Annotated in this window: 43 protein-coding genes and 5 pseudogenes (2 of these 48 cut by a window edge); 14 read left to right on the top strand and 34 right to left on the bottom strand. The window is 32.7% G+C overall.

The features are described from left to right. The 3 genes from SB773_RS08515 to SB773_RS08525 all read right to left on the bottom strand — a co-directional run. Positions 1 to 32, bottom strand: the start of a protein-coding gene (locus SB773_RS08515) for an arylamine N-acetyltransferase family protein (RefSeq protein ID WP_060751159.1). The gene continues 736 nt to the left of window position 1, outside the view; only the first 32 of its 768 coding nucleotides appear in the window; the start codon lies at positions 30 to 32; its stop codon lies beyond the left edge, outside the window. A 189-nt stretch (positions 33 to 221) separates the two neighbouring features. Continuing rightward, on the bottom strand, positions 222 to 590 hold the full coding sequence (locus SB773_RS08520) for a DUF4180 domain-containing protein (protein WP_410589485.1): 369 nt from the start codon (positions 588 to 590) through the stop codon (positions 222 to 224). A 171-nt stretch (positions 591 to 761) separates the two neighbouring features. Beyond that, on the bottom strand, positions 762 to 1,436 hold the full coding sequence (locus SB773_RS08525) for an HAD family hydrolase (protein WP_140152401.1): 675 nt from the start codon (positions 1,434 to 1,436) through the stop codon (positions 762 to 764). Between the two features lie 563 nt (positions 1,437 to 1,999). Between SB773_RS08525 and SB773_RS08530 the strand changes: the two genes are divergently transcribed. Both SB773_RS08530 and SB773_RS08535 read left to right on the top strand, forming a co-directional pair. Beyond that, a complete protein-coding gene (locus tag SB773_RS08530) occupies positions 2,000 to 2,665 on the top strand; it encodes a response regulator transcription factor (RefSeq protein ID WP_000800741.1) in 666 nt (221 codons plus the stop codon). Then, a complete protein-coding gene (locus SB773_RS08535) occupies positions 2,658 to 4,130 on the top strand; it encodes a sensor histidine kinase (RefSeq protein WP_410589653.1) in 1,473 nt (490 codons plus the stop codon). The genes SB773_RS08530 and SB773_RS08535 overlap by 8 nt, the downstream gene beginning before the upstream one ends. Positions 4,131 to 4,187: 57 nt before the next feature. On the opposite strand, the pseudogene SB773_RS08540 reads toward SB773_RS08535, so the two are convergent. From SB773_RS08540 to SB773_RS08550, 3 genes and pseudogenes are all read right to left on the bottom strand, one after another. Then, positions 4,188 to 4,733: pseudogene (locus tag SB773_RS08540) on the bottom strand (hypothetical protein); the annotation flags it as partial. Between the two features lie 492 nt (positions 4,734 to 5,225). After that, positions 5,226 to 5,903, bottom strand: coding sequence for an ABC transporter ATP-binding protein (locus SB773_RS08545; RefSeq protein ID WP_000447830.1), 678 nt, complete (start codon positions 5,901 to 5,903; stop codon positions 5,226 to 5,228). An 11-nt stretch (positions 5,904 to 5,914) separates the two neighbouring features. Then, positions 5,915 to 7,345: an ABC transporter permease gene (locus SB773_RS08550; RefSeq protein WP_002032327.1), complete on the bottom strand. Its 1,431-nt coding sequence runs from the start codon at positions 7,343 to 7,345 to the stop codon at positions 5,915 to 5,917. A 513-nt stretch (positions 7,346 to 7,858) separates the two neighbouring features. Here SB773_RS08550 and SB773_RS08555 point away from each other — a divergent pair. From SB773_RS08555 to SB773_RS08565, 3 genes are all read left to right on the top strand, one after another. Beyond that, a complete protein-coding gene (locus tag SB773_RS08555) occupies positions 7,859 to 8,320 on the top strand; it encodes a GNAT family N-acetyltransferase (protein ID WP_410589489.1) in 462 nt (153 codons plus the stop codon). Positions 8,321 to 8,714: 394 nt separating this feature from the next. After that, positions 8,715 to 9,716 (top strand): alpha/beta hydrolase, encoded by a 1,002-nt coding sequence (locus SB773_RS08560; protein WP_410589491.1) that lies wholly within the window; start codon positions 8,715 to 8,717, stop codon positions 9,714 to 9,716. Between the two features lie 849 nt (positions 9,717 to 10,565). Next, a complete protein-coding gene (locus SB773_RS08565) occupies positions 10,566 to 11,522 on the top strand; it encodes an alpha/beta hydrolase (protein ID WP_002127565.1) in 957 nt (318 codons plus the stop codon). Between the two features lie 88 nt (positions 11,523 to 11,610). Here SB773_RS08565 and SB773_RS08570 read toward each other — a convergent pair whose 3' ends face one another. From SB773_RS08570 to SB773_RS08600, 8 genes and pseudogenes are all read right to left on the bottom strand, one after another. After that, positions 11,611 to 13,065 (bottom strand): pyridoxal phosphate-dependent decarboxylase family protein, encoded by a 1,455-nt coding sequence (locus SB773_RS08570; protein WP_016120261.1) that lies wholly within the window; start codon positions 13,063 to 13,065, stop codon positions 11,611 to 11,613. A gap of 55 nt (positions 13,066 to 13,120) precedes the next feature. Next, on the bottom strand, positions 13,121 to 20,131 hold the full coding sequence (locus SB773_RS08575) for an amino acid adenylation domain-containing protein (RefSeq protein ID WP_410589494.1): 7,011 nt from the start codon (positions 20,129 to 20,131) through the stop codon (positions 13,121 to 13,123). A 32-nt stretch (positions 20,132 to 20,163) separates the two neighbouring features. Continuing rightward, on the bottom strand, positions 20,164 to 21,141 hold the full coding sequence (locus tag SB773_RS08580) for a SagB/ThcOx family dehydrogenase (RefSeq protein ID WP_410589496.1): 978 nt from the start codon (positions 21,139 to 21,141) through the stop codon (positions 20,164 to 20,166). A gap of 497 nt (positions 21,142 to 21,638) precedes the next feature. After that, positions 21,639 to 21,746, bottom strand: a pseudogene (locus SB773_RS35350) (DM13 domain-containing protein); the annotation flags it as partial. Positions 21,747 to 22,012: 266 nt separating this feature from the next. Continuing rightward, positions 22,013 to 24,583, bottom strand: a complete 2,571-nt coding sequence (gene pulA / locus SB773_RS08585; RefSeq protein ID WP_410589498.1) for a type I pullulanase — start codon at positions 24,581 to 24,583, stop codon at positions 22,013 to 22,015. Positions 24,584 to 25,066: 483 nt separating this feature from the next. Continuing rightward, positions 25,067 to 26,770, bottom strand: a complete 1,704-nt coding sequence (locus SB773_RS08590; protein WP_088033797.1) for a M4 family metallopeptidase — start codon at positions 26,768 to 26,770, stop codon at positions 25,067 to 25,069. A 686-nt stretch (positions 26,771 to 27,456) separates the two neighbouring features. Beyond that, positions 27,457 to 29,403 carry a bifunctional metallophosphatase/5'-nucleotidase gene (locus SB773_RS08595; protein ID WP_410589500.1) on the bottom strand — a complete coding sequence of 649 codons (1,947 nt, stop codon included), beginning with the start codon at positions 29,401 to 29,403 and terminating at the stop codon, positions 27,457 to 27,459. A gap of 555 nt (positions 29,404 to 29,958) precedes the next feature. Further along, entirely contained in the window at positions 29,959 to 30,474 is a 516-nt protein-coding gene (locus SB773_RS08600) for a DinB family protein (protein ID WP_001091627.1), read from the bottom strand. Positions 30,475 to 31,010: 536 nt separating this feature from the next. Here SB773_RS08600 and secY point away from each other — a divergent pair. Both secY and SB773_RS08610 read left to right on the top strand, forming a co-directional pair. After that, a complete protein-coding gene (secY, locus tag SB773_RS08605; protein WP_002069884.1) occupies positions 31,011 to 32,315 on the top strand; it encodes a preprotein translocase subunit SecY in 1,305 nt (434 codons plus the stop codon). Positions 32,316 to 32,396: 81 nt separating this feature from the next. Continuing rightward, a complete protein-coding gene (locus SB773_RS08610) occupies positions 32,397 to 32,840 on the top strand; it encodes a carboxymuconolactone decarboxylase family protein (protein WP_131246246.1) in 444 nt (147 codons plus the stop codon). A 215-nt stretch (positions 32,841 to 33,055) separates the two neighbouring features. On the opposite strand, the gene SB773_RS08615 is transcribed toward SB773_RS08610, so the two are convergent. Next, entirely contained in the window at positions 33,056 to 33,973 is a 918-nt protein-coding gene (locus SB773_RS08615; RefSeq protein WP_002127552.1) for a DMT family transporter, read from the bottom strand. Between the two features lie 148 nt (positions 33,974 to 34,121). On the opposite strand from SB773_RS08615, the gene pdxR reads away from it, so the two are divergent. Next, complete coding sequence (gene pdxR / locus SB773_RS08620; RefSeq protein ID WP_410589504.1) at positions 34,122 to 35,561, top strand: MocR-like pyridoxine biosynthesis transcription factor PdxR; 1,440 nt, start codon at positions 34,122 to 34,124, stop codon at positions 35,559 to 35,561. 340 nt (positions 35,562 to 35,901) lie between these two features. Here the strand turns inward: pdxR and SB773_RS08625 are convergent, their stop codons facing one another. From SB773_RS08625 to SB773_RS08645, 5 genes are all read right to left on the bottom strand, one after another. Continuing rightward, a complete protein-coding gene (locus SB773_RS08625; protein ID WP_410589506.1) occupies positions 35,902 to 36,324 on the bottom strand; it encodes a DUF3995 domain-containing protein in 423 nt (140 codons plus the stop codon). Positions 36,325 to 36,482: 158 nt separating this feature from the next. Then, entirely contained in the window at positions 36,483 to 37,016 is a 534-nt protein-coding gene (locus tag SB773_RS08630) for a TetR/AcrR family transcriptional regulator (RefSeq protein ID WP_410589508.1), read from the bottom strand. Positions 37,017 to 37,258: 242 nt separating this feature from the next. Next, positions 37,259 to 37,756 carry a DUF421 domain-containing protein gene (locus SB773_RS08635; protein ID WP_002085380.1) on the bottom strand — a complete coding sequence of 166 codons (498 nt, stop codon included), beginning with the start codon at positions 37,754 to 37,756 and terminating at the stop codon, positions 37,259 to 37,261. Further along, positions 37,740 to 38,006 carry a Rossmann-fold NAD(P)-binding domain-containing protein gene (locus SB773_RS08640; RefSeq protein WP_410589511.1) on the bottom strand — a complete coding sequence of 89 codons (267 nt, stop codon included), beginning with the start codon at positions 38,004 to 38,006 and terminating at the stop codon, positions 37,740 to 37,742. The genes SB773_RS08635 and SB773_RS08640 overlap by 17 nt, the downstream gene beginning before the upstream one ends. A gap of 82 nt (positions 38,007 to 38,088) precedes the next feature. Beyond that, positions 38,089 to 39,015, bottom strand: a complete 927-nt coding sequence (locus SB773_RS08645; protein ID WP_410589513.1) for a zinc-binding dehydrogenase — start codon at positions 39,013 to 39,015, stop codon at positions 38,089 to 38,091. A gap of 119 nt (positions 39,016 to 39,134) precedes the next feature. Here SB773_RS08645 and SB773_RS08650 point away from each other — a divergent pair, with 119 nt between their 5' ends. Further along, positions 39,135 to 39,377 carry a hypothetical protein gene (locus tag SB773_RS08650; protein ID WP_002200406.1) on the top strand — a complete coding sequence of 81 codons (243 nt, stop codon included), beginning with the start codon at positions 39,135 to 39,137 and terminating at the stop codon, positions 39,375 to 39,377. Between the two features lie 35 nt (positions 39,378 to 39,412). Here the strand turns inward: SB773_RS08650 and SB773_RS08655 are convergent, their stop codons facing one another. The 3 genes and pseudogenes from SB773_RS08655 to SB773_RS08665 all read right to left on the bottom strand — a co-directional run bounded on the left by SB773_RS08655 (position 39,413) and on the right by SB773_RS08665 (position 42,097). Beyond that, positions 39,413 to 39,616 carry a hypothetical protein gene (locus SB773_RS08655; RefSeq protein ID WP_410589515.1) on the bottom strand — a complete coding sequence of 68 codons (204 nt, stop codon included), beginning with the start codon at positions 39,614 to 39,616 and terminating at the stop codon, positions 39,413 to 39,415. 452 nt (positions 39,617 to 40,068) lie between these two features. Then, a pseudogene (locus tag SB773_RS08660) lies at positions 40,069 to 40,481 on the bottom strand (VOC family protein). A 245-nt stretch (positions 40,482 to 40,726) separates the two neighbouring features. After that, on the bottom strand, positions 40,727 to 42,097 hold the full coding sequence (locus SB773_RS08665) for an aminotransferase-like domain-containing protein (protein WP_410589517.1): 1,371 nt from the start codon (positions 42,095 to 42,097) through the stop codon (positions 40,727 to 40,729). Positions 42,098 to 42,221: 124 nt separating this feature from the next. Here SB773_RS08665 and SB773_RS08670 point away from each other — a divergent pair, with 124 nt between their 5' ends. Both SB773_RS08670 and SB773_RS08675 read left to right on the top strand, forming a co-directional pair. Next, on the top strand, positions 42,222 to 43,160 hold the full coding sequence (locus SB773_RS08670) for a DMT family transporter (RefSeq protein WP_410589519.1): 939 nt from the start codon (positions 42,222 to 42,224) through the stop codon (positions 43,158 to 43,160). A gap of 17 nt (positions 43,161 to 43,177) precedes the next feature. After that, positions 43,178 to 44,869, top strand: coding sequence for a M3 family oligoendopeptidase (locus SB773_RS08675; protein WP_410589521.1), 1,692 nt, complete (start codon positions 43,178 to 43,180; stop codon positions 44,867 to 44,869). Between the two features lie 68 nt (positions 44,870 to 44,937). Here the strand turns inward: SB773_RS08675 and SB773_RS08680 are convergent, their stop codons facing one another. Continuing rightward, complete coding sequence (locus SB773_RS08680; RefSeq protein WP_410589523.1) at positions 44,938 to 46,014, bottom strand: helix-turn-helix domain-containing protein; 1,077 nt, start codon at positions 46,012 to 46,014, stop codon at positions 44,938 to 44,940. A 401-nt stretch (positions 46,015 to 46,415) separates the two neighbouring features. On the opposite strand from SB773_RS08680, the pseudogene SB773_RS08685 reads away from it, so the two are divergent. After that, a pseudogene (locus tag SB773_RS08685) lies at positions 46,416 to 46,766 on the top strand (protein kinase); the annotation flags it as partial. 114 nt (positions 46,767 to 46,880) lie between these two features. Here the strand turns inward: SB773_RS08685 and SB773_RS08690 are convergent. The 8 genes and pseudogenes from SB773_RS08690 to SB773_RS08725 all read right to left on the bottom strand — a co-directional run bounded on the left by SB773_RS08690 (position 46,881) and on the right by SB773_RS08725 (position 53,214). Next, positions 46,881 to 47,336, bottom strand: a complete 456-nt coding sequence (locus SB773_RS08690) for a cupin domain-containing protein (protein ID WP_410589525.1) — start codon at positions 47,334 to 47,336, stop codon at positions 46,881 to 46,883. A 246-nt stretch (positions 47,337 to 47,582) separates the two neighbouring features. Beyond that, the gene (gene lpdA / locus SB773_RS08695) at positions 47,583 to 48,962 is read right to left on the bottom strand and encodes a dihydrolipoyl dehydrogenase (RefSeq protein ID WP_410589527.1); all 1,380 of its coding nucleotides are present in this window, start codon (positions 48,960 to 48,962) and stop codon (positions 47,583 to 47,585) included. 202 nt (positions 48,963 to 49,164) lie between these two features. Continuing rightward, positions 49,165 to 49,761: a TetR/AcrR family transcriptional regulator gene (locus SB773_RS08700; RefSeq protein ID WP_410589529.1), complete on the bottom strand. Its 597-nt coding sequence runs from the start codon at positions 49,759 to 49,761 to the stop codon at positions 49,165 to 49,167. A 158-nt stretch (positions 49,762 to 49,919) separates the two neighbouring features. Then, on the bottom strand, positions 49,920 to 50,627 hold the full coding sequence (locus tag SB773_RS08705) for a phosphotransferase family protein (protein WP_410589531.1): 708 nt from the start codon (positions 50,625 to 50,627) through the stop codon (positions 49,920 to 49,922). A 116-nt stretch (positions 50,628 to 50,743) separates the two neighbouring features. Then, a complete protein-coding gene (locus SB773_RS08710) occupies positions 50,744 to 51,538 on the bottom strand; it encodes a VOC family protein (protein WP_410589533.1) in 795 nt (264 codons plus the stop codon). A gap of 117 nt (positions 51,539 to 51,655) precedes the next feature. Next, positions 51,656 to 51,757: pseudogene (locus tag SB773_RS08715) on the bottom strand (alpha/beta hydrolase); the annotation flags it as partial. Positions 51,758 to 51,826: 69 nt separating this feature from the next. After that, positions 51,827 to 52,579: a class I SAM-dependent methyltransferase gene (locus SB773_RS08720; RefSeq protein WP_410589535.1), complete on the bottom strand. Its 753-nt coding sequence runs from the start codon at positions 52,577 to 52,579 to the stop codon at positions 51,827 to 51,829. A 287-nt stretch (positions 52,580 to 52,866) separates the two neighbouring features. After that, positions 52,867 to 53,214: a winged helix-turn-helix transcriptional regulator gene (locus SB773_RS08725; protein ID WP_002085409.1), complete on the bottom strand. Its 348-nt coding sequence runs from the start codon at positions 53,212 to 53,214 to the stop codon at positions 52,867 to 52,869. Between the two features lie 185 nt (positions 53,215 to 53,399). Here SB773_RS08725 and SB773_RS08730 point away from each other — a divergent pair, with 185 nt between their 5' ends. Further along, on the top strand, positions 53,400 to 54,116 hold the full coding sequence (locus tag SB773_RS08730) for an SDR family oxidoreductase (protein ID WP_410589537.1): 717 nt from the start codon (positions 53,400 to 53,402) through the stop codon (positions 54,114 to 54,116). A gap of 256 nt (positions 54,117 to 54,372) precedes the next feature. Continuing rightward, positions 54,373 to 55,599: an MFS transporter gene (locus SB773_RS08735; protein WP_410589539.1), complete on the top strand. Its 1,227-nt coding sequence runs from the start codon at positions 54,373 to 54,375 to the stop codon at positions 55,597 to 55,599. 79 nt (positions 55,600 to 55,678) lie between these two features. Here the strand turns inward: SB773_RS08735 and SB773_RS08740 are convergent, their stop codons facing one another. Beyond that, positions 55,679 to 56,491, bottom strand: coding sequence for a MerR family transcriptional regulator (locus SB773_RS08740; RefSeq protein ID WP_410589541.1), 813 nt, complete (start codon positions 56,489 to 56,491; stop codon positions 55,679 to 55,681). Between the two features lie 130 nt (positions 56,492 to 56,621). Further along, positions 56,622 to 57,671, bottom strand: partial view of a serine hydrolase domain-containing protein gene (locus tag SB773_RS08745; protein ID WP_410589543.1) — the 3' portion only. Its footprint extends 411 nt past the window's final position; only the last 1,050 of its 1,461 coding nucleotides appear in the window; its start codon lies beyond the right edge, outside the window — the gene reads right to left on this strand; its stop codon occupies positions 56,622 to 56,624.

Here is a 57,671-nt window from a genome sequence, read left to right on the forward strand (position 1 = left end):
CTTGTAAAGAGTTGATCTTGTAACTTTGTCATATTCAGCACCCCTTAATAAGTTAAAATAATATATGCTGATTGTAAATTTGAAGGGATATTGTAACAATGTATATTTGCAGTTACTGTACCGGTACAAAATTTAAATTTGAATTTGAAAAACATTTTTATATAAAAATACAAATAAGAGGCACAATCACGGATGCCTCTTTCGAATTACATTTTATATCTTTATTTCAATGAGCTTAATTTTTCAATTGCTTGTTGCTCAGTTGCTAAGAAAAAAATATCCTTACCTTTATTACATTCATAAATGAAATCTTTTAGGCTTTTACTAGTGTACATAGAAAAATCCCCGATGATAGCAATTTTCACGCTGTAATTAATAAACTTTTGAAGAATATCACCCGCAAGACGTGTTTTTAAGTCAAAGAAACTTTCACTTATTAATGATTTATTGATAGCAATCCGCTTTGAATCCGCTTCATATTGAACTGTTGCCATGAGATCTAATGCAGATTGAACATCGGATATTAATACTGTATCGTTTCTGACGACGGTAATATTTATTCCGCCAATTACTACTTTCTTTATTTCCATAGTCTCACTCCTCTATAATTTATAAAGTATATATTAAACATGCTGTGTAGCTTTTCATTAACACACATAAATGATTTGCCCCTGGCCCAATATCCTTTATATCCTCGTAAATAAATATTGTTTTAAAACTTCTCATACGGTCAATGAAATTAAGGGTAATCTATCTTTTTACTATTTTTGAAAATTTATCTCTCCACAATAACTTAATAAATTATCAAAAGAAGTAATCTCGGCATATGGTTTAGTGTCGGTATTATTCTTAATCACATTAGGATTGAACCATATGCCCTTTATATTTGCATTTTGACAACCGGCAATATCCTTTTCTAAGTCATCTCCAACAAATAGTACATCTTCTGATTGTACATTTAGCTTATTTAATGCTAGTTCGAATATACGTTTATCAGGTTTACTAAATCCAACTTCTTCAGAAATAATAATCGTATCAAAATACTCATTTAAACCCGTATTCATTATTTTAGCTTTTTGCCTCTGAGTTGAGCCATTTGTAATAATTCCAACTTTAAAGTGCCTCTTTATATGATTTAAGAAAAGAATAGTATTTTGGTCAATTGAAAAACATTTAGGAAAGTTTTCATTCCAAAAATCTTGGATATAATTGCGTGGCAATCTATATTTCGGCGCGAATTCATCAAATAATGATTCTAAAACTATTGTTTTATCACTAATGCCATATTCTCTTTTATCATATTCTTTGAATTTCTGTAACATATTGTTTTTGACTGTATCACTAACATCCTCATAACGCTTCTCTAAAACTAATAAAAACAAGTTATCTACTGCCTTATCCCTATCGAGTAACGTATCATCTAAATCAAACAGCATAGCTTTATAACTCCTCAAATAATTTCACAACCTTTCTCGCAATATATAAATAATCCCTAGTTCATACCTTGAAACTTTTGGTTTACCAAGAGAGTTGTTATTTATGTGAGAATAACGATCAAACAGAGTAAAGGATTTATTTTTACCTTCCAGGAGAATTAATTCTAGCCTTAGAATCCAGTTGTTTCTCTCCAGATCAATTAAATGCTCAACTACTTCGAATGTATTTCAAGTTCCTTCCTCTTCATTACAATGTAGCCATTTGCCTGATAAACTAGATAAAAAAACTCCAAAGTTTGTGGCACACGCTCTAGAATTACAGTAGCTTCTTTTATATTGAAATTCATTTCCTTTTCTCCTCTTGGTAAAGAAGTAAAAGTATATTTTCATACAATTCAAGAAATTACACCCGATTTACATTATTATACATTAGTTTCACTTAAATATTAATGTTCATTTTATTGAACGTGGAGCTAACACAATAATCGTCTTGTGGAATCTCCTAATTTATCTCCACATAAACTCCAGATAGTAAGGCTATAATGACTACCAGAGGTGATATTATGAAAAACTATCATATTCTCGTGGTAGAAGACGATCAAGAAATTCAGGAATTAATTAAACAATTTTTAATGACACAACAGTATACAGTTGTAGTTGCATCAGATGGATTAGAGGGTATGACACAATTTAATAAGCAATCCTTTGATTTAATTCTTCTAGATGTAATGATGCCCAATCTTAATGGATTTGAAGTATCCAAGATGATTCGAAGTCAGTCAAACGTACCAATTATTATGCTAACTGCATTGGAAGAAGAGGAAGATCAAATGAAAGGGTTCGATCTTGGAATCGATGATTATATAACAAAACCCTTTTCGTTTCATGTTTTGATTAGACGAGTCGAAGCTGTACTTAGAAGAAGTTATGATAAAAATGTAAATAATCATTTGGTATTTAAAGAAGTGCGTATCGATGTTGATGCATATAGAGTATATGTAAATGACGTTGAAATTTTATTAACGACAAAAGAGTTTGAAATTCTACAACTACTATTTCAAAATGAGAGAAAAGTACTCACAAGAGAAAATATCGTAGAAAAAGTTTGGGGGTACGATTATTTTGGAGAAACACGAATAATTGATACACATATTAAAAACCTACGTAAAAAGTTAGCTATCCCTTATATTAAAACAATAAAGGGTATTGGTTATAAAATTGATGAATAGTATTGTGAAAATCATGAAGATGAAGCAAATTACTTATAAACTCTTTATGACTACCTCTCTCATTTTGTTATCCTTTGCAGTATTGATTTATTTAACTTTATACTTCTTTCTCCCTACGTTTTATGAGCAATACAAAACAGATCAACTTCAAACAGGGATAAAAGAAATCATTGATAAATCTAAAGATCTTACGTTTCAAGATGCGATACCACTTTTTGATGAATATGCAAAAAAAAATAATGCGATGCTTTATCTTCAAAATAATGAGGGAATAATTAAATACTCTCCTTCATTTTCTTTTACTCAAAATGGTTCGCAAACAACAGTAGTTACTAGAGCCACACGGTTCGAGAATGCAGGTACCCTTAGCAATTCATATAACCTTACGCAACCAATTCAATTTCAAGATGGTAGTTTAACACTTATAGTCTTTGCTACATTTCAACCAATTGATGAAGCTTCACAGGTTTTAGTACGCTTTCTCCCCTATATTAGTATCATTGTACTCGTAATTGGTGTAGGGAGTGCTTATTTCTATTCCAGGTTTATTACAAAACCACTTATTTATATTAATGAAGGTGCACAAAAGATGGCAAATTTAGATTTCTCCGAAAAAATTGAGGTTCGCTCTACAGATGAGTTAGGAGAATTATCTAATAGTTTGAATGACATGTCTATTAACTTACAACAAGCTATGTTTGATTTAAAAAAAGCAAATCAACAATTAAAAAATGATATTGAAAAAGAACGAGAAATAGAAACAAAACGCAGAGAGTTTTTTGCGATTGTAGCACATGAATTAAAGACCCCTCTTACTGTAATGAAAGGATACTTAGAAGGGATGATATACAATATTGGCCCTTATCAAAATCGTGATCAATATTTAAAGAAAAATCATCAAATTATTGAAAGTATGGAACAATTAGTTCGTGAAATTTTAAGCATGTCGAAATTAGAACAACACACCTTTAAACTAAAAGTAGAAGAAGTTAATCTTTCGAAGTTAATAGATACAATCACAAAAGATCTCGAATTTTTTGCTTCTCAAAAAAGCATCCAAATAATAAAAGAAATTGATTCTGATCTTTCTGTTTATACAGATCGTGTTCTTTTTGAAAAAGCATGTAAAAATATTATCCATAATGCGGTTATGTATTCACCACATAATGAAAAAGTCTATATAAAGTTAAGTGAGGATTCTAAACAAGGTCAAATCAAAATGCAAATTATGAATACAGGTGTCAATATTAAAGAAGAGGATATACAACAAATTTTCAAACCATTTTATCGAATTGAAAAATCAAGGAATCGAAATACTGGAGGAAGTGGTTTGGGGCTATATATTGTTAAACAAATTCTTGAAACGCTAGATATAAAATATTTTATAAAAAATATGGAACATAGTGTACAATTTTGCATGAACATCCCATTATCTAAACAAAAAACAAACAAACTCCCCTCTTAGTAGGACGAGTTTGTTTGTTTTTTGTAGTTTTAGTATTGATATTTTTCGAGTTACTTTTTAAGCAATATTGGGATTAGCTTTTTTACCAATCCACATACCTAAGCCCACCATGCCAAGCCAACAGCAAATTGCTAACACAAACATCAATCGTTGTACGGATAACCCTTCAATCTGCATTTGACCCTTCCCAACAATTGTTTGGAAAAGTTGCGACCATTCGACATCGTAAAACACCCCTACTCCCACAATCACAATCAATATAAAAAATTGTAAAAATATATTCCCCATATTTCTCCATGTTGTGTAAATGAGTAAAGAAAGCTCTCTATGTGTAGCATTCACCATATATACTTTCATATTATTTTGAGAAGAAATACTATTAATGGCATAGCTCCCAAATGTAACGCTAAGAACTATAAATATTGGAGAATAAAACCCGAATATCATGATTAAAGTACTTACTAAAAATAAATGGATTGGATTAACTTTCTTAGCAGCTTTGATATCTAAAAATATGGACATCAAAATCCCTAATAGGTATGGTCCAACTACAATGAAAATACAGGTTAACATGTTATAGAAAGTAAAACTATAAAAAATACTACCAATGAGTATCATAGAAACTTGAAATAAAGTAATTGTTTGCTTAGTCATACATACCACCATATTTTGTAATGAATAAATATTACATAGTATAACTGATACATTGCATCTTTATTCCAAATGGTTAGTGCTTAGAGCCATGGACAATTAAACGCTCTTATTTATAAAATCTATCACATGAGATGTAAGCTAGTTCCTTTTTACAGATAAATAATTAAACGGGACAGTATTTAGATCATACACCTAAATACTGTCCCGTTTTTTATATGCAATTCTTCAATGATATAGTAAACCGATCATAACAAAAAGAACCTGTAGAATATACTACAAGTTCTTTTTCAAAAATTGTTAAAAAGGGAATAACAAACTATCTTAACATTCAATACAGGGAGACCATTTTAATTATGGCTTGGTTATATTGTATATCAAATATAAATATTTGAAGAAATTAATTTCGAAAATTATGTGAATTAAAAAACTAGGGTGTTTATATTAAATTTCGTTTACTACCAACTTCTTCTTACTTAAATAGACTGCACGGTCTGATTTTTTAGCAACTTCCTGTGAGTGCGTCACAACAATAATACATTTATTTTCTTTATGTGCAAGTTCTTGAAACAGTTCTATTATATCCATTGCCGTTTCTTCGTCGAGGTTTCCTGTCGGCTCATCCGCAATCAGTAAATCAACATTACAAGATAACGCTCGAGCGATTGCAACACGCTGCTGTTGCCCGCCACTTAGTTGCAGAACATTTCGTTTCGCTTCTACTTCTGTAAGTCCTACTTTCTCTAATAATTCTAACGCCCTTGCCGTTTTATTTTGCACTTTAACACCTGTAATTTCCATTGCTGTTAAGACATTTTGAAGAGCAGTCATATAGGTAATCAAATTATAAGATTGGAAAATTACCGATACATTTTGATTACGGTACCGATCCAAACCAATTTTTCGAATATCCTTTCCATTAAATAGTACATAACCATTTTTAGGTATATCTAGCCCACAACCTAAGCTAAGCGTAGTGGTTTTACCAGATCCGGATGGTCCTAGAATCGTGTAGAAATGTCCTTTTTGAAAAGAAAAGTTAACATTTTCTAGTATCGCTACTTTTTTTCCGTTACTTTCATAATAATAATCTAAGTTTTTAAATTGTAAAATCGTCTCCATATCGAGCCTCCTTATTCATCTTTTAAAAGAATTTGTTTTGGATTCAGGCGTAGAATAGATAATGCTGGAAGAAGCGTTGCTAATATAGCAATAGCTAGTCCAATCCCCCCCATTTTCCCTACATCTTCGCCTGTTACACTTACATTAATTTTATCAATTGGATCCTCTTTTTGATTTTGTACAGTTCCACCAGGTCCAGCTACCATTACAGTTCCATTTTGTGAGGTGTTTGTTTCTTCTCCTGCTGTAGCAATTTCACTCGAAAGTAAATTATTCCCTATGAATTGAGAAATTTTTGCTCCTGTTGTTATGGATAATCCAAATGCTAAAATAGCGATACATACTACTTCTACTACGAACTGCGCCATCAGTTTCCACTTTTTCTCTCCAATGGACAATAGAATCCCCATTTCCTTACGACGTGCTTTAATCGATAACATAATGATTAACCCTAAAATAATCGCACCTGCAATTGATACAATATAAATAATCATTTGAGAAGTAGATGAGATATTTTCGATAGGCCCAATCATTTGTTTGTACAACGAATCATGTGCATCTAATTTATAATAATTAAAATCAATATCAGATTTTTTTGCTTCTTCTTTAAATGCTTCAATGTTTTGTGGATCTTTCAAGAAATACACGACTTGAATGCTACTTATCCCTTGATCTATTTCTAATTTTTTCATAGTTGAATGCGGCATATATAGTTTATTAGCTGGATCCATTATAGGAGGAGCTTGTTGCCCCATTGCTTGCTCATTCGTTTCGTAGATACCGATAATTTCAACCTCCAGGGTTTCCTTCTTATCCCCTGATTGCACTTTAACTTTGTCTCCTACTTTCAAGTTGTTTAATTCCGCTAATCGTTTTTCCATTAAAGCTACATTCTGATCTTTCATCTGTTCTGTAATTGGTTTCCCATCAATGATTTTACTTTTTCCATTCTTAAAGCTTTCTTGTAATGCAGTTTTGCGAACTCCCTCAATCATAAAAGAAGAATTCATATCTATTTCTGTACCGGAGCCTGAACCGCCTCGTACAGCCGCCATTCCCGCCTTACCTTTTCCTTCTTCTTCTCCTTCTGAAGCTCCTACTAGTTTAAGTCCGTCAGAAATTCCGAGAGTGCTAGTTATGTAATTATAGTCTTTTACATACTTTGACTTCGCTAATTGATCTGCTTCTTTTGTATTAAGCTTCGGTGGATTAGGCATCTCTCCAGTTTCCCTAGCTTGTTGACCTAATTTGTCAAAATCAAGACTTAAAGTAACATCTGCACCGAGTTTTTTTCTTGCTGCATCAGCAGCTTTTTTTGATGCATTTTGGATTGTGAATCCTGCCAACACTAAATTTGTAACAATTAGGAAAACTGCCATCAAAATTAATGATGTTCCTACTCTTTTTTTCATACTGAGAATTGCTCGTTTCATAAAGTTCATTTTTTCTTACCTCCTTGATAACTTGTATTCTATATAGGTTATCTAGAGTCTATATGGAGCTAATCGGTAGTTTATCTAGAGATATAAGGAGTTTATGTGTAGTTATTCATTGACCTGGTCAAGAAAGACCGGAACACATATTCAAAAACGTAATCGTTTTTGAATATTGGCAAGGAGGTTATGGCTTTAGATAGCATTGAATGAGAGCATACAAATCCATGCTTATTACGTAATTTCTATACAACAAATAAAAACCACCCTATTTGGATGGTTATATATGTGCTTGTTAAATATGAAAATTCATTAAAGAATATGGAGGTTTATTGAAGTTGATCGGATTCTCTAATAATAATATTGTGTTAAAAAGCCTAACTTATAATTTTATAAGTTAGGCTTTTATGCTATCTATAAGAAAAAGTTATAGAGACTCATAATATTTTATAATTTAACCTTTTGTATTTAAACAAGTAAAATAAAAGTAACAAGTGCATACATTAAGGAGGTTTTTTGATAGTGACAGAAACTATAACATTTAGGATTGCAACGGCAGATGATTTAGATGCAATTGTAAAAATGCTTGCTGATGATGTTTTAGGAAATAAAAGAGAGCGCTATGAAACACCACTCCCTGATAGTTATATAAGAGCATTTCATGCTATTGATTGTGATCCAAATAACGAGTTGATTGTAGCGTGTGATGGGACGGAGATTGTCGGTATTCAACAAATTACATTTACGCCTTACATTGTACGTCAAGGGGGTTGGAGAGCTACAATTGAGGGTGTACGGACAGCCTCATCAAAACGTGGTAAAGGTATAGGAAGTAAACTTATTAAATGGGCTATTCAACGTGCTAAATTACGGGGATGTCATTTAGTACAGTTAACAACAGATAAGGAACGACAAGAAGCTTTACACTTTTATAAGAAATTAGGTTTTAAAGATTCTCATGATGGATTAAAACTCTTTCTCTAATGAATATAGCTATTTATATACCAAAAAGACGTATATTGTAAGGTTAATTAACTATAGGCTTCGAAAATTACGGTAACTATCACTGTATTAAATATACAAATTGACACATTGTCTTTCATATAAATTACGTCACTTCAAAAGGTGTACCTTTTGATACGAAAATAAGCAAGTTAATGTTCTCTTTTATGAATGAGAATATTAACTTGCTTTTTAGGTTTTTGTAAAAGATATTTATAGTTTTATTTTATTGATAGCTTTATAATATAATATACAAATTCCCCACCTGTTTTATAATTCAAGCATCTACTATTAGGAAAAGAGAATATTTCACAATTAATTTACAGCATAAATTTTGTCCATCTTTTAGACGATATGTATTTTGGAGGAGGTTAATTTGATTTTTTCAAAACTCATTGATCGATACGCCTTGTATGATTTGCACAAAAAAAGAAGTGTAAAGTTTCAGTATACTTCTCTTTCTAACACCTCACTATATATAAAGGACATAGAATTTTTTTATAAAGTAAAACCATCTCATATTCATTTTAACATTAAGCATTTAAAACAAGAAAAGGAATACATGGTTGGACAATTCAAATATAAAAGCTCGGTTCAATCTGGTGATTCACGCAACGATTCTGTCACTGGGGAATTATTTTTACATAAAAATGAAGATGCACCTCATGTCATCTTTGTTCACGGTTGGAGAATGGATTCTAACGAACGTGTAAAAAAAATATTCCACGACCATATGACCAACTTGAAGTGGAATATGTATTATTTCACTTTACCATATCATTTTGACAGAAAACCGAACCAATCCCTATACAGTGGAGAGTACATGGTAAGTGCCAATGTTGAACGAACTGTAGAAGCAACTAGACAAGCGGTAGCTGATTTACGAACTTTGATCAAATGGATTAAAGAAAATAAAAATGGCCCCTTGGTTTTAATAGGAATCAGTTTAGGTGGAGTTATTACTAACTTAACATCTCTTGTTGAACCAGAAATTGATGTGTTAGCATCCATTTTCTACGCGAATCGACTCTCTTATTCAATTTGGAAGACAAATCCAGGTAAATTTATTAGAGAAGATTTGGAACATCATGGTGTTACGTATGATGATTTAATAGCTTATTGGAAAATCACTGAACCGAGTCAAGCGTTACCAAAAGTAAAAAAAGAAAATATTTTATTAATTTCAGGTAAGCACGATCTATATGTGCACTCTGAGGATACGGACTATTTGTGGGAATCCTGGGAAAGACCTACAAGATATATTTATACATGTGGACATGCCGGGATTGTTCTTAAACGTAAAAAAATTGCAACTGATACTATCAATTTTATTCAGAATCGATTGAACTCCTCACACTTCCCCAAAGACATACCTTAAAGTGAGGGATTACTAAGTATAGAATCTTATACTTGTAATCTTTCATTTTATACCAAGTTCATTTCATATGGAAAAGGGTTACTCATCATTTTCACCAGGGGCTTATTTTTATAAAAAGAAATTATTGTTGTTTACCCTTTATATGCAATATTACATATAAAAATCTTTAATTGTTCTGTTATAATTTTAAGAGTAAATTATTCATCCATTAATTTACACCATCCATATCTACAGTTATGGAAACCCTAATTACATATAAAAAAGAGAAGAACCTTGGTGAGTTCTTCTCTTTTTTATATTTTTTTAAGATTACTATCCAAAGTAATTATTGCAATTACTTTAAGCTGGCTTTTGAATTATAAATTCTGATTTTCATACTTCTTCATGAGTCTAGATAAGAAAAAAGAATCTACTCCTTTTCTAGCCAAATAAAAGGAATTTTTTTAAACAGTTATTTTAATTTGTACTGTTCTCCTATATTAATGCCTGCCCATGAGTATTTCCCTGAATTATATATTAAGGAATGAAAATGTATTAATTCTTTCCGAGTATGAATTCGAATAGGTATCACTTGCAATATGTCATTAAAATAAAAAGGATTATCACTTGGTTTAATTAGAAAACTAAGTGTACATAAATACAACGACATGAAAACACTTTGCTCCTAAATCCACTACTTGTATTATTGGTTGCGTGAAACTCCTTCTTGAGAAAGGTTTTAATTTCCGAATATTCTGTTGACTGTTGTCGCATATCCAATTTACAATTTAATTGTAATATTTTTTCACAATTAAACTACTTAGAATACACTTCATTTATTCGAAAACAATTACAAATAGAGGTGCTAAAATGAAAACAAGAGTAAATCCAGAGTTATTACAAGGGTTAGAGATGTTTCCAAATCTCGATTTACACCCGGAAAACTTGCAATCAATCAGAGAAGGAATAGCTCAAATGAGACCACCTACCGTTGTTGATGAATCCCTTTCATTAACAGATGAAGTCATTGTTGGACCTGATGATAATCCGTTACCATTAAGAATTTATCGTCCAAAATCAAATAATGAGCCTTTACCTGTCTTATTATGGATACATGGTGGTGGTTATATCTTAGGGTCTATAGATGATAACGATGATACTTGTATGAGGTTTGCAAAAGAAGCTGGCTGTGTGGTCGTGTCTGTAGACTACCGCTTAGCACCTGAACACCCTTACCCAGCACCAATTGAGGATTGTTATTCAGCTTTAAAATGGATTGCTGATAATGCGAAGTCATTAAACATTGATTCGAATCGAATTGGGGTTGCAGGAGTAAGCGCTGGAGGTGGACTAACAGCAGCATTATCATTATTAGCCCGAGATCGAAAATATCCTTCCATTTGTTTACAGATGCCACTCTATCCAATGATTGATGACCGAAATAATACACCTTCAGCGAATGAAATTAAAGAAGGATTTGTTTGGAATCAAAAGGCAAATGAAGCTGGTTGGAAAATGTATTTAGGAGAAATGTATGGAACAGATCAAATCCCTGTCTATGCAGCGCCTTCTCGAGCAGAGGATTATAGTGATTTACCATATACTTACACATTTGTTGGTCAATTAGATCCATTCCGCAGTGAAACATTAACCTATGTAAGCAAACTAGCGCAAGCTGGTGTTGATGTCGAGTTTCATTTATATCCAAATGCCTATCACTGGTTTGAAGGGTTAAATCCAAATGCCGATGTATCTATTTACGCTGTAAACGAAATGGTACAAGCAGTAAAGACTGGTTTCAAAAGAGTCTCTAAGGTTGAGGCTTAATCCCTTTACAAGAAAAACACTCGTAAATAGTATAATAGCCGATTCTCATTTAGAATCGGCTATTAATATGTAAAATCCACCTAATATATCAAGGTTGAGAAACAGATATAAGATGTTTAGGCGATGTGTTTATTTCCTCTGCCAACGCCTTAATGCTCATCATGATTTGAATTATTTCTTCTAATGTTGTCCTCGGGTTGATAGAGCAAAGTCGGATTACTACTTTTTCTTTTAATTTAGTCGTACTTAGCATAGCAAATCCTCTTTGATTAATTTCTTCCACCAGTTTTTTGTTTATTTCATGAATTGTTTCTGTAGACGTTCGCTTACAAGGAATATAACGAAAAGTAACAATTCCTAATTGGGCAGGTGTTACTACTTCCCAATCTTTTTCTTTCCTTAAAAACTCTTCAACTTGTTCAGCCAACATAATGCCATGATCTATTGCCTCACGAAAAGCTGTGACTCCAAATGCTTTAAAAGAAAGCCATACCTTTAATGCCCTAAATCTACGAGAAAGTTCAATTCCACGCTCCCCAAAATTCACTTTTTCTTCTATATTAGTTTCCGTATCCTTAATATACTCTGGGATCATACGGAACGTTTTACTTAAATATTGGCTATTGCGAATGAGTACACAACCAACATCATAAGGCTGAAAAAGCCATTTATGCGGGTCTAACGTCAAAGAATCAGCACGATGAATTCCTCTTAACACCTCCCTTCCTTTTTCACTGAGAATTGCTGCAGCCCCATAAGCACCATCCGCGTGTAGCCATACATCTTCATCACCACATAGATCAGCCAATTCATCGAGGGAGTCCACCGCTCCGCAATTCGTTGTCCCTGCATTAGCAATAACACAAAATGGTTTTTTCCCTTTTAATCGATCTTCTTTTATTTGCTTTCTTAAAGTACTAACTGAAATTCTTAAATCTTCATCTGTTTCAATTCGGCAAATTTGATGATGTTTAAAACCTAATACTTTAAGTGCTCGATCTACAGAAAAATGAGTTTGGTTAGAAAAATACACAACCGCATTTTCTATGTCATTATTCAGCTTGACCTGTCTCGCTACAGTAAGTGCAGTCAAATTAGCCATGGAACCGCCACTGACAAATAACCCTTCAGCTGAATCAGGGAATCCTAGCATTGATTTTAACCAGTTGATTGTCGTTAATTCAATTTGTTCAGCACCTGCACCTACTATCCAAGCTGTAGGAAATACATTAAACCCACTTGCTAAAAAATCTGCTATTACACCAACATAATTATTAGGACCTGGCACAAAAGCCATAAAATGAGGATGATCCACATGAGTAATTTGATTAAACACATTGTTATTAAGAAAATGAAGTAACTCTTTTGGATTGGATCCGTTTTCTGGAATCGTTTCAATTAGCTTGTCTCTAAAAATATTACTATCAATCGTTTCCGAAACTGGTTTACTTTTTAAATGATTCATATGATCAACAATCAAGTCCACCGCTTGATATCCTAACTGACGCATCTCTTCGGCTGATAACTGCAAGTTTTTTGTCATTTGGTTTACTCCTATTCTATTTAAAAAGGCGAGTTCTTGCTCGCCTTTTCATTTTTTATAATTTGTAATCACCGATTGCCTGTATTGGATTTTGAAGAATCATGTTGATTAACTGATGGATGTGATTCAATATTTCCTGTATTTTCTCCGCTTCATATACGGTTTGATCATATCCAAACTTTATTGTAAGTTTCTCTTCAGGGAAGCACATAATTCCATACTTTACATGAGGCTCATCAACAACTTCGTAATCTGTGATGGCAAAATTTCTGTTTTCATTTGAAGAAAAGATAGCTGAGTTAGTCGGATAGTTTTCAAAAACCCAAAGATGGTCAGTCAACTCAGTTTTTAATTCACTTTGTTTTTGTATATCAACAAATGAATAGTATGCATACTCATTACATTTCAATGTTTCTAGTTGTACTTTTTGCAGGAAGTCCACAAAAGATTGCGTTTCTGTCCATGCTAGTCGGATAGGCAAAACATTTGTGAACAGACCGAACATATTTTCAATCCCTTCTACTTCGGGAGGTCTGACTGATACTAGATTAGGTAATACTACTTCTCTCATTCCGTTGTATTTGCCAAGCAATATTCCCCATACAGCTAGTAATGCCGAATTCATAGTTATATTGTTTTTAGTTACAAATGTCTGTAACTGATTAGTCAAATCCTTATCTAATGTTAAATCCATAAATGTGAAATTTAACCCTTCACTTTGAGTTGGTACTTTCTTTTTAGGAATACTAATTTTCCGATTGTATCCTGATAAATAATCCCGCCAAAAATGACGTGCTTTCTCATGATCTCGTGCTACAGTCCAATCTATGAATGTCTCAAAAGGTTTCACCATAGGTAACTCTGCCGTAGTTCCCGCATTTATTGTTTCATAGAGCTGGAATAATTCGTCTATCAAAATGCTGACGCTCCAACCATCACATAATAGATGATGGGAACTCCAAACCACCTTATGCTCGTTATTTTCTAGTTGGAATATACAGAGACGGGTCATGAGTTCATCATTTTTGAATCCTTGACTTAAATTTTCATTCATCCACTGGTCTAGGAATTCTTGCTGTTCTTGTTTCGTCATCTCAATCAAGTTTTTTATCTCTGAAATCATTTGAACATCATGTAGAACAGCTTGCCAAGGTTGTGCTTGTTCATCTTGCACAATTATCGTTCTTAAAGAATCATGACGATCAACTAATTGTTGGAAACACTGAATAAAGAGATTAATATCCAGCTCCCCCTCAAGTGCCCAAATTGTTTGTTCGAAATATGCATTTGTATCAGGTTCAGTCGCAGCATGTTCATAAATAACTTCCTGGAAAGGTGCCAATGGATAAATACGTTCTATTTTTATTTCTGGCATTTTTTCTTGTATTTTGATAAGTGTATGTTGATTAAGTTGTTTATCTTTAACATTTAGTAATGTAACTTTATTATCGTTCATTTTGTTTACATCACTTGTTTGCGAATTTGGAAGATGATCAAGCTTTTTAACAAATTGAACCATGTCTCCTAATATAGGAAATGAAAATAAATTTTTTGGCTCCAGCTCAAATCCTTGTCTATACAGTCTGACGGAAACTTGAATCGCTTTTATCGAATCTCCACCTAAGGCAAAGAAATGATCATTTACTCCAATCCGATTTACTTTGAGTACTTCTTGCCAAACACTAGTTAATATTTTTTCCATTTCCGTTTTTGGAGCAATAAATACTTCATTTGTTTGTTTCTCCGGAGTAGGGAGCGCTTTTCTATCTAATTTCCCGTTTGGAGTCAAGGGCAATTGTTCCAAATAAACAAAATAAGAAGGAATCATGTAATCTGGCAAGTGATCTCGCAAATGCTTTCGAAGTTCTGTTGTGCTAATATTTTTCTCAGTTACCACATATGCGACTAAAAATTTTATACCATACTCATCTGTCTGATCAATCACTACTGCATGTTCGACTTGTTTGTAAGTGAGAAGACAATGGGCGATTTCTTCTAACTCTACTCGATACCCTTGAATTTTGACTTGATAATCTTGGCGGCCTAAAAATTCAATATATCCCTCAGGATGCATTTTTCCACAGTCTCCGGTCTTGTAAATAAGACCAAAATCAGGATGTGATACAAATGCTTCATTTGTTTTCTGTTCATCATTTAAATATCCTTTAGCAAGGCCCACTCCCCCGATATATAAATCTCCAATTACACCAACAGGGCACATTTTCTTTTCATAGTTCAACACATAATACGTTTGGTTTGCCAAAGGTATCCCGTATGGAATACTCTTCCAATGCGATTCCACCTGTTTGACCGGATAATAAATTGACCAAATCGATGCTTCTGTTGCTCCTCCGAGTGAAACTACTTCCGCAATCGGAAAATGTCGTTTTATTTTTTCTGGTAAAGAAAGTGGAATCCAATCTCCACTATGTAAAACTAAACGCAAGGAAGAATGTTCAAAATGAGAACCTACTTGATCTAATGCCAAATCCATAATTGCAGGTACTGTATTCCAAATTGTAATTCCTCTACGTTCGACAGTACGGATTAATTCTTGCATGTCTCTTGGGTCACGAATCATTACCAACATTGCACCTGTGCTTAACGTTCCGAAAATATCGTATACAGATAAGTCAAAACACATAGAAGAAATACCAATAATACGATCATCTTCATTTACCTGATATTTTTGATTAATATCTTGAATGGTATTTGCAACCGCTTGGTGAGTAATAATTACTCCTTTCGGTTTCCCTGTACTTCCTGAAGTGTAGATAATATAGGCAAGATCTTCCGGACCAGCAATAGCAGGCATATCTTCTGTTGTGTATAATGACAAGTGGTTTTCTGCATAAAGACTAGGTTCTAATAAAAGTTTGCATGAGCTATTTTCTAAAATATATGTTTGGCGATCTGAAGGATGGTCGGGATCAATCGGAACATAAGCGGCACCTGCTTTTAAAATACCTATCATATTAGCAATTGTGTCAACTCGTCTTTGTGCTAAAAGACCAACCTTGTCACCTAGACCAATTCCTTGTTCTTTTAAAAAGTGCGCAACTTGATTGGAGCGCTTATGAAGCTCCGAGTATGTTAAGTAGTCTTGTTCAAAAACTACTGCTACTTCATCCGGTGTACGTTTTACTTGGTCTGTAAATAATTGATATAAAGTAGTCGACGGTATTTTTTCTGTTGTCTCATTGTATTGCTCAATTAAAGCATGGTCTAACTCTTTCATCTGCAAAGATGTTACGTCACTTTGTTTCACTAATTGTTCCAATAAGTCAACAAATTGGTGAAACATCGCTTCTATCACATCAACATCAAACAATTCTTCAACATAGTTCCAGCTAATTAATAACTCTCCATTTTTTTCAATTACCACATTATCCAAATACACTTGTGGAGTCCGAGCATGAATATGGCGAAGTGAACCAAGTTGTTCCCAAGCAAAAGCCCCCGCACCTGCTAGCATCGAGGTGAAAACAATTGGCATAACTGCTTTTGGCGTCATTTGATGATATCGAGTAAAATCTCGAATGAAATTAACTCCATCGTAATGGCGATGTTCGAGACCATCTAATAAAGTAGATTGCGTTTCTTTTACTCTAGTAAAGAAAGATTGATCTGGATTCACATCAACATCCAACAAGATGAGTGAAGTGAAATCTCCCACAATTTGCTCTACTTCTTCATGAACAGGATAACGGTTAAATACAGTCAAATTAATTGCCAATCGACGTTGATTACTCCAATATGCCAATACATCACCATATATTGTACAAAGCAGAGCCGAAGGAGTTACTTCTTTCTCTTGTGCTAACTTTCGTAGCTTTGTCCATATTTCATTGTCCAGGATTTTATTAAGTGATTGGAACTTAGGAGTAGCAATCTCTGCTGGATCCTTTTTTAACAGCAAAGAAGGCGCAAACGGAAAGTCAGGAAGCTTACTTGTCCAATAATCTTTTGCTGTTTTATATTCTGTACTTTGTTCCAGTTCATCATAGATAAACATGTAATCTTGAAAATCAAAAGATAGAGGTTCTAACCTTTGCTCTGGTTTATAATAATAATGAAACAAATCCTGTCCAACGATGTTCATGCTTGCTCCGTCCATTAATAAAGCATCGTATCGAAAACATAATAAATACGTGTCTTCTTTTAAAAGAAAGGCTTTTAATTCAAACAAAGGCCATTGCCCTAAAGGAAATACATGATTAGTCATTCGAGAACGTTCTTCTTGTAAGCGAGCATTTTGATTCCTATCATCTAAATCTATGAGACTTACTATTTCAATCTCGTAATCAGGAACGCTTTGTAATATTTGCTGTTCTCCCTCTGGTAAAATTACAGCTCGTAACATCGGATGACGTTGAATTACCTTTTGAAAACTTTTTGAAAGACGATTGATATTCAATTCTGTTTCATATTCAAAATAAGTTTGAGGTGAAATACCACTTAATTCAAACTGTGAATTCCGTCCTAACATGTACGCTGTCTGAACCTCTGTTAAGGGAAATGGCTTAGACAAATCTTTAACATGGGTTGGTCTATTTTCAAAGTTTTCCGTTTTATGCTCTAACTTTACACAAGTACTAAGTTGAGCAATCGTGGGATGCTTAAAAAAATCTGTTGTACTTATTTTTAAGCAGTCTTTTCTTAATAAATTAATTACCTGAAGTGCTTTAATCGATTCTCCTTTTAAAGCAAAAAAATTATCATGAATACCGATTCCCTCAATCTCCATAACTTTTTCCCATGCATGCACCAATTTTTGTTCAATTTCATTGCGCGGGGCAACGTATGGAATTGATACATAATCTGTTTGTGTTATATCTAATAACCTTTTCCTATCTACTTTCCCATTTGGATTCAACGGAATCTCTTCCACCTGAATCATTTTTTCAGGAATCATAAACTCAGGTAATTTATCACTTAAATATTTTCTGATTTCATCAAAAGAGACCTTATTATCCGATACATAGTACGCAGCTAATAATTTCCTATTTCCATATACTTGATCAACAACGATAGCTTGGTTTATTTCTGGATATTCCCTTAACTGGCTTTCGATTTCTCTTAATTCAATCCGATATCCCCGAATTTTTACTTGATGATCCATTCGACCTAGATATTCAAGTTCTCCATTAGGCAACGAACGAACGAGATCACCCGTATGATACATCATTTCTCCTGCCGTAAAAGGACTCGGTACAAACTTTTCATCTGTCAGTTTAGATTTCCCAAGATACCCTCGTGCTACCGCCACGCCACCAATGCAGAGTTCACCCGGAATTCCAAATGGTTTTAATTGACCATACTTATTCAATATATAGGAATGATAATTCGGGTTGGGACTTCCAATCGTAACTTCTTTGGCAGAGCTCAAATCTTTTACTGTTGCACAAATGGTTGTTTCTGTAGGACCATAAATATTTAAAATTGTCGCTTCACTGATGCATCGAATTTTTTCAACCAAATCAATGGAAAATGCTTCTCCTGCTAACAAAATAGATTTTAAATCGTTTAGAAAATTTGCCCCTTCTGGATCACTCAAAATCACTTCCATTCGCGATGGCGTTGATTCCCATAAATCCACCTTATGTTCTTTGACCAAATAAGCCAATTCTTTTGTTGCGAACTGATCCTCTGTAGCAATAACTACTTTCGAACCTTGTGTTAAAGGCAGACATATTTCTAACAAGGAGATATCAAAAGAAACACTAGCAAGAAACAAGAATGACTGATTATCTTTTACTTTTTCTCTCATTACACTTAAAAAATGGACAAGAGATTTCTGTTCTACCATTACCCCTTTTGGATTCCCTGTCGATCCCGATGTGTAAATAACATAAGCTAAATCATTAGGATAACTTTCTCGAACTAAATTACTTTCCTCACCTTGGAAGAGATATTCCTCATCAAGATACAGCACTTCACCCGCAAATTGCGGCAATTCTACTTCTGTTCGCTTGCTCAGTAAACATTTCGCTTGACTATCTTGTAACATATATTCAATTCGTTCATTTGGATAGTTAGGATCGATTGGTAAATACGCTGCTCCTGCTTTTAAAATCCCCACCATGCCAATGATCATTTCCAATGACCGATTTACCATAACCCCAATAATACTTTCTTTCGAAACACCCTTACTTTGAAGAATAGAAGCCAATTGATTTGCTTTTTTATTCAATTCTCTATATGTCAAAGATTGATCATTACAAACAACAGCAATTTGATCTGGGGTTTTTAACACTTGTTCCTCAAACAAATCTTGAAATGATTGAGACAATTCTATGTCCGCCTGACCTTGATTCAATTCTTCTAGCAACTCTTTCTCTTCTTCTGAAATGATACAAATATCTTTCACAGCCAAATTCGAATTTGTTGACACTTGCTTTAAAACATAAAGATATGAATTTGCAAACTGTTGCAAAGAAGAGAATGAATGAGACTTGAAAGAAATTTGAATTTCAGATTCATTATGTATTTCATTCCATTTTCTTTGTATCCAGATGGCTAAATTATTCTCTGCATATTCTTCTATCGAATTTTTATTATGTAATCCTTCCATCCCAATAACAATTTGAAAAGGAGTTAAATGGTGTTTCGCTAATAATTCAGAGAGTGGATAACTCTGATTGTCATACCCGAATAAAGTCGTTTGTTCAATCTGATTTACTACTTGTTTAAAGCTGTGATGCGGATGGATTTCACTTCCTAAAGGAATCAACTTATTAAGATTCTCGCTTTGTTCAATATTCTTTTCAATTACAGGAATACCAATAGTAATCCTTTCTTGATCTGTATAGTGTGCCAAACAAATCCTTAACGCGGCCTGTAACCAGCTAAATAATAATAAATCTTGAGACTTAATTACTTTTTGTATACTTTTACTAAACTCTACATTCATTATGACTTGAACGTGCTCGCAAGGATTTTCTTTATTTAGTTGGTAACCGCTATTAAATACAGAAAAATCGAGAACCTCGGAAGATAACTGCTCCTTCCAAAAAGCCTCTACCCCTTTATTTTCATGAATCGAACTTCGATCTTTAATGTGCATTTTTATCTTTATCCCCCTAATATTCATTTCATCTATTCGTTAATTTTCAAGCCAACTTCAAGCCCATGGAGAAATACTTGATGGTTATCCAAACATAAAAATTGCTGAATCTTTTCAAATTTCATATGACCAACTGAACAAACGCCTAAATTCAATGTCTCAGCCACCATATTTAAGGTAGCAGTGATAATACCAGACTCAATACAAGCAAATAAATATCCATCTGAACCGTATTTCGGGATGGAAGCGTTCGCATTATAAACCAAATAAACTGAAAAGGCAGACTGAGTAAATAAATCTAGGTTAATTGACTCATGATCACTTTTGATTACTTGATCAATATTATTTACAATAACAAGACAGTTTTTTGATGGGTTATAATAATAAAACCCAGCTTTCATACCTTCTATACGTTTTGGTTTTATATAAATAAAGATATCAATAGGGTAGAGTCCGCCTGCACTTGCGTAATGATAGTATATATTTTCTTTCCTAACCTGTTTTAGAGTTGATATGAATTGGGAAAATTCTAAAAAACTAATATGTTTTTTCATATCAAATTGGCGACAAGACCTACGTTCCTTGATTATAGTGGGTAACTCATTTGTTGTTTCAAGTTGAATTTCGGTTGACCGCACAGCATGGTGTGTTCGATTCAATTGTTGACTCATATACTTATCTAAATCTTCTTTAGAAAAGCGAATCTGGTTGCTATATGGATTCGGAAAAATCTTTTCTTGTGTGGAAAATACTTCTCTTGGGGGTAATATGTTACTTACTAACACACGATTTTTTATCATAAGCTCTATTGTTTTTTGTGTCTCTTCTACATTTCCTAACGAAAAGTGCTCTACTAGTTCACTAATTTTCACACCTTTTTGAGTCAAAAAATAAAACTCAGGAAACCATTCAGACAGAACGCCTGCAAATCTTGTTTCTCCTATCAAAATTTCATTATGCAACTTCTCCCAATGCTTAATAGGAGACCAGTAATAAATTTTCTCGCTCATATAACCCTCCATAAATGTTTTACTTATTTTCAAAATACAATTTTCTAATCTACAAAAATAATCTTTAGATTCTGCCCCTTGTCTCATAGTGATTATAAATACATGTACTTCAACGAAGCTTGAGAATAATAAAATAACTTTTTCTTCATTAAATTTTTTTATTTCATCATAAAAAATGATTTTTTATTAGACATTTCACATCCTTTCCCATAGTAATCCTATAAGGTATAAACCATTTAGAACATTGGGAATTTTCATGTATTTCCAATGTGAAATTATTGTAATGGATTGGAAAGCAGATGGAAATAGTTATTAAACAAAATAATATTGAGAAAGTTTTATTTGTTATAGCGATAAAATTTTCTAATGAGATTTATTACAAATAGATTAAGAAAAGAATTTGAAATTTTTCTTTAGAAGTTAGTGTAAAAATGCACATACTATTACATACAAGTGAGTTACTAACATATCGTATTTAAAATAGAGAAAAGACACCATTTAAGGTGTCTTTTCTCTATTTTAAATCCATATACTTTTGCATCTTTGCTATTTTTTAAACGATTTGTAGGAATTAATACAACTCGAACATCTAGCCCGTTAGATGTTCGAATATATAATAAAAATTATATAAATTAAGAATGTGCTTCAGATAATTTTATAAATAAATACAAAGATATCTTCTCCTCCTACTGTTACAATAGCAATAATCTCTTGTCTATTTTCGTTATTAAATTGTAATATAATTACAGTATGTGAAATTATATTACTTTAACTTTAAAAGCGAAGTGAAAACAACCTTCACTTCGCTTTTTTCATTTGCAATCCCTATTCAATTTGCTCAATTCAGTATATACTTTCACATTATTTGCTTTTATTTAATCGGTTTCTCTGTTTTTAAAACTAGTGAACTTAATGCAGGAACTTTAATTTTATTGTCATGGACAACGTAAAGTGTTTTACTTCCCGCCTGATTCTCGTTTACTAGCACTTTCCATGGACCTTTCGATGGAAGTGTTATGTCAACGGCTTCCCTATTTGCATTGTGAGCCACCATAAAGTATTCGCTTTTATTCCCACTTCCCTTTCCATCTATTGTATAAGCTACAACATTTTTGGGAACATCGATAAAAGCTACATACTTTTTAATTTGCTCTGCAGAAGTCATACGAAAAGCTGAGTATTTTTTTCGTAAATCTATTAAGCCCTTCATATACTCTACTTCATTATTAAATGCTGCACGGCGTAACCAATCCATCTGGTTAATAGAATCAGGAGATTTGTAACTATTATGATCACCATATTTTGTGCGCATAAACTCTTGTCCTGCATGTAAGAATGGAATACCTTGTGATGTTAATAAAATAGAAGAAGATAATTTATGCATTTGTTTTCGCATTTCTTCACTGTCACCTGAATTAGTCAACTCAAGTTTATCCCATAAAGTATGATTGTCATGTGCTTCCACATAAGTTAGCACCTGCTCCGGATCTTCATAAGTAGACGAATTTGTATCATAGTCAATACCGGCTGTAATGCCTTTTTTAATACGTTCTTCCATGTTTTGCTTTCCATTTACAAAACCATTTTCTTTCTCCTCAAATACACTACCTTTCAATCCATCACGAATATTATCGTTAAAATGAGCAATCCCTTTCATTTTCTCCGCATTTTTTTGATTTGCTTTCAATTCAGCTGCAAGAGGTGTATTTAAATCCCAGCCTTCTCCATGCAGAATAATAGAAGGATCAATTTGATTAACAGCTTTACGTATCTCATTCATCGTTTCATAATCATGAATACCCATTAAATCAAAACGGAACCCATCTAAATTGTATTCTTTTGCCCAGTATGTGACGGAATCTACCATAAATTTTCTCATCATCTTTCGTTCTGAAGCGGTATCATTCCCTACTCCAGTTCCATTTGCTAATGTTCCGTCTTCATTGTAACGATAATAGTAACCTGGAACTAACTTATGAAAATTTGATTCAGCGGCATTATACATATGGTTATATACTACGTCCATCACAACACGAAGATTATTATCATGCAGCGCTTGAATCATTTGCTTTAATTCAGTTATTCGAACAGTCGGCTCATAAGGATTTGTAGAATAGGAGCCCTCTGGGACGTTGAAATTTTTCGGATCATATCCCCAGTTATATTGTGGTTCATTTAAAGTTTCTTCATTTACTGAAGCATAATCAAATATCGGTAAAAACTGAACGTGAGTAACACCAAGATCTTTCATATGATCAAGTCCTGTTTTTACACCTTCAGGCCCTTTTGTTCCTTTTTCTGTTACACCTAAATATTTCCCTTTTTGCTTAATACCACTTTCAGGTTGGATGGAAAGATCGCGTACATGCAATTCATAAATAATAGCATCTTCCGGATTTTTAAATTTCGGTTTTTTGTTTGCTTTCCATTTTTTCGGATTTGTTTCTTCTAAATCAACAACTGCACCTTTATCTCCATTTACAGAAGCAGCACGCACATACGGATCAACCGCTTCAGTCCACTTATCCCCAATTTTCACCTTATACGTATAAAAGAGACCTTTTTGGTTCCCTTTAAGTTCTGCTTTCCAAGTTCCCTTTTCACCTTGTTGCATGTTTATTTCAGTACCTATTTTATCGCTCCATTTTTTATATGTAACTAACTTCGCTTCACTCGCAGTAGGAGCCCATAAACGGAACTTTGTATGTTGCGGAGTATATATATTCCCTAAATCATTACCACCATAATAAAATAAATTATCAAATTCCTCGCTACGAATGACTTTACCGATTTCAGTATTCGCATCAGCTAAGTTTGCTATTTTAACTTTGTATGTTTGTTTTAAATCAATTTTCTGTTCCGTAATTATTTTAACCTTATTAGTAATATCTCCACTATTTTTATCATAAGGACTAATTCCCTTAATTTTAACGTCTTCAATTTCAATTTTCTGTTCCTTACTATTAAACGGAACATTAGTCGTTACAGTAATTTCATTAAAACTATCAATAGTAGCTTTTTGAATTGAGAGATCCGAAGAAGGCTTAGAGTTATATACTTTTTCATCACCCGAAAGGATCCATACTTCAGCACGACCATCCCTTATATTTTCAACCCAGTGATCACTTCCATCTTTTTCCCATTCATTGGTACGAACTATAAATCCTACACGATTATAGTCACCATCTATTTTTATCTTAGCGTATTTTCCAAATTCATCTTCACCAGTAAATTCATAAGATTTACCGTTTGCATTTTCTCCCCATACCCAAAGATTCCAGTCTTTTGTATTTCCAGATTTCTCTTTGTAATGAATGATAACTTCAGTTGTTTTCGAATTTGAAACTGCCTTCACACTCTGAAAAGAGAAAACAGATGATAACATAACGATTATGGCAAGTAATAAAAATGATTTGTTAATTAATCTTTTTGTCATTTGCACCACATACACCCTTTCTTTAAATAGTACGAGCTATTTATTATGCTCATACTAAATTACACTGCTTAAATTAATGTAGAAATCTCTTTTACTTCACCCCCATATTGACTATTTTCACGTATGTATTTCAATGATCTTTTAATACGAAAACGTTTGCATTAATGCTTAAAAAAATAGATTTTTTTTGCCTTCATATAGTTGTAAATACTAAAAGATCAGGGAAATCATTTTAAAGCAATCGTTTGTTATCGCTTTCATTTTATAGCACTTACTATTAAAAGGTCAATATATTATTAATTTTCTGTTTTATATCCTTGAAATCTTATATATTTGTCGTAACTTATTGAAGATAGATGCCTGATTATTGCTTAGTAAGTTTATTTTCACTAGTGTATTGCTACGTAAAAAAACAGCTAATATCCTTAAAATGATATTAGCTGTTTTTTCATAATGTATTAATATATGAATGAAAACTATATTTCTAACTTACTTAATTTTTGCTGCATCAAATGCCTTTTGCACCGCTTGAACTTCAGCTGTATTCGCCCCATATTTATTAGTTGCCACTCGAATACATGCTGATTTCAATTCTTTGAAATTAGATGTCATGTTTAATTCATCTGTATTTGCATAATAGAAAATATCAAACATTTTATCTTCACCAATTCCTTTAACAGTTACCCCGTTATGCGTTCCACCTTTTGCAATGAGATACGCAACTTTATTAATAATGCTTGAATTAAAATGAACGCCGCCTTGATCCCATCCATTAAAATCGTTAAATTCACTGTAATCATCTGGATAAGGTACTCCAAGTGAAGATGGAACAGAAGCTGGGTTTTCCATATCACGGAAAACAGATCCAGTTTGTTCTCCCATTGTCCAGTTAAAGCTTCCATTATTTACGTATTTCTCAATAGATGTTCCCATAATATCAGATAGTGCTTCATTAATCGCACCAGATTCACCGTAATATTCAAGATTAGATTCGCTAGAAGTAACAGCATGTGTAAATTCATGTCCAGCTACGTCATATGCCTTGACAATAGGATCACCATATACAAGCATACTTCCATTATTAGCACTTAATGCATTTTGCCAATTTTTCGGATCGTTCGTATCTTCAGAATCCCAAGCATGTACAACTGAAACTACCTTTTGTCCCTTATTATCAAAACTATTACGCTTGTATTTATCTTTATAAAAATCAAATACCTTTGTTGCTAAGTAATGAGCACTTACTGCTTTTGGATCGTTAAATGTTGTTGAAGTGCTGGTTGCTAATGTACCAGGATAATAGCTTTCTTCTTTAGTAATATCTCTGTAATTCACATCATATGTTTCAATTCCTTGCCCTCTTGTATAATCAGCAAGTGCATATTTGCCATTACTTTGTTTAGAAATACCAAATGAACGAGATATACCTAAATCATCTTTTCCTGTTCCAGTTAATGATGTAAGACTACTTTTTTTACTTTCCTTTAAAGCTCCAACTAGTTTTTCACTTGCTTTTAAGTTAGATTCTTGTACCATATTTTTTAACATATCACCATTTTGTGCATTTACTAAATAAGTTCCGGAAACATAGTTTGGTGTTGCCGCTTCAAATGTAACTTGGTATGCATTGCTAGCTTGTCCATTATTTTCATCAACAAAAATAACTTCCTTAACTTCTGGCTCAGAAATAAACTTGATATCGTTCCCGTACTTCGTATAAATATATTGTTTCGCTCCATCTTTTGATAGATTAATAGGCTTTTTCAATTCTTCTTGTTTTAAATTTTGCGCGCTATCGCCTGAAACACTTTTAATAACACCCTTATTATCTACGTGTGCAGTTAATTGATGGCCATATACTTCTTTTCCTTCGTATGTTTGCTGCATACGCACAAGTGTTGTTCCATCATACGAACCACGTTTTTGAAGAACTTTATAATCTACTCCTGTTTCTCCATTGACTTGCTTTGAAGAAAGAGCTTGTTCAGCTTTCTCCTTAAGAGCATCTTTTACTACATTCTCTGGTGTTTTTTGTGACGGTTGTGTAAGTTCACCTGAACGGAATGAGTCCTCCTGAATTTGAACTTGAAGTTGATCTGTTTCCTCTGCATGACCTATTCCGTATGGTGCCACAGCTGTTAAAGCTAATCCTGTTGTTAATGCTACTTTAGTTAATGTCTTTGTGTTTTTCATTTTTTCACCTCGTATAATTTTTGAAATAGAAAGCTTGTACAAAGTATACTGTCTATTTATGTCGAAAAAAAGAGAAAATACAAAATTTATGTAATATTATGCAAAATTACATATATGTGGTCGATAAAATAAAAAATGAGCCCTTTTAGGTGCTCATCCAATTGGTTAGTCGTTAATTATCTATATTCAATCTAATCAAAGTACACTTATATCTTATTAACAACATAAAAAACCACTCTTTACTATTTTAAGAATAGTAGATAAATACTTTAGTGAGGCAACGCATATACAAGTTAGATTTTCCAATATAATTTTGTTATTTATGTCTATAGCTGCATGGATTGTAACGTTTTGAGACTGCTGAAGTCTTATATGAGTTTCAGGCTTTTTTATCTTGTCAAAAATATCTTTCAAAGATAAATTTGTCTCCCCATTTAAATATAGAAAAGGACATATCTATTGCATGTTATTAACTTAAGGTATGTTCTTTTAAAGCATATTATAAATATACATAGTGAGAAATGAAACAATAATTATTCAAATACAAAATCCCCTAAATTTTTAAAGCGATTTAGGGGATTTTTTACCGATGATTCTCTATATTTCCATACCGATCACAAACTTTTTTAGGATAATGGTATGTCCAAGTTTAATAGTTTTTTGCACGAGAGCCATCTTTTTTATATTTATTTAATTATCCTACTAAGTTTTTTGTAAAATTCACCTTTTCTTTTTACATGATTAAACTGATTTGGATTAATATTAGCTTTTTGTGAGAGTGCTACAATCTCTTCTTTTGTAATTGAATCTTTAGTATTTATAGATGCTATATTTGTATATTTTCCATCTTCTGTTTTTGGGATTTCTAAAATCCCTTTATTTACAAGATCAACTACAGCCTTATGCTCTGAAGAATGTGTATCTACACCAGTAATTTTCCAATTATGCATAACTTTTGGCGTGTATACACCGTTCTTTACCTCTTTTAAATATGTAATAGCAAGGTTACGAATGGTTCCACCTGTTTCTCCGAATGCATTCTCTTGTTTAGATGACCAAGTTTGTTCAAATTTACGTCCCTCTAAAGCTCCCCCTTTTGCCTGAAGAGCCTCCATTCTATACGCATTCATTCCTAGTGTCATAACATCGCTCATTTTGATTGGTTTATTTGTACGAATAGAGCGTAAATTTGTAATTCTACTTCCATATGGTTTTGTTAAGTCAATTTCGTACTTTACGCCTCCAAAGAAATCGTTCGTACTGTATTTAGACGCACGACGGTTTTTATCAAAGCTAACTGTTACATCTCCGGCACGAGATGAGTTAAAATATCCTGCTGCCCATTCCATATAATCTTTTAAATCTTTTCCGGTTATCTTATATACTGTAATTTCTCCCAAAGCATATTGATAATTATACGCAATATCTTTCTTCTTTATAGGACCTATATCCAAACGGGCATAATCATTATCAATTTGATGGGCTACTACATCCGCTTTACTGTAATAGAGCATGACTTCATGAAAGAAATCTGATAAAGGTGTCTCTTGAATCTGCACACTTGGAATACCCTTTATTTCATTTTCAGGAACAAGGTTTCTACCCTTTAATTGAGCGACTACAACATTTGCATCTCCTCTCGCATACTCATGAAAAGGTGTTAGTGTTTCTTCAAGTGTAGAATCAGATAATACTGTAGTTCCATCAGCATTTTTTACAGGTATAACGGTAGCAGTTTTATCTTTTAAAACCAACTTCCCATCTTGCTTTGTAAAAGTAAGGTCAATACGTGAAATATGTGTTCCATATTTATCTGGTTCTGTAATAATTACGCCATTTACAACTTCTTTTTTTACAAGTTTATGCATATGAGCCGCAAAAATAGCGCTTAGTTCCGGACAAGCATTCGCAATATCTTGAACACCAGTACCTGGGATTCCATTCTCATTTTCTAGTCCCATATGCATAACCCCTACCATTACATCTACTTTATCTTCTAATTCTTTAATAGCCTTTTTTGTCTCTTCTACTGGATTTTTCACTACTAAACCATCCAAATGATCTGTCCCTTTTTCAAAATCACTAATCATTGGTGTATTCATACCAATAATCCCGACTTTAATTCCACCTTTTTCAACAATCGTATATGCAGGAAGAAAACGCTCTCCATTTTCCTTATAAATATTTCCTGCTAACGTCTTTCCCTTGTATTGCTCACTAACTTTTTTCAATGTATCTAATCCAAAGTTGAATTCATGATTTCCAAATGCCCAGGCGTCATATCCCATTGTATTCATTGCTACCATCATTGGCGATTGTGGCTTATCGTTGAATAATTCTACTGAGTTTCCTTGAATTGTATCCCCGGCATCTACTAATATGGTATTTGGATTTTCTTGACGTACCTTCTTTATAACCGTATAAAGCTGCGTCAAACTTCCACTCATATTTGCTCCATCAAGCGCATAATCCCAAGGCATAAATCTACCATGAATATCTGCAGTACCTAACAATGTAATATTAACATTAGATTCCTCAGCCTTAGAAATAGCTGGTTTGACTGTTACTGCTGTTACAAGAAGCATAAGAATAATAAAATTGCATACATAGTTCTTCCATTTCATTTTTTGCATAATAACAATATTTCTCCCCTTTTGTACTGTCATAAAGTTGCTTGAACTTTAAAAATGTAACTTATTATTCAGAGAAATTCAACTACAAAAGATAATTTTGGAGGTGGTTTTGCTGTGAAAATATAGAGAATAAAATGCATATATCCCCTAACAGAATAGTATTTTATCGTTTTCTAATAAAATACTTTTTCCTCCAACGTGTGAAGAGCGCTAAACCCACGGTAGATGTATACGTACTTTCAAAATTTTGGACATACAACTCATTTTCAGATTTTATTTCTAATTTTTTCCTTCTATATAAAAATACTGAGATCACTTCCAAAAATAATAACCCCGCTCTTCATTTAAGACGGGGTTACACTTATACAGCAAATCGGATTCAGATTTTTTTCAAATGTTCGTTTCCTCTTCAGGAGTAAAATCTGCTAGTTTCGTATTTTTTTCTGCTTATTGGTTGCTTTCAACTAAATTCATCATAATTTTAATCAGGACTTGTATTTTATCACTCGAATCCTTGATGCTATCCCAAATCGCTCAATAAATAGATAATGATTTTTACTTTTCAACTCCACAAAGCAATTTTATCTCTTTAATTTGTTCTATATGACGCTGCTCATGCAAATAGATCAGTTCTATCCACTGATCAAGAAGTAATTCTCCAAGAGCTGGATGCGTCACTGATTTTTTCGCTAATATAGATTCATCTTCTATTGTACTCAGGAAACGCATCAATTCTTTTCTAGAGTCGTTTAACAAATCAACCATTTGCTGCACTTCAAATGGTTCTATACTTGGTTCAATCATTTCTGGGGCTATAAATTTTATCGATCTATCTAATAAAATAGTGTGAATTTCTTTACGCTCATTTAAGATACTATCCATCTTTTTTAATCCCGATGAAATAACTGTTATAACTCTCTCATCTAATAAAACTAAGTGATGACAAACTTGTGCTATACTCCATTTATCCTTATCTGGTTTCCTATTAAATTGAGCATCACTTAACAAAGTAATTTCCTCAAATAATTGATTTCTAGTTTCATAAAACTTGTCATTTACAAATGTATTCATGTGAATTCTCCTTTCGCTAGAACCTACATACTTAAATTCCTACGCTAGAAATATCCTCTATGGAAAAAAGATTTTCCTTCACTATTATTCCAATCCAATCTTTTCTTTCTTTAGTAGGTTCTCTAATTCATGCTGAAATGTATGAGTTCTCTCAACATCCTTGAAGATTTCCTTGAGGTTATTATGCGCTACAGCTACATCATAATACTTTCCACGGAATCCTTTCAATATAACTACATAAAACGTTCCTAATTATCAATCTAGCATTAAATATATGTAAAAAATCACCCTATTCATTCATTTTTAATGCTTATGTATGTACATTTGTTAATTTATTAGTTATATTATGGGTATTGAATGATTACGAAAAGTTAATAAATCGCTTGTATAACACCTTATATTTTTATATCCGTGAAAACTACAAAATGTATAAAATTCCATTTGTCAAATGAATTTAATGCGGAAGGAGGTTTGTGGTTACTTCATCGGGATATAATAATCAGTTTTGAACTGATAAAAATATAGGAGGCGACATAATGTTTCGTACGATTTCAAATTTCATGAGAGTAGCTGAGATAAGAAACAAAATTCTTTTTACACTAGCGATGCTAATTGTTTTTCGAATTGGCACGTTTATTCCAGTTCCTCATACTAACGCAGAGGTATTAAAAGTACAAGATCAAGCCAACGTTTTAGGTATGCTAAACGTATTTGGCGGAGGAGCACTGCAACACTTCTCAATCTTTGCTGTAGGTATCACACCATATATTACAGCTTCTATCATTGTACAATTACTACAAATGGACGTTGTACCTAAATTTACAGAATGGGCAAAGCAAGGAGAAATGGGCCGTAAGAAATCAGCTCAATTTACTCGCTACTTTACAATCATTCTCGCATTCATACAATCCATTGGGATGTCTTATGGTTTTAATAATATAGCAGGTGGACAATTAATTACAGATCAAAGCTGGACTACATACTTATTTATTGCGACAGTTTTAACTGCTGGTACTGCATTTTTACTTTGGTTAGGTGAACAAATTACCGCTAATGGCGTTGGTAATGGAATCTCAATGATTATCTTCGCAGGACTTGTTGCGGCGATTCCGAATGTCGCTAATCAAATTTATTTGCAACAATTCCAAAACGCAGGCGATCAGTTATTTATGCACATAATAAAAATGGTTTTAATTGGACTCGTAATTTTAGCGATAGTTGTTGGTGTTATTTACATTCAACAAGCTGTTCGAAAAATACCGATTCAATATGCAAAAGCTGTTTCAGGAAACAATCAATATCAAGGAGCAAAAAATACTCATTTACCTCTTAAAGTAAATAGTGCAGGTGTAATTCCTGTTATCTTTGCTTCAGCCTTTTTAATGACGCCGCGTACAATTGCGCAGCTCTTCCCTGATTCAAGCGTATCTAAATGGATAATTGCGAATCTTGATTTTGCACATCCATTTGGAATGACACTATATGTGGGTCTTATCGTTGCCTTCACATATTTCTACGCGTTTATTCAAGTAAATCCTGAACAAATGGCTGAGAATTTGAAAAAGCAAAACGGATATGTCCCGGGTATTCGCCCAGGTAAATCTACAGAACAGTATGTAACAAAAATTTTATACCGTTTAACATTTATCGGTGCGATTTTCTTAGGAGCAATTTCAATATTACCACTTGTATTTACAAAAATCGCTACATTACCACCATCTGCTCAAATCGGTGGTACAAGTTTACTAATCATCGTAGGTGTTGCATTAGAAACGATGAAGACGTTAGAAAGTCAACTTGTGAAGCGTCATTATAAAGGTTTTATAAAAAAAGTGAATTAATTACAAAAACACACTAGAAGTCACAATAGCGACCTAGTGTGTTTTTATTATAAAAACTTATAATAACGGAGGTTTTGTCTTATGAGTCAAAGAATTGCCTACTATGATATTTCACCTGATGGTATGAAAATTATGATGGATATGGAGAAATACACGAAGAAATCCTCAATTAATCGCGCTGTTAGAGAGCTTATCAAAATCAGAGTCTCTCAAATTAATGGTTGTGCTTATTGTGTCGATATGCATACTTCTGAAGCCCGAAAATTAGGTGAAGCCGAGCAAAGAATTTATTGCTTAAATGCTTGGGATGATTGTGATTTTTATACCCCTGAAGAAAAAGTTGCTTTGGAACTATCGGAGCATATTACTCTCATTCCTACTAAAAGAGTTCCTGAAAATCTATACAACCGAGTACGTGAACACTTTGACGAAAAACAATATGTTGACCTTGTGTTAATCATTAATCAAATAAACAGTTGGAATCGAATTTCTATCGCGATGGGTAATACCGTAATAAAAAAATAACACTTATCCACCAAACAATATGCGATTGATTTAGTTAAGTGTAAAATTAAATAAACCCTATATTAAAACACAGTTGGTTATTTCTCCAACTGTGTTTTTGATTTTACTATCTCTAATCTGTATTCTAATGTGTTAATCATTTTCTTCAAATTAACTATTTTTTCTTCTAAATTTCGAATACATTTTCCGCAGTTTTCCACATCATTAAACTTTAACTACATCTCTTTTTTTAACAACCTTCCTTGCTTAAAATAAACTCCAAGTGTAGAACGATTCGCTAAAAATACACCAATCAAGATTAAACAAGCTCCAATTCCCATTGCAGGATTTAATGGTTCTCCTAATACAAAATAACCTACAATAACAGCGATTAACGGGGATACATATAACCACGTTGATGGAAATACAGGATTTGTTTTTGATAAAAGCCAGTAATATAAACCGTGCCCACCGATAGACCCTACAAATATGAGATATAAAATTGGCCATTGTACATTCCAAGATGTTAAGATTGTTAGATTAGGCTGTTCCATTACGATAGATACAATTAACAACAAAACTCCTCCATAGAACATTTGAATGCCGTTAATGAGAAATGGTGATACGTTAGGTAAATCTGAAAGTATTTCTTTTGAACGAATAGAACCTATTCCATAAAACAACTCCCCTACTAATATAACAAGGCAAGCGATACTCCATATGAATGTAAGTTCTTGATGCATTCCAGGTAAAGAAATGCAAAAAACACCTATAAGTGCTATAACTAAAGCAACAAGTTGTTCTTTTTGCAATTTTGTTTTATTTCTCTTTGATTGCAATAGCAAGATCATCATTGGACCCGTAGCAGATAGAATTGCAGCTAATCCAGAAGAAATATATTGTTCTGCCCAGTAAAGGGTCGCGAATGTCATAAATGTTAAACAAAAACCAGCATATATAATACGTTTTGATAATAAGTAAGGCATAATATCCTTTCTCTTTAATTTAAAAATAATAATGAGAATAAGACCGGCCAAAAAGAAGCGAATTCCAGCTGAAAATAACGGCGGTGCACCTGCCTCAATTCCGATTTTTATCGTTAAAAATGTTGTTCCAAAGATGATACATACTAAAATATAATTTAAAATGACCATTTTCCTTCCTCCTTTTTACTCTTGAAATGAGTATAGAGGATATGGTGTATAACAGTGTATCCGAGCATATAACAGTTGAATAAAAATATAGTTGATTGTCAGACTATTTTTCGCTTTAATTAAATTAAAAAGAAAAACAGGTGATTCTATGAAGATAGTACTACGTAAAGAATCCAACATACCATATTACCAACAAATATATATGCAAATTGTTGAGAGAATTCAAAGCGGGATGCTTTCGCATGGCGATTACCTCCCTTCTTTACGTTCTATGGCCGATGATTTGCAAATTAGTTTATTAACTGTTCGTAAAGCTTATAAACAGTTAGAAACGAAAGGTTATATACGAATTGAACAAGGAAAAGGTGCCTATATACATAAACGTGTGAACAAAGATTTCAAACCAATTCCATATCAATGGCAACAAACGAAATCCATTAATGTTATGCGTTCTCAATATGTAATGAACCAACATCGTAAATATTTTGATTTTTCACAGGCTGTCCTTTATCCACGTTTATTACCAAATCCGTTTCTTTCAGATGAAATGCACAAATTACTTAATAAGGATCAAATGATACTGGCAACATACGGACCTGTTCAAGGTGACAAAGAACTTAGAGTGGAAATAACAAACTACTTAAAAGAACACCAACAAGTAGTTACAGATCCATCTCAATTATTAATTACAAGTGGTGCCCAGCAAGGAATCGATTTAATCGCCCAAACATTATTAAAGCCTGGAGACATAGTGTTAGTAGAAAGTCCGTGTTATGGAGCGGCGCTTGATGTATTTGTTAATAAAGGAGTTCAAATTATCCCTGTTAGTCTTGATAACAACGGCATTCGCTCAGATCTAATCGATGATATTTGTCAAAGAAAGAATCCTGTTTTGTTATATGTGAATCCTACTTTTCAAAATCCAACGGGCACAGTAATGAGTAAAGAAAGAAGAATGGAACTTGTAGAACTAGCAGAGCTATATAACTTCTTCATTATTGAGGATGATTCTTTCGGAGAAATTTATTTTGAGGATTTTAAAATTCCCCCTCCAATAAAAAGCTTTGATACAAATGGTCATGTTATATATTTAAAAGGATTTAGTAAAACGTTAGCACCAGGTCTTCGCATCGCGGCACTTGCAGCTGAAGGACATATCTTTGAATGGTTATACGCTGTGAAGGCTTCTATGGATATTGGTAGCCCTTTATTAACGCAGAAAGCACTACTTCCTTTTTTACGAGCGGAACGAATGAAAAATCATTTAGAAAAATTACGTACAGCTTTACAAATTAGACGAGATTTAACAATTGGTATATTATCTCCATTAAAAGAATTAGAATTTGAAATACCTAATGGTGGATTTAACTTATGGGTTACACTCCCACAGTCAATCGATCCTTTTACATTATTACAAAAAACAAATGAAGTAGATGTTTCTTTTTTACCTGGAACAGCTTGTCTATTAAACCATGAAACTCAATATAATCATTTACGAATTAGTTATTCAATGTTAAATGATAAAGATATGTTGATTGGATTAGAAAGATTACATGATACCATTGCTAAGTTTAAATCAATGATTTAAACTCCAAAACAACAACTAACCTATTATTCACACAATAAAAAACCAACACTTTAAAATTTTATTAAAAGTCAAGATATAAGCTGAACCTATTATTAATAGTGAATTCTTATCTAATGTCATACATTAGATTTATAAAAATTAAAAGGATAGAAGCGCTTGAATAAATTCGCCCTATCTATCCTCTTTTTAAACACAAATGACTAATCATAGCGGACTTCGCTGTCACCAGAACCCGTATTGCTCTATTGCTATGCTCAAACTTTTTTTTATTGCTACTTGTTCAATAAGAGCTGTTTTCTTCCTGCATAAAATTTATTTTATAGGGAATTCATTATACTTATTAAAACAACAACATGATATAGACAAAACTAAAGAATAAGCATAATGGACTATAGAACCAAGTGTCATATCTAGCAAACTGAGAATGTTTAATTTTTTTAAAAAATCCAACAAACTTAAAATCACCAATTGCCCTAATAATGAAAACTAAAGCACAGACAATACTTCCGATTTTAGATAAACTATTTGCTTCGAACCCCTGCAAATAACCTACTTGAACAACAATAATGACACTAGCTAATAGAATAAGAATGGCTACGAATAATGTTCCCCATATTCTCGGAGTAAAAGCAGGCTTATGTTCTCCCTCTTTTACTGGGATAACAGCAGCAGAACCCCATCGACCTCCAAAAGCCCAATAAATATGCAAAAAACTGATAAACCACAGAAGCCCCACAGCTACTACTATTAATAGTAATTTCATTTATTCGCCCCCAATTTTGTAACTTCAAAGATAACATACACTACCGTATGTTATAGTGGAAATTTTGTCCCTTCAGGTTTTATAACCATATTAGGGACATTTATTATCGAATAATCAATTATGCCTCAGCATAATTGCGTCCGGAGGCTTTACTTTTTTCAATGGATGTTTGGACACCCGCTGAAAGAAGTTAAAAGCTCAACCATTTTATCAATATTAAAATTAGGATTTGCTTCAAACCTTGTCATCCATCCTACATACGTTAAATAGGCAAGTCTCGCTCGATCAATTGATTCAGTTTCGTCTACGCCCATTTTTTGATACAATTTTGCAACACAAGAAATTCTTTGTTCTTCTATATCTACTAAACGTGTTGCCACAACAGGATCATATTTAGCCCAAGCATAAATACCATTCTCAATTTTTTTATCTCGATTAAAACTAATCTGTAATAGCTGTTCTAAAGAGGTATCCTGTTGCTCCATACTTTGAACAATCAGCTTTGTTGCATGTACTTCCCAAAAGTCGAGCATAGAATCTAAAAGCTCTTGATGGTCACGAAAATAGTGATAGAAGCTTCCTTTGCTTATTTTTAGCAATCGAGCAAGTGCTTCAATGCGAACTTTATGTATTCCTTCATTAGCTAATTGTTGTAATCCTACTTTTATCCAGTCTTCCCTCGTTAATTGCATATTATCTCTCCAATAAAATACGGTAGCGTATGTTTTACGTTAGATTACTACTATTCTCATTTTTTGTCAATTTTTCATTCTGTTTATTTTTATGAACTTTAATGTTGTTGTTAATCGTAATATTGATCGTCATCACCCTCGGTAAATTGGATAACACGAAAGTCCCTTCAGGATTACTGAAGGGACTATTACACGTTTGCGAAAAGTGCCTTTATGTACAAGAAGCGCTTTTCAGTCTAAAACTATTTTTTCAGATTGCATTGCTCTAGAAGCTTTTCTAGCATTTCCAAAGTAACTGGTTGTGCTTTAGTAGTTAGTTGATACCCAATCCGTCCATTCGTTTCTACAGTTGCTTGTTGTAAATTCTTGATTTCATGTATACCTTTTTCTCTCAGATGCATAAATAATTGTTGTTCTGACATTTTCGCGCGTAATAAATTCTTTTTTAAGATTTCTCCGTTTTCTATAACAATAATGCTATTTCCATTTAGAAACTTTTCTACTTTTCGTGATTTCAATTCAAAAAAATGAATAATAAGTAAAACACCCGCAAAAATAAACGCAGCAAAAATAGATGGGCCTACTTTCCTACTTAATATAGGTTCTACAATAATACGTCCTATAGAAACCACAATAATAATTTCAGCTCTCGTCATTTGGCTAACAGATTTACTACCTGTCAATTTTAAAACAATAATTCCAGTGAGGATTAAAATAATGCTTTCAAAAAGTATATTCATTACAGCCCAATCCTTTAATTGTGAGTGTTACTAGTATTCCCATTAAAGGATTTTTATGATATTTTAAAGTATCCATTCTCTTTACGTGCCTTATTCTTTGAAGCACCTCTCTCTCAGCTAGTACTGGTAAAGCATCAACTTTCTTCATTGCTTCTACTTGTGATTCGTTACGAATCATTGCATACACAGTATGACCTTCTTTTATTGGTATTAAAGAACGTGCTATTACACCTGCTACAAAAATTTGCAAATGTGTTTCTTCTTATTTTAAATATCATAATTGAGACAAAACATATATAAGGTATGTGACAAATATTTGGTTAGTTTTTTCATTATTCATATGAAACGTATACTTTTAAAGGATTAATTATCTCTTGACTCAGTTTCTCAAAACATTGTATGAGTGCAGTATAATGTATTTCATGTTGAAAAATTTCTTCTATAAATGGTGTTTGTTCTATTTTTCTAAAAAACCAATCTGCATGTTTTTGATAATCATATCCGTCACTTGACCCAATGATTTGCAATTCTTTCCGATAAAAGTCGGCGGTTAATGTTAGTTCTTCTTTATTACCATCTGAAAGTATACATATTACACCATTACTATTAAGAGCTTTTTGCAATGTACGAAATCCGCTATGTGTAGCTGAGCATTCGAAACCGTAACTATATGTTTCTATTATTCGCTCTTCTGAATCATATATGTTTTTTGCTCCAAATTTCTGTGCCAATTCTCTTCTATTTCTATTAGGTTCAACAACATCCACATAATCCACACCTGCATAGTATTTTAAGAAATAACATGTGAGTAAACCCATAACTCCCATTCCAGTTATAAGTACTTTTTTATCCTGTTGTGGGTTTAGTTTTAATACTCCTTTAGCGGCATCACATGAAAGAATGGATAATAAGGCAACTTTAGGCTTTATATAACTAGGTATTCGAATTACTTTATGTCCCTTAACTATTCCTATCGTTTGATGCCCATAAAAAGAAACCACTTTATCGCCTATGTTTAAATTTGTTACTTTATTACCAACTTGAATAACTTCACCATAACTTTCATATCCAGTTTCTCTTGGATAAAAAGGATTTGTATCTGTAACATCCGATTCTTTATACTGTGGTAACTCTGCTCCAATACTAATTGCACCTGCGATTGTTTTAACGATAATTTCATCATCCTGTAAAGACCTAATTTTATCCGTTTGCCACTTCAGTTGTTTAGGCCCTTCTAGAACTAATTTATATTGTTCCATTACTACTCTCTCACTTTATAAAAAATATATTCTCACTAAACTTTAAGCTATAATAATCAATAGGAAAGATTCATCCAAAATTAAAGCTATAATGTTGGCTAGCACTCAACAGTGATAACATGATAATTGAATTTGATGGATATGGAATTAATGAGTATGTTATTGGTCATAACTGTTCTATCAGTAAGTTAAAAAAAATGTATTTTAACGTAAAAAATGAAGAGTTATCTAATGAGGAGCTTATAAATTTATTTTGTGTACGTTATCATTTTGAAAACATTCCAAAGTCATTACAAGAAGACATTAAGAGCGATGTCGTCATTGACTTAGATACGGACTATATTTATATCCCTAATAGATAACAATAACCCAGTAAACTAAAATGGTTTAATGTAACTTACGATTCAGACAAGAATTTAATAAAATAAGTAATTGCCAAAATGGAAGTCGCGAATTGAGTGACAAAATACATTGTCCATTCGAAAGAAGTCAGTTTTCTCTCTCGTTTAATCTTCTTTAAGTATCTGTAAAATATTAATGTACTCAAAAACATAAGTAATAAAGAGAATTGTTGTAAATCATCGACTATACGTACCGCCATAGATTTCATCACCCTCCTATACAAAATTAAAAACCTACTTTAAGGATATCATTAATTTAGTAATAATTCCCTATTTTTTGATAAACTTCAAAAAATGTTTTGTATATGTGCAAAGATAAATTATTTGTGTACAGTATAAAAAAAAAGAGCACTCAACTCCTGAGTACTCTTTAAACTTTAATTTAATACATTCTTTTCAAAATATTTCCCCTTATTTTATAAAGTAAATATCTACTGTATATATTAATATTAGGTTGTATTATAGAAAATGAAGGTAAACTGTTATTTAAAAGCTTACTCTGGGGTATTTTTTATTATACATCTTGGAGTTACTTTACGTTTACGAACCTAAAACAAGCATAACCCCGTTCTTTTTTTAAGAAAGGGGTAAAATAATATGAATTAAATTTGAGTAGCATTGCACCCTATGCCTCGTGGTGCAACAGCGAGGTTCACGCTTTTTTGTTCGAAATCAGCACATCTAAATAGTGCTGATTGTACATAATGCCTAATATGTTTCCGAAGGGATCACCTACAGAAGCGGTGGTGAATCCCACGCCGCGCTCTGTAGGTGCCTCATACTCTTTCGCTCCCATAGACATCAGCTTATTGTAAGTTGCTGTAACATCATCAACATGCCAATACACGATAGCACCAGCTGGACCGGTCACTGTACCAACTGGCGCATAACGACTATCGAACCTAGCTCATGTTGGTAGTCTCCAAGGCGAAATTCGGCATATCCTGGGCGTTCAAAGTATGGTTCGCTTCCTAATAGCTCAGCGTACCACTTCTTCGCAGCTGCTAGATCATTTGTCCAAAAACTAACTGTGGTTAGCCCTCGTAATGTCTGTGTATCGCTCATAATTAATCTCCTCCATGTTGAGTAATACTTCCTTATACTAAATGAAATAACACCCTCTGAATTACCTTAAATTCACATATACATAACCCGTTCTCTAATTCAAATTCAAGAAAACGACCTTTTAATGGTATATCATGAATGGAACGATTTTTTTGTAATTAAACATTATTATTGTGACTCAACCAGAGCAGTACATACAAACAATGCAATTATTTTCTTTTTCATATTACGCCTCTTAATAAACATTATTCTTTTTTAAACTGAAAATCTACACGGTTCATTCGTTTTATTTCCTCAATTACTTTCCCAATCCCTTCTTCAATCTTTTCTTCTTTTACATTAGATACATTTAACTTTAACAATCTCTCTTTATGAAAGTTACTTAAATAATTTTTATCAATAGAATCTATGCTTATTTGACTCTTGCTTAAATTTTTAATAAATGTGTCCGTGACTATATTTTTTTTCAACTGTAAACAAGTGTGTATTCCAATTGGATCTACTGTTCTAGAAGTAAACAAATGTGAATTTTCATTTTGAACACCTTCTACTACTGCCGCTAGTTTTTTTGACCTATTGTAGTAAGATGCTTTTATTTTATGTTTATGCCGATCAAACATTCCGCTCTTTATGTAAATTTCTAAAGCAGCTTGCGAAATCATAGGACTATCGATATCTAAAATCTTTTTATACTTATAAAAGGCATCTGCAATGGATTGCGGGATGACTGCAACACCGACTCGCAAACCAGGAAAGATGATCTTCGAATAACTTTTTAAATATATAACATGATTACAATTATCTTGGCTGTAAAACGGATCTACTTTTGAATCAGTTTCTAAATCTGCTAAATAGTCGTCTTCTACTATAAATACATTATATTTCTTCGCAAGTTTAATAATCTTTTCTCTCTCTTTTTTAGAATACGAAGTTCCAAGTGGATGATGAAATCTTGGAGTTGTATAAAAGAATTTAATTTTTTCTGTGCTGAATATCCGCTCTAGTTCATTTAAATCTATCCCCTCATGCGTACGCTTAATTCCGATTACAGGAATGTTATTTGTTTCTACATATTCAATATATAAATGGTAACTTGGCTGTTCAATTAGAATCATATTATGTTCATTCGGAAATGGTATTGAAGTTAATATAGCAAGTGCTTGCTGCACACCTGACGTTATAAATATATTATCCTCCTTTGTGAAAACTTGATAGTTTGCTAACTGTTTTTGCACAACCGAAATTAAAGATGGTAACCCTTTCGGTGTTCCGTATATAAACAAATCATTCTTATAGGTATCAATCGCTTTATTAATGCAATGCTGAAAATCTAAGTATGGAAAAACATCTGGATCTGGGGCCGAAGAAGCGAAATCAATAATCTCGTTACTTTCTATGTAACTTCCAGATTTCTTAACAACGTAGTATCCACTTTGAGGTACAGAATAAATAATATGACGCTTTTCCAATTCATGCAGCGCTCGTATTACAGTCGCCTTATTACATTCATATTGTGTAACAAGCGACCGTATAGACGGTAATTTCTTTCCTTCTTTTATCTCACCATTCTGAATCATACTTTCTAAGTCGTTCAAAACATGTAAATATTTATACATCATTACACCTCCTATTTTTTTGTACCGGTACAGTTTGTATTTGTTCACATTGTAGCACTAGATCAGAAGGATTACTATGTACGTATACTGGCCAGTAAGAAATCAACTACTATGAGGTGGAATTATGACAAATACAACAAAAGCATATATATCAGCATTACTCTATTCATTTATTATTGGATTTTCATTTATGTTTGTGAAACTAGCACTAACCATTACGAGTCCTCTTGATACTCTGGCTCACCGTTTTACAGTTGCCTTCATAGCAGCAACCATTCCGGTTATTTTCGGTTTTGTAAAGTTAAATATATCATTTAAAAACATACTTACACTTTTACCACTCGCAATATTTTATCCAGCATTGTTCTTTGCTTTCCAAGCATTTGGCTTAGTATATACAAGTTCATCTGAAGCTGGAATTATACAAGCAGCGATCCCTATATTTACGATGATACTAGCTTCCTATTTTTTAAAAGAATATACGAATACATGGCAAAAAACATCAGTATGTATTTCTGTCATAGGTGTCATTTATATATTTGTTATGAATGGTATAGGGGCTCATGAAACGAGCTTTATCGGTGTTATTCTCATTTTATTATCGGCATTATCATCTGCTTGCTACAATGTATTAGCTCGAAAAATGACAAAGAAATTCAAGCTGATGGATTTAACATACACAATGACAGCAATCGGTTTTATTAGTTTTAATTTCATCGCAATCATTGACCATATGAACAAAGGTACAATAACTGTATACTTTAAGCCATTTAAGAATGGAACGTTCCTTATCTCCATTTTATATTTAGGATTACTATCTTCCTTACTGACAGCATTATTATTAAACTATTCATTATCTTATATTGAAGCAGCCAAAATAAGTGTTTTTAGCAACTTATCTACACTTATTACCATTATCGCAGGCGTTGTATTCTTACACGAGCAAATTGCCTACTATCATATTGTCGGTACACTTATGATTGTTCTTGGAGTAATAGGCACAAATTTTCTAGGAAAAAAAGGAATCATAGCGAAAAAGAAGAATACCTCCTTGAGTAAATAAAAAGTGAGGGGTAAATAATGCAGAACTCTAATACGATCGATATCCATAATATACATGAGCTAGAGAACGAATTATCTACTTTATTAAGTAAACCCATTTCTTCAGGAGAAGATTTAGAAAATTGGCTGAAAATACAGTCGAAATTAATATGGGAAATCGAAGAACAATTGAGATCACACTATATTGACTTTCAATGTAATACAGATAACAAAGAAATAAAAGATACGTTTGAATATGATCAACAATATGTAAGGCCTCTTTTGAAACGTTATCAAAATTCCTTTGATAATAAATATTTAGAGTCACCATTTCGAATGCAACTTGATCCAAAAACTTATAGCTTACTAGATAAAAAAATAAAAAATGCGCAAACATTATTTTGTGAAAAGAACATTGATTTAGAAGTAAAAGAAGACAAATTAGTAACCGAGTACTTCGAAATTACAGGCAGTTTGACTGCACTATGGGATGGCGAAGAAAAAACAATTACTGAACTACAGTCTTACTTACAAAATCCGAATCGTGATATACGAAAAAAAGCAAAAATGCTCATTTCTGAAAAATTCTTATCTGTTGAAAATAATTTACAACATATTTTAAATGAATTAATTGCAATCCGTCACCAAAAGGCAAAAAACATTCAATTAGATAATTATCGTGATTATATGTTTAAAAAATATGAACGTTTTGATTATACGGCTGATGATTGCTATGAACTTGCAGAATCCGTTCGTAAATACGTTGTGCCACTTATTGATAATATATTTAATGAGAAAAAAGCTGAACTTCAAGTAGATACACTTCGTCCGTGGGATCTAAAAGCAGCCGCACCAAATCAAAAAGTATTAAAACCCATTGAAGACGAGAGTGATTTAATCGAAAAAAGTTCTCATATTTTACAAAAACTAGACCCAGAATTTTCTGCATTATTGAGCCGTATGCATAAAAATGATTGCTTAGATTTAGAAAGTCGTAAAGGAAAAGCACCTGGAGGATTTTGCGAACACTTACCTGCTTCTCAATTATCTTTTATTTTTATGAATCTCAATCATACACATTATGATGTTACTACTTTCCTCCATGAAATGGGCCATAGTATTCATAATGAATGTATGAAGCAGCTACAGCTACAAAAATATTTAGAAATCCCTTCAGAATCAGCTGAGCTAGCCAGCATGACAATGGAATTGTTTTCGATGGAGTATTGGGATACATTTTATGAGAATACAGAAGAATTTATAAAAGCAAAATCAGATTTCTTTAAAGATATTGTTAAGTATTTACCACAAATGCTTATCGTTGATCAATTCCAACATTGGATGTATGAAAATCCAAATCATACTGCTAAAGAAAGAAATGAAAAATATTTAGAATTACATAACACTTACCAATCGAATGTGGTAAATATTGAAGGTTATGAAAACTGGATAGCAACTGGCTGGTTACCTGTACTACACATATTCGAAATACCATTCTATTATATCGAATATGCAATCGCGCAACTTGGTGCATTGCAAATGTATAAACAATATAAAGAGAATCCTAAACAAGCACTACAAAATTACAAAAAAGCATTATCTCTAGGTAGCTCTGAATCCTTACCAGAGGTATATGAAGCAGCTGGAATTCGTTTTGATTTTTCTAGTGAGACAATAAAAGAATTAATGGCATTCGTAGAAGAGGAATTGGAATTACTTAAACAAATATAAATAAAAAAATGCATCTGTCCTTATAGGTGCATTTTTTATTGTTTTTTTATTCAATACAAATTGAATCTTTATCTCGCTTTATTAATAAGCTCTATATATTGTAGGTCCCCATATCCTATTGTTGGAAAAAGATTAAACAACCTTTTTAGTAACTCTTGTGTTGGTAAATCTTTATTTTTGGAGATATACTTTACTACTACATTATTTTCTTTTAGCATCTCTAAATATAAATCTATCGCCTGATACATTACAGGTAGTATCTCATGAGATGGTTTTTTATGATTTACTAGAACTTCATTGTAAACAGAAAAATAGTTCCCTAATTCAAGTTCAATTTGACTTACTTTAAATTCATCCTCTCTGAAGCTATTTAAGTATACTTTTCCCTTATAATCAGACTGTTCAAGGTAAGAAAGTACGGTAAGTAGATTCATTTGGCAAAACATATCCTCACCAAACCATAAAACGATACATTTATACTCTTTCTTAAAAAGATTCTCTAAAGGATGAATAACCTTTTTCATATAATTTTCTACAGTACCATGGTGTCCTTCTGCCCTTGTTTTAATAAACTCATCATCAAAAATCTGTGCAGTAGTCGCATTTACACACATAGCTTCATTAAATGGAGCGTAATCAGACTCCCCCATTAGTCTTTCACTTTTAAATTCTTCATACATAAATTGACCATTTAATATATTTAGTACATCTTTATCAAACAGCTCACTCTTCGCATTCCGTAACTGATTAACTTCAATTTTTCTAGAAAAATTCATTCTATCCCACTCCTTGCCATCATTGATTGAGAGTTTAATAAATGATTGAACCGGTATTTTGTTAAGTTGGAATTTTCCTGGGGTTATACCAAAAACAGTTTTAAATGCTCTACTATAAGCCTCTTGCGAAGAGTAATCGTAATCAAATGCGATATCAATTATCTTTCTATCATTCGTCAAATCTTCCGTTGATAAATACAATCTTCTAAGAAGAATATATCGTCTAATACTTATCCCTGTTACTTGATGAAATTTAAACGAACTGAAGTAAGGAGAATACCCCATATAATCAGATAATTTATCTAATGAAAACTCCTTTTTTAAATTGCCCTCAATCCATTCAATCATTAGCTGTATATGTTCATTCATTTATTTATATCCCTCCTCACTAAATATTATAAGAAGTATCCACTTCTTTCTTTTGATATTTCTTGTGGTTTATAACATTAACCACCCTCTAGAACCTTTAAATATCATATGTAATTACTCATTTCATATTTTTTCAGCTATCTTATTTTTCCATACATTTACTTAACTTTCCAATAAAGTGAAACTTTAATCAGTGGGGAGTTTGTTCCTCCCCACTGATTATTATCCCATACTAATCGGACTTTTACGGGATAAATCTTTTTTAAAGGATTCTACCAAATAAAACACGAAATTTGTAAGTTAAGGAACTAGTAGTTTTGTAAGTGGAAAATTTATGTTTGGAAAGGAAGTTAAAATGAATAATATAGAAAAAGAGATACTTAAACTAATTAATAAACTATATCCAAATGATTGATTTTCAAGACTGTGAAAAACATTTTTACATATTCGATTTAGCTGTTCCAGTCTATAGCGCGATAGAATATTCTTTCGTTGGGAATGGCAACATAGTCGACTATGAGAATTCTATTACAAAAGCAATTATCGACGGATACCAGGAGGAAAATGATCTACCTAAAGAAATGATAGAGCAGCTTCCATTGTTTATTAAATTAAAGGAGATATTCGAATATAGTTTAATGCATATGTATTGGAATAAAGAAGAGTTAACTGAGGAACAAGTACGGATAATGAACCTTTATAGAATAAAGATTGAAAAAAGCCATTCTTTAAACACAGTTGGTTTCCTATGAAGTACACCCAATTGTTACATTCAGTTTAACAATTGGGTGTACTTTTCTATAGATAAGTTTTCTTCAAAAGAAAAAATACAAGGAGCGAAACGATATTTAATCGTACAGTGGCACCTATTTTTCAATCCATTCAACGGATTTATCTAGCTTAATACCATCCTCGATATTACTTTCTTCCAAAGTATTTGCCCTAGCTTGAATACAAATAAAATAGAGAGGTTCACTTGAATTGTTACGCCAAATTCTTTCCCCCTCTTTTGCCACCCTTATGACAGTACCCTCTTTAATTTCAAGGATTTCATCATCAATCTTGAATTCCCCTTGTCCTTTGACGAAGATATACAGCTCTTCATTTTCTCTATGCTTATGATAAAAGGGCATTGAAATGCCTGGAGGGAAAACATTTAGTGAAACTTCCATCCCTGTACATTGTAAGTCATCTTTAAGAAATACCTTTCCAGGAGCTTTAAATGGATTTCCATTTTTATATTGAAGCAGATCCTCCCACTTTCCTACTTGAACAGCACTAAAATTTTTACCTTCCATTGTTGAATTAACAAATTGACTCATTTGTATTCTCCTCTCATATTTATTTTCCATAATTTCACTTTTTATTCTCTAATAAATGAATAAATCCTCTCACAAAAAGAAACCGAATAGTCTCTTTTTTACGGTAAAAAAACGGCTCAATTAGCCATAATATGTTATTAAGAAGTTTATTAGTAAAGATTGTTTTTTACATATTTATTTATCTCTACATTTATTTTATTTAGAATTTCTAAAAAACGAAGAAATCCAATTTTTATTAATTAATATTTATTTAAAATTGTAAATTAAGGCCTCAGCAGCTTCCATCACAATCTCACTTAAAGTTAGTTGAGCATGTGGTGTTAATGCAATATCTTCAACTGTCATGCCTGATTCAATTGCTAAACCCATTTCGGCAATTATTTCCGATGCACCATTACCCACGATTTGAGCAACTACTAATACACCATCTTCTTTACGCACCAATAGCCTCAAGAACCCTTTTCCTTCATTTGATACAAGTGCACGACCGTTTGCTGAAAATGGGGATTGAATCACTTTTACTTCCATGCCTTCTGCCTTTGCTCGTTCTTCAGTATAACCAACTGTAGCTAATTCAGGATTTGTGAAACAAACTGCTGGAATTGCCAAGTAATCAACAAATGATAGTTCACCAGAGATAGCTTCGGCAGCTACTTTTCCTTCGTAAAATGCTTTATGTGCAAGCTGTGGACCAGCAATGGTATCTCCTATAGCAAAAATGTTCGGAAGGTTAGTACGGCATTGTTGATCAACTTTTAATAAACCGCGGTCAGAAAACTCAATACCGATTTTTTCAAAACCCATATTTTCAGTATTAGGACGACGGCCAACCGTTACTAATACGTAATCAGCGTCAACTTTCTTTTCTTCACCACCAATTTCGTAGGTAACAATTACACCATTTTCAACTTCTTCAACACCTTTAGCGGATGCATCTACTATTACTGTAACACCTTTGTTTATAAGGTCTTCTTTCACAATTTGAGTCATTTGTTTATCGAAGCCAGTTAAAATATCTTTACCTCCTTCAATAATTGTTACTATAGAACCGAGGGAAGCGTAAGCAGAGCCCAATTCAGTACCAATGTAACCACCACCGATTACAACCAATTTACTTGGAACTTCAGTTAAACTAAGTACACCTGTAGAGTTAATCACACGTTTTGTAAATTTAAATGTTGGAATTTCAACTGGGCGTGATCCAGTAGCTATAATTGCATTTTTAAATGTATATGTTTGAGCTGCATCTTTATTGGTTACTCGTATAGTGTTAACATCCATGAAATAAGCTTCACCTTTTATCACTTCTACTTTATTGCTTTTTAATACCCCTTCTACACCACCTACTAGTCTCTTTACAACGTTGTTTTTAAATTCTTGTACTTTTGCAAAATCAACATTTACACCAGAAGAAAAAATACCCATATTTTCTGAATGCTTTGTTTCCTCAAAACGATGACCTACAGAAATAAGTGCCTTAGATGGAATGCAGCCGACGTTAGCACATACGCCACCAAGATTCTCTCTTTCTATAATTGCCACTTGTTTCCCTAATTGTGAAGCTCTTATTGCAGCAACATATCCTCCAGGGCCAGATCCAATTACGATTGTTTCAAATTCTCTCATATCCCTTTTCACACTCCTCCAAAAATTAGAAACAGGTAGGCCGAAATCGTTCATACTCTACACATTTTTCAATTTACTATTTTGTATTAGTACCATTCTTCTCTCATCCGTTTTTTCATAGTTCCATCATGGAATTTCTATTAAGTAATCACCCCCTCAAAAAAGAAACCAATCAGTCTCTTTTTTTGATAAAAATTACGGCTTACTTGGCCGTAATTTGTTTTTCCAATTCATCTAAAAGTCGTGACGATACTATATCAATATAGACTGTATCTTGGTATAAGCGTGACAAGGCAAGTGCTCCTTCAAGAGAAGAAATCCAGATGATAGCAATCTGCTTTGCTTGAGTATCTGATCTTAACTCCCCTTGCTCAATTCCATTCATAATAATTTTTTCAATCATTCCAAGTAATTGATTCATCGCTATCTGTGCTTGTTCTGCCATAAGTGGGTGGGAATCATCTGCTTCTAACGTTACATTCATGATTGGACAGCCTCCTGGAAGAGGATCATTATGAATAAGAGATGTAAAAACTGAAATAAAAGTTTTTAACTTATCCAACGTATTGGATGCTTTTTTTATCTCTTCGGCATAACGCACTCCCATTTGTGAAGTTGCGTGCTGAAAGGATTGAACAGCCAAGTCATCTTTATTTTTAAAGTGACGATAAATACCACCCTTCTCTAGCCCCGTCTCTCGCATAATATCAGAAATTGAAGAACCACTATACCCCTTTACATTAAACAGAGCAGAGGAACGATCAAGAATCATTCTTTTTGTTAATTCACCTTTACGCATTGTGTCCTCCTAAAAGAAAACGTTTGGTCTCTTTTAAGTATATGACAAACCGAAAAGAATTAGCAATAAAAAAATAACAGGGAATATCAATGAGTAAAAAACAAATGATACACCATCCTTACAAGAATCAGAATAAATACATGAAAAACATCTTTTATTTACAGAGGTGTACTCTCTGCCAATCTAGCTGCGCTAATAATAGGAGCCCACTGGAAAATTTCATCTCTTAATAGACCTGTTTTTTTGCAATATATATGTAAATACATTTCAGCTAATTCCACTGAATTCTGTGAATACAATAAGTATGTCCGAAACACATCTGCACGAATATCACCTAAACTAGCATCAACCCAATCTATAATTTTCACATCACCATTACTCATAATTAAATTAAACGGATGTAAATCACCATGACATAATCTAGGTTCAAATGTGATTGAATCTAACTTTTTTAATATATTTCCCTTTTGTTTTTCATCCAGATTATGAACAGAATTAATTTGACGATAAACCCTCTTTTCCATCAGCTCTATTTCATCTGATCTCACACAGATCGCATGAATCTTTTGTTGTACACTAACACATATACTTATATAATGCTCCGCTTTACTCAAATTATTAAGCAAAAGCTCACCAACACTTTCCCCTTCTACATATTCCATAATAATAGCTTGTCTACCTTGTATCTCTGTAACTTCAAATACTTTAGGAACGTGTAAACCACATGAATATGCATACTTTTGTTTTTGTGCTTCGTATAGAGATTCTGTATTAGGGAGGTATTCTTTAAACAATTTCACAACTTTATTATCACAAAGATAAATTTCAGCCGTATTTCCTTTGGCTATCGGATTTCCTAGATTCAATTCATTTCTCTCCTTACAGTAAATTAGAATAACGCCTTATAGTCCTCTATAAATTCAGTGTAATTATACTGAAACCCTTCTTCATGAAAATGAAAAAAACTTACCCCTACCTATAATTATATAGAAAGTGGTAAGTTTAATTTTCTAGGAATATCGGAATGAAACTCCGGTGTATGCAAAACAGAAAATGAATACCCTTGTTGAATAAACAATACTTCAGTATGTTTACTTTCAAATGGAACACCATTTTTCTTAAAGTTATTTTGGATTTGTTGTAAAAACGCATGATCCGGTGTTCCGAATGAAACATGTACTTTCGGTGGTAAAGCTTTCATCGCAATTGGGATCCACGGTCGCTGCCACCAGGTTGCAACAATATATGCAGTCCCACCAATAACAAAGTTGAAAATATCCCCATCTTCCATCGTTTTCATATTTAGATTTACTTTCAACCATTCCGTAAATACAGGTACACTTTTAACCGGAAGACCAATTTCCCTCACATATAAAATGTTTAATGGTGAATGTGGAACTAATACCGCTTCATTAATATAATTATGTGCGATAATTTCAAGAAGATTTCCATCACCGTCTTTAAAGTATAAGTTGAATAGACCGTTATCCTCACCAATTGTATTTCCATCTTTCCACTTCACAATGACTAATCCAGAACCTTCAAGCCATTTTGCTGTTTCATGAAATTTTGAATATGGAATCTCAAAAGCGAAATGTGCGGGTGCAATTGGTTCATATACTTCCTGGAAACTAATTGTTGTGTATGGTGTTACTTCAAATTGAATAAATGATGCTGTTTCTTTTTTTATTGGAAAAGATAATATATCCTTATAAACTTGTTTTACCCCTTCTATAGAAACCGTTTGTAGTTTTATATCTGATATATGTGTAATCACTTTACATTCCCCCTTGTTTCTTATTATCTATTCTTATTGTATTACACTTATAAATAGATAAAATCAAACCGAAGGGTGGATTTTTCGTGTAAAAACTACAACTTTAGTATGAATATGTTAGCTCCAATTACTTTTTATTTCCTCTATAACAACTTCTGGTTTATCCCAGTGTAACAAATGTGTAGTATTAGGAAGTACTTTTACTATACTGTCAGTTTTCTCTGCATTCTTTTCCACAAAAAAAGCTGATTTTCTTTTAAAGAAGATCAGCTTTTACGTTAAAATACACTATGATTTAACAGCAATAATCATAAACCTTTTTGAATTCGTACGAATCCCTTTTTCGGAACTATTAGCGTCAATGAACTTTTGTAAAATATTAAAGTCCTCTTCTTTTTCTCCAAATCTAGGAATAATAGGCGTATGTTTTAATAAGAAAATAAGATCCTCAGGAGTACTGTAATAATCAGTAACATCATATTCACGTACTTGCACGAGTTCAAATCCTGCACTAATAAGTTCACCCATATACTTATCTTTTAACGTACCATCTCTTTCACCTAAACATTGCCCTCTTCCAAATGCTTCTTTTAAATTTAATTTATCACGCTCACTAACTTGTTGTGTTAAGAAAGAAGCACCTTTTTTCATTACTTTTGCTAACTCAGATGCTACAAACGGCGCATGACAACTTGAAGTAATATCAAAATGAGCATGCGGAAACGTTAAAAATTCAGAATCCATTTGAAGAAATTCAACATTTTGTACACCTGCTTTATTCAAATTGGAATGTGCTGTTTTGATCATTCCATTAGAATTATCTATTCCAATCAGTAATGCAGCTGAAGATGCTATTTTTAGTACATTCTCGCCTCCACCTGTACCAACATCAAGTAGAATATCTGCTGGTTTACATCTTATTTTTACTTCATCATAAAAGTCCCAAATGTCTCCTACAGTTTCACATTTTAGCTTACTAAAGTCCCATCCGTTTAATCGTCCCACTTTATCATAAAAGTTTTTATACTCTAATTCGTTCATTTTATTATTTCCCCTTTGCAAAAATGCATTAACTGTTTAGATGATTCTCGAAATAGACTCATAGTTGATATTATCGTGAAAGGGCCTACGTCTTCTTTTATATCTGCTACGCATTTTTTCAGCCCCGAACAACTAGTTACTTCGAACGATACAGCATTTCATCTATATCACTTCATCTGGAAGACTGCATATATAATAACCTATAACACTATTTAATTATATATTATAAAATAAAAATTATTAAAACGATATGTTTCGACAAATCCCATTTAGTTTACATAATAATATTATAGTTTGTTTTTATCGATATATTCTAAATGTCCTCTTCCCCAACCACACATACTATCCAAAACAATACTGACTGTTTTTCCATGCTCAGTTAAGCTATATTCCACTTTAGGTGGTATTTCTTGATAAATTTCGCGTTTTATTAGTTGATCGTGCTCTAATTCACGAAGCTGCTTCGCTAATGTTCCTTGAGAAATGCCTGGTATTAATCGCTTTAATTCACCAAACCGTTTCGTTCCATCTGTTAATAATATAAATAAAATGAGTGGCTTCCATTTCCCACCGATTATTTGTAATGTCGCTATTACCCCTTTTAATTTCGGTTCCTCTAAATTCACTTTCCTCACCACTCCCCTCAAATCATAAATTATAATGAATAATTTTTTATATTATGTATCCATATAACAAGCGATTAGTACGAAATTCGCGACTAAGTACATATAAAGTGCGTACTTTTCAGTAGTCATTTTTTAACGAATAATAAAATTAACACAACTTATTTTAAATCTTATATTAAGGGAGATGTTTAATCATGTCTATTACTGTATTAAAAGATAAACATATCGTTATCATCGGCGGGAGTTCTGGTATTGGATTAGCAACAGCAAAACAAGCACTTGAACAAGGAGCACATGTTATTATTGCAGGGCGCTCGGAAGAAAAATTAAAGGCTGCTCGAGAAATAATAAATAACAACCATCTTCAAACTTATGTATTGGATAATCAAAATAAAGAGCAATTACAAGATTTTTTCAAGAAGGTTGGGAATTTTAATCATTTATTCACACCAGGAGCCTCTTACACACTTGGACCAATAACCGCTACAGATGATATTGCTGAAAGCAGCTTTATCGGAAAGTTTTGGCCACAATATTACGCCGTAAAATATGCGATTCCTTTTCTTTCAAACTCTGGATCTATCGTGTTAATGTCCGGTGCATTTAGTCAAAGACCACTTAAATGTGCACCTGCTTATGGCGCTTGTAATGGTGCTATTGAAAGCTTAGGGAAAGCTTTAGCTGTTGAATTAGCTCCTATTAGAGTTAATTTTGTTTCTCCTGGAACGATACGAAGAGAGAATGAACAAAATGAGAAAAGACTAGCTGCTTATGAAGATTATAAATCTCTTTCTCTTGTACAGAGACCTGGGTATAATGATGAAATTGCACATACTGTCCTGTATTTAATGCAAAATGGTTTTACTACAGGTAATGTATTATTTCCTGATGGAGGATACACATATCATTGATTACAGTATAATTAATCCTCCTTATATTATCTTGAGTTAAGGAGAATTTTTAAAAAACAAAAATTATATTAGACGTAAACTCAATCAGGCGAATCTCAAATCCAAACAAATTACCTTAATTTCCCCCGTTCCTACTGATTTTTAAAATTCAACTTATAAAGGTAGGGTTTTACAAATACTTACAGAATTATATATTTAATACGTATTGGACGGGTTGTTTTCAAATTCCTCTATAATAAAGGTGGTACATACAATTTTGAAGTTGAAACAAGAAAGAAGTATGACTGTAAGCACAGTTTTTTCTAAAGAATACAAAATTTTTATTTTCGGTTTACTCATTTCACGACTCGGGGATTCACTATATATCTTTGCATTACCTTGGATTGCCTTTCAATTAACCGGTTCAGCAGTTATCATGAGTTCTTTATTTGCTATTAACGTATTACCAATCGTTTTATTTGGCCCTTTAGTTGGTGTAATTGTAGATCGATATGATCGGAGGAAGTTACTTTGGATAGCGGATATAGCCAGTATTATTTTAGTAAGTCTCGTGCCGATTCTTCATTCATTACATCTATTAGAAATATGGCACTTATACGTAATTACTTTTATTTTAGCAGTTATGTCTATGCTTTTTGATGTAACAACTGTTACGTTTATTCCGCAAATTGCTGGAGCATCATTAACTAAGGCCAACTCTCTATATCAAATGGTAAATCAACTATCTAGTCTTTTTGGACCTATGTTAGCCGGATTTTCCATTTCTTTTATTGGTGGTTTTCAAGTTCTTTGGATTAATGTTCTCTCTTTTATTGCAACATTAATTGCTGTGCTACTATTACCATCAATTAAAACTTTAAACAGTACAAACAATGAAAAGAATACATTTCAAAATGTATTCGCTGATTTGTTTAATGGATTTAAATGGCTCAAAAAAGATCGATTAAATATAGCTTTATCTCTTCAAGCTATGGTAGGCAATTTTGGAGCAAGTGCTGTTTTAGGTGTACTTATGTATTATTTATTATCGACATTACATCTTACCCCCGCACAAAGCGGCTATAATTATACTTTAATTGGGATAGGCGGGCTTTTAGGAAGCTTAATTGCTGTACCTTTAGAAAAGAAATTTCGACGTGGTGTACTTATTCCTTTACTCCTATTTTTTGGAGCACTTGGATTAACAATTGCTTTATGGAGTACATATTGGCTCGCTCCCGGAATTGCTTTCGGTATTGCAATGACATGCAATATTGTATGGAATACGATTGTAACCTCGGTTCGTCAGGAAACTGTTCCATCCAATATGCAAGGAACAGTTTTAGGGTTTTCACGAGTACTTACACGATTAGCTATGCCACTGGGGGCTTTAGTAGGTGGAATTATTTCAGCTTACAATCCTATATTTATATTTGCTTTAGCTGCTTTTACTAAATTAATAGAAGTCTTTATTGCATTATTTAGTCCGATACGAAAACTGTAAAAAAGGAAAAGTACAGGTTCTAGTAGTATCAAGAATATTGATAAAATAAAAAAGGCATAGAACATGCCTTTTTTATTACTTATTTGTTTATCGGATAACAAACCTCTGTAACCCACTTATTAGGATCTGATTCCATCGCTGGACTAACGTGATAAATATTAAACATCGGTCCAGCTAATTCATAACCTTCCGTTTCAATCCATTTTGCTGCCGCCTCATTTACAGCTGTCATTTGTTCATAACTTCCGTTAACTGTTATTGAAGCTACATAGGATGGATCTATCTTTTTGAAATTAACATCTTTTGTATTTTCATGCTCCCCTAAAATATTTAGTTGTATTTCTACATCTACATCATTTTCTTTATATTCTTGATCATGGAAGACAGCAATACTATAACTCGGATTAGCTATACTAATATTTTTAACATTAATTTCTTGCATCAATATACTCCATAAATCCCCTTCGCAATTATACGATGGAATAACCTTTCTAACACTTGCTACATTTCTTTCTGGAATTTCTTTTAATGAAACATGATAGTTCATTTCAATAACATCCTCTCTCATCGTTTTCATTGAGTCTTCGAGGAGACGTAATTGTTTTTTGAGATCGTCTATTTCTTCCTTTACTTGAGCACTACGATTTTCAAATTGTGACTTTATTACTTCAATATTTTCACTCTCTACTAATTCTTTAATAGTGGCAATATTAAATCCCATATCTTTTAACACTTGAATTTGATTTACTTTCTTTAATTGGGCTGCTGAATAAAATCGATAACCACTTTGCTCATCGACTTTTACTGGTTGTAATAATTCCACTTTATCGTAATGTCTCAACATACGTATACTAATGGAAGAAAGTTTTGAAAAATCCCCTATTTTGAACATTAGTTCCTCCTATTTATTACAATTATTCGAAGCTCAACTTAAGCTTAAACAATGACATTGTGTGAGAGTCAACTATTTATAACAATTTAAACAATTATTTAATGTATTATATTTATATAATTAAAAGCTCTTATGACTTATTTACCAATTCACTTTTCAACGCAATATATATTGATATTAATCCATTTACATTCAATAAAGTAACTATAATACTAATGAGCAACGCTACATCTGCAGAAAACGTTTTAATCGTCTGCCACGGTGAATTTGTACTATAAATAAGAAGTGGAATTAAAGTAATAGATAATATTAGAAATAAACTCCCTAGAAAAAGCCAGGTCATTTTTTTACAAATTTTATTACGTTTATACTTTATTATTAACATAATTGCTGTAATGAAAAGTGCGAATATTAATATTGACATAACAATTTGAACTATTGGTATATTTTTTGGTATATCAACCGGTTCTTCACCATTCAAAATATTAATAATCCCTTTTTTAAATTCTGGTAGTGATGCTTCTTCTAAAACATGATTTTTATTCGTTAAAATCACAACACCCCAGCCAGTTTCATTTAAAATAAATATTTCTGCATGTGAATCAGGAGTTGAGCCTGAATGCCAAACCATCTTTTCGTTTCCATTTATATTTGTTGTCCTCAGTCCAAAACCATAATATTTCGCTAAATCTATTTTATATAATGGAGATAAATAAAGATCCATACTATCTTTATTTAAAAATTGTGTATGCTCTTGGTGATTCAAAAACTTAATGAATTGAATCATATCTTCTAGATTTGCTGTAATATATCCATATGGTGTCCCACCATTATCATACGACACCGTACTTTTTCTTGGTATTCCAAACCATGATTGATAACCTGTTAAATAACCCTTTTTATAAGAATCTTCACTATTTGCTGCTGCACCATTCATTCTTAATGGCTGAAAAATTTGCTTCTCCATATAAGTAGAGTATGTCTCTTTTGAAACTTCCTCAATAAGTGCACCAAGAACGAGATAATTTGCATTACTATATTGATATTTTTGTCCAGGGGGAGCAGTTAATGTTACATTCGACAGTTTCATTACATTTTCTTTTATAGCCGTAGTAGTCTTTGATTGCTTATCTGATAATGCTAAACCTTCATAGGTACTCATTCCACTTGAATGTGTTAG

The sequence above is a fragment of the Bacillus sp. SIMBA_074 genome, assembly GCF_046534555.1.
Classification (GTDB): Bacteria; Bacillota; Bacilli; order Bacillales; family Bacillaceae_G; genus Bacillus_A; species Bacillus_A mycoides.

What these genes read in the sequence shown, in the direction of transcription:
- SB773_RS08610 (WP_131246246.1), top strand. Translation starts at nt 32,397, where the DNA reads ATGAGTCAAAGAATTGCCTACTATGATATTTCACCTGATGGTATGAAA.
- SB773_RS08700 (WP_410589529.1), bottom strand. Translation starts at nt 49,761, where the DNA reads ATGCGTAAAGGTGAATTAACAAAAAGAATGATTCTTGATCGTTCCTCT.
- SB773_RS08575 (WP_410589494.1), bottom strand. Translation starts at nt 20,131, where the DNA reads ATGCACATTAAAGATCGAAGTTCGATTCATGAAAATAAAGGGGTAGAG.
- SB773_RS08655 (WP_410589515.1), bottom strand. Translation starts at nt 39,616, where the DNA reads ATGGCGGTACGTATAGTCGATGATTTACAACAATTCTCTTTATTACTT.
- lpdA (WP_410589527.1), bottom strand. Translation starts at nt 48,962, where the DNA reads ATGAGAGAATTTGAAACAATCGTAATTGGATCTGGCCCTGGAGGATAT.
- SB773_RS08525 (WP_140152401.1), bottom strand. Translation starts at nt 1,436, where the DNA reads ATGCTGTTTGATTTAGATGATACGTTACTCGATAGGGATAAGGCAGTA.
- SB773_RS08645 (WP_410589513.1), bottom strand. Translation starts at nt 39,015, where the DNA reads ATGGAACAATATAAATTAGTTCTAGAAGGGCCTAAACAACTGAAGTGG.
- SB773_RS08665 (WP_410589517.1), bottom strand. Translation starts at nt 42,097, where the DNA reads ATGTATAAATATTTACATGTTTTGAACGACTTAGAAAGTATGATTCAG.
- SB773_RS08550 (WP_002032327.1), bottom strand. Translation starts at nt 7,345, where the DNA reads ATGAACTTTATGAAACGAGCAATTCTCAGTATGAAAAAAAGAGTAGGA.
- SB773_RS08570 (WP_016120261.1), bottom strand. Translation starts at nt 13,065, where the DNA reads ATGACAAAAAACTTGCAGTTATCAGCCGAAGAGATGCGTCAGTTAGGA.
- SB773_RS08630 (WP_410589508.1), bottom strand. Translation starts at nt 37,016, where the DNA reads ATGCAATTAACGAGGGAAGACTGGATAAAAGTAGGATTACAACAATTA.
- SB773_RS08650 (WP_002200406.1), top strand. Translation starts at nt 39,135, where the DNA reads ATGATAATTGAATTTGATGGATATGGAATTAATGAGTATGTTATTGGT.
- SB773_RS08625 (WP_410589506.1), bottom strand. Translation starts at nt 36,324, where the DNA reads ATGAAATTACTATTAATAGTAGTAGCTGTGGGGCTTCTGTGGTTTATC.
- SB773_RS08535 (WP_410589653.1), top strand. Translation starts at nt 2,658, where the DNA reads ATGAATAGTATTGTGAAAATCATGAAGATGAAGCAAATTACTTATAAA.
- SB773_RS08680 (WP_410589523.1), bottom strand. Translation starts at nt 46,014, where the DNA reads ATGAATGAACATATACAGCTAATGATTGAATGGATTGAGGGCAATTTA.
- SB773_RS08530 (WP_000800741.1), top strand. Translation starts at nt 2,000, where the DNA reads ATGAAAAACTATCATATTCTCGTGGTAGAAGACGATCAAGAAATTCAG.
- SB773_RS08615 (WP_002127552.1), bottom strand. Translation starts at nt 33,973, where the DNA reads ATGGTCATTTTAAATTATATTTTAGTATGTATCATCTTTGGAACAACA.
- SB773_RS08720 (WP_410589535.1), bottom strand. Translation starts at nt 52,579, where the DNA reads ATGAACGAATTAGAGTATAAAAACTTTTATGATAAAGTGGGACGATTA.
- SB773_RS08740 (WP_410589541.1), bottom strand. Translation starts at nt 56,491, where the DNA reads ATGTTCAAAATAGGGGATTTTTCAAAACTTTCTTCCATTAGTATACGT.
- SB773_RS08635 (WP_002085380.1), bottom strand. Translation starts at nt 37,756, where the DNA reads ATGAATATACTTTTTGAAAGCATTATTTTAATCCTCACTGGAATTATT.
- SB773_RS08595 (WP_410589500.1), bottom strand. Translation starts at nt 29,403, where the DNA reads ATGCAAAAAATGAAATGGAAGAACTATGTATGCAATTTTATTATTCTT.
- SB773_RS08675 (WP_410589521.1), top strand. Translation starts at nt 43,178, where the DNA reads ATGCAGAACTCTAATACGATCGATATCCATAATATACATGAGCTAGAG.
- SB773_RS08730 (WP_410589537.1), top strand. Translation starts at nt 53,400, where the DNA reads ATGTCTATTACTGTATTAAAAGATAAACATATCGTTATCATCGGCGGG.
- SB773_RS08590 (WP_088033797.1), bottom strand. Translation starts at nt 26,770, where the DNA reads ATGAAAAACACAAAGACATTAACTAAAGTAGCATTAACAACAGGATTA.
- SB773_RS08565 (WP_002127565.1), top strand. Translation starts at nt 10,566, where the DNA reads ATGAAAACAAGAGTAAATCCAGAGTTATTACAAGGGTTAGAGATGTTT.
- SB773_RS08670 (WP_410589519.1), top strand. Translation starts at nt 42,222, where the DNA reads ATGACAAATACAACAAAAGCATATATATCAGCATTACTCTATTCATTT.
- SB773_RS08580 (WP_410589496.1), bottom strand. Translation starts at nt 21,141, where the DNA reads ATGAGCGAGAAAATTTATTACTGGTCTCCTATTAAGCATTGGGAGAAG.
- secY (WP_002069884.1), top strand. Translation starts at nt 31,011, where the DNA reads ATGTTTCGTACGATTTCAAATTTCATGAGAGTAGCTGAGATAAGAAAC.
- SB773_RS08600 (WP_001091627.1), bottom strand. Translation starts at nt 30,474, where the DNA reads ATGAATACATTTGTAAATGACAAGTTTTATGAAACTAGAAATCAATTA.
- SB773_RS08545 (WP_000447830.1), bottom strand. Translation starts at nt 5,903, where the DNA reads ATGGAGACGATTTTACAATTTAAAAACTTAGATTATTATTATGAAAGT.
- SB773_RS08520 (WP_410589485.1), bottom strand. Translation starts at nt 590, where the DNA reads ATGGAAATAAAGAAAGTAGTAATTGGCGGAATAAATATTACCGTCGTC.
- pdxR (WP_410589504.1), top strand. Translation starts at nt 34,122, where the DNA reads ATGAAGATAGTACTACGTAAAGAATCCAACATACCATATTACCAACAA.
- SB773_RS08690 (WP_410589525.1), bottom strand. Translation starts at nt 47,336, where the DNA reads ATGAGTCAATTTGTTAATTCAACAATGGAAGGTAAAAATTTTAGTGCT.